This window comes from Flavobacterium kayseriense (assembly GCF_014305095.1).
GTDB classification, from domain to species: Bacteria; Bacteroidota; Bacteroidia; order Flavobacteriales; family Flavobacteriaceae; genus Flavobacterium; species Flavobacterium kayseriense.
The window spans coordinates 115,344-173,014 of sequence record NZ_JACRUI010000003.1; the positions used below are offsets into that span (position 1 = coordinate 115,344).

The following is a 57,671-nucleotide window of genomic DNA, read 5'->3' on the forward strand; positions in this document are numbered from 1 at the left end:
GTTGAAAAATTTGCTCTCTTGCCCAATATATATCTACATCGTCTTTGAAAACAACAGTTACCACAGATAATCCAAAACGAGAAATGCTTCGTAATTCAATTACTTTTGGAATCGTTTTTACAGCTTGTTCGAGTGGATAGGTAATTAATTGTTCTACTTCCTGACTTGCTAAAGTAGGGGCAGTAGTAATTATTTGTACTTGATTATTAGTTACATCTGGCAAGGCATCCAGCGGTAAATTTTTAATAGAATAACTTCCCCAGGCTATAAGCACAAGGGTAAATAAGAGTATAATGAACTTGTTCTTTATACTAAATTGTATGATTTTGTCTAACATTGAAATATTATAATGAATTAGAAATCAGCAAATAGAATATTTGCCATTATTTGTGAAAAGGTCACAATTTTCTAACCCGAAATTACTCGGGCATCATTATGCTATTTGAGGCGGTTGCCAAATACTTCCGAAGAAATTGGAAGCAAAAATAGATTTATAGAATGGCTCTTTGGTTTTTATAACCGCAGAAATTAAAGGAAAATCGAATTTAATTGGAAAATGACTTAATATTTGCACTCCACAACAATTGCAAGCGCAGAAAGGAGAACACAAATCTTTTTCTTTATTGTGGGAATGGTTTTCTTTATAGGAGGAAAGTTCCTTTGATGTATGTACCAAACTATTTACTTCCAAATCAGCACAAGGCAAAAATGAAAGTGCTGTTAGATAAATTGATAGTATGAGGTTCATCCATTTCACTAATACAAAAGTAACAATAAAATTTATATGATTTAGGGATTAATTAATTTTTATTATTATATTTTTATTTTTATTTAATACGAAATATTTATTTAGCTTTGCCTAAAATTTAATTTATGCAAATGAAAACAATACACTTTTTTTTTGGGTTATACCAATACTCTTGATCCTGTTATTCACATCTTGTGATGAAAATTATACTGAAATTCCTGCTGATGATGAAGTTTTAGATGGAACCGTTGAAGGGCTCTCCCATGAAGAGTTAGCACGTTTCTTAAAAGGTGATGCGGCATTCAATGAGGTTTTTACCCGTGAAACAGGACTTGGTCCTACCTTTGTTGCGTCAAGCTGTATCAGTTGTCATGCTGGCGACGGTAAAGGACACCCCTCTACCACACTTACCCGTTTTGGACAAATTGATGAAACAGGAAACTTGTTCCTAAACCAAGGTGGCCCACAATTACAAAATAGATCGCTACCCGGATTTTTACCCGAACAAATCCCATCTGGAGCTACTTTTGCTAAATTTACGCCACCAGCAAATACAGGTTTAGGATTTTTAGAATCTGTTACAGATGCAACTATCCTGGCAATGGCAGATCCTAATGACGTTAATGGCGATGGAATATCGGGTGTTCCAAACTGGATAGACATTCCTGACTTTGTAATCCCAACATCAAATGCTGTTTCTCAAAACGGAAAATATATAGGCCGTTTTGGCAAAAAAGCCGCGGCTTTTGATTTATTGCACCAAACCGTAAATGCTTACAACCAAGACATCGGAATTACCTCTATATTCAATCCTATTGACGTTTATACTAATCTGGAAATTGATCCTGAAATTGCGACAAGTACCGTAAACGACGTTGTTTTTTACTTGCAAACATTAAAAGCACCAATTCAACGCAATCAAGGTGATGCAGTTGTTAAACAAGGAGCAACCATTTTTAACCAAATTAATTGCGCAAGCTGTCATAAATCTGAATTGAAAACAGGTTATTCACCTATTAAGGCCCTTTCAAATAAAACATTCGCTCCTTACACCGATTTGCTATTACACGATATGGGAAGCGGTTTAGACGATGGTTATACTGAAGGAAGCGCAAAAACTTACGAATGGAGAACACCACCACTATGGGGAATAGGGCTTTCTGAAGACGCACAAGGAGGGAACTATTTCTTAATGCACGATGGTAGAGCAAATAGTATTGAAAGTGCCATTTTAATGCATGGTGGCGAAGCAAACAACAGTAAAACAGGCTATCAAAATCTTTCACAATCAGACAGAGAGGCATTACTAAAATTTATAAAATCATTGTAATTATGAACAGAAAAGATTTTTTAAAAACATGTGGTTTTGGTTGTTTAGCAGGAATTTCAACTCTTACTTTATTACAAAGCTGCAGCACATCTAAAATTTTGGAAAAAGAGATAAAAGGTTCAGATATTCTAGTTCCATTGACTGATTTTGAAATCAAAAATAAGGGAATCATAGAATATAAAAAATACGTAATCATACAAAACGAAAAACTGACCCATCCTATTTGTGTTTATCGTTTTGACGCGAATAATTATAGCGCACTATTTATGCAATGCACTCATCAAGGAGCAGAACTGCAGGTTTTTGGAGATAAATTACAATGTCCGGCACATGGAAGTGAATTTAGCAACAAAGGAAGTTTAGAAAACGGCCCGGCTGATAGAAATTTACGAAATTTTCCGATCATAATAGATAACGGCACCCTTAAAATATCATTAAAATGAGACTAAAACTCCTATGCATAACATTTTTATTTTCTATAAATTTCTATTCACAAATCGACCCTGTTTTACTAAAAAGGACGTCTAAAGACAGTACAAAACAAGCTTTAAATATGGATGCTGTTTATAATCGTCCTTTTTTAAATATTGGAAAAACACCCATAGCCGTTGGAGGTTATCTGGAAGCTAATTGGCAACGCCTTTCCACCGATGGCGTTTCCGAAGGACATCAATTTCAAGCCAGACGATTAACCATTTTTATGTCATCGGCAATCAGCAAACGTGTGAAATTTTTAAGCGAGATCGAATTTGAAGAAGGTGGAAAGGAAATCGCTATAGAATTCGCCTCTGTGGATGTTGAATTTAATCCCTTGGTTAATTTTAGAGGAGGAATAATCATGAATCCTATTGGGGCTTTCAATCAGAATCATGATGGTCCAAAATGGGAATTTACCGACAGACCCATTTCAGCAACACAAATGTTACCGAGTACTTTTAGTAATGCTGGGGCTGGGCTTTTTGGAAAAAAATACTCGAAGAATTGGATGATTGGCTATGAAGCTTATTTCTCAGGAAGTTTTGATAACTCGATAATTGAAAACACAGAGAACAAAACTTTTCTGCCAGCTGCCAAAAACAATCCAGAACGTTTTGAAGAAATAAATAGTGGTACACCGTTATTTACTGGTAAAATTGCTATTCGAAACAGTAAAATTGGGGAGTTAGGACTATCCTATATGGGAGGGGTCTTCAATAAGTATCAAGATGATGGGGTAATAATAGACGAAAAAAGACGTGTTGATGTTTTTGCAATAGACTTTAACACTACTTTGCCAAAAGTAAAAACATTTATAACAGGTGAATGGGCATGGATTAAAGTAGATGTTCCGAAAACATACGGACAGCAATTTGGAAACAAACAGTTTGGTGGCTTTATGGATGTAGTTCAACCAATTCTTAAAAAAAACATTTTAGGATGGGAAAACGCGGTATTAAACATCGCTTGTCGAGTAGAATATGTAGACTGGAACGTAGGGACTTTTAAAGAGACCGGTGGAAATATTGGAGAAGATATTTGGAGCATCATGCCTGCGTTAAGTTTCCGTCCTACCTCACAGACTGTTTTTAGACTAAATTATCGCTTTCAGAAACAAACCGATATTTTAGGAAACCCTCCTGCAACTACTGCTGGGTTTAACATTGGGATTTCGACTTATTTTTAAAATATCATAAAAAAAAACGCTCCAAATATGAAATACCCCTCAAAAGTTAGACACTATTTGGGGGGTATTTTTATGAGAATCATACTAAATATTTGTTACTTCAGACAAAATTGGCTTATTTGTCTGAAATAACAATCAAAAAAATCCATCTACACAAAAATCGAAAGGTGTTGAAACAAATGGGATATAGCTTTGGCTAAGAAATTTCTCTTTTTAAAACTACCTCTAGTTCCGTTCAACACAGATTTCATTGTTCTTGTCCGCTCGTAACGATAGCTGTTATCGGTAGGACTAATTAACAACAACCAGAACCAGCTTGAATTGGGGGACATTTCACAGTTCCGTAACTGCAATACACGCAACAATCTCCTTCGAGTGGACGCAATCTTGTTTTACAATTTTCACATTCAAAAAAAAATTCACAAGCATTTGTAGGCATCATTTCTGTTTTTTTATGACCACAATTTGGGCATGTAATAGTTGATTCTAATTCTACTTTTTTTCCTTCATATATTGCACATGCCTTACAATTTCCATGCAGTTTGTTGCGATAATAATTTACAGCAGTTGCTATAAAAAACCCAAACATTCCTGCGTAAATCAAGTAAGTTGAGTTTTGAAGTTTACTGAAAAGATAAGCATAAAATATTATTACACCACTCGGAATTGCTATCATTAAAGGATAAAGGCAAAGATGCTTTCGATAAGAAATATAAAGCCCTCCAATCGAAATTAAAACCATTGCTTGAAAAACCCACAATGTCCAACCACCAAATAATTCAAAATTACCCAAGCCTAAAGCTGATGCTCCAAAAGCAAAAAGAGGAAAACAACAAGGTGATAAAAAAGCAGTTATAATAATGCCGCTTAATCCGAGTTTGTCGATATTATTTTTTATTTTCATTAGTTGTTTTTTAGTATTATTTTGGGCGATATTTATAGTTTTATTTTAATTCCTGCATTTACTACAAATCCATCTAGAGGAGCATAGATATCTTTAAATACTGGGTCTGTAATTGGACCACTGTAGATACTTCCAAATTTCGTTTGTCTGGTATCTGTAAAATTCTCAAAGTTCGCATAGATAGAAAAGTTTTCCCATAATTTCTCAATCATAAAACCGAAAATCCAGTAATCTCTTCCCGTAGAACCATCATTTAATTTTTGCGGGCTATAATAATACGCCTCCAAACCTGCTTTCCATTTATCTTCCACTTCATACATCAAAACATTATTAAGTCTATGTTTTGCTGTTAAAGGATTTTGAGATTTTATACCATTATTGTCTATTGAAGCATCTGTGTAGGTATAACCCAGAAATAGTTTGAAATCTTTATATCCTAATTTGATATTTGTTTCAGTTCCTTTGGTGTCTAAATAGCCATCAACATTTACAAACTGATAGATTTCATTTGGCACAGGAGTTAGAATTAGAGGGTTATTTACATTTGTATAAAAGAATAACTGGTTAAAAGAAAGTAATATCTCTTCGGAAATATTTGTTTTGTAATTAACGTCAAAATTAACACCATAACTTTTTTCAAGAGTATTAAAATCACTATTGATGGGAAGAACATTTCGGTATTGTATACGCTCACTTTCCTCCGTAAAGATGGTTGGTGTTTTATAACCTAATCCTCCACCAAGTCTTGACGTAAGTTTATTACTGATTTTAAATAATGCTGAAATTCTTGGCAAAAGCGAAAATCCATAATCAATAAAATAATCGCCTCGTAAACCAGTTTCAATATCAAGCCATTCTTTGGCTTTTACAGTATTTTGAACAAAAGCTCCGTACGTTATCTGACTGTAATTTCTTAAAGGAAAAGATGTTATTTCCTTTTCAGAAAAATTATCTGTATATAAATTAGCTCCTGTAACCCACTCAGATACATTGCCATTATAAGAATATGTAATTTCAGAAAAGGTACTGTTTTGCAAACCATCGAAGGTGTAATCAGGGATGTTTATTGCACGACTAAAATTATTAAAGCTATTACGTACCGTCAATAATTCTTTTTCATTAAACTTATGTGTAATTACAAATTGAGTACTTAATCTTCTGGTTTTGTTCTTTTCAAAATAACTATCAGGATGACCGCTTTCATCATTTATATAATCGATATCGCCTCCAATACGGTCTTCAAAAACAGCATTTACACCAAAATCAAGTTTTGTGTTTTCATTAAAATAAACAAATATTTTTGGATTAAAATTAAAACGCTCAAACTTTGGAATAGCCGTTAGGCCAATGTCCGCAGGGTCATAAGGTGCATTTCTATCATGCGATGCAAAAACGGTCAATCCTATTTTATTAAATCGCTGGGAATAAAAACCATTAATGTCCAACCCAAGTGCCGACGTACCGTTAAGTAAAAAACGCAATTCTCTTTCTTTTGTAGGTGTTTTTGATATAAGATTTACCAAACCTGCGATTGCTCCACCACCATATAGAGTAGAAGCAGAACCTTTAATTATCTCAACCTGTTTCAAATCTAACGGTGGGGTTTGTAATAAACCCAATCCACTTGAAGCGCCAGAATAAACAGGAAAACCGTCTTTTAATATTTGAGTATACCTTCCGTCTAGTCCTTGGATTCTAATCGATGAATTTCCTGAAGTTGCAGAGGTTTGCTGTGTTTGTATACCTGTACTTTCATTAAGCATCATTCGTATATCTCCAGGTTTCATATTGGCTTTTTCTTCCAATTCTTCTCCAGCAATGAATTCCACTCTGGTAGGAATGTTACTAATAGTTCGCGTGCCTCTGGTTGAAGTCACTATAATCTCATCCATCTCTTCCGCTTCGCTTTCTAATGATATTTCAAGAAGTTCGCCTATAAACGGCATTTGAAATGATTGTGTGTGCTCCTTATAACCATCAATGAAAAATGATATGGTATGTGCTCCATCAGGAACGTTTTCAAAAGTAATAAACCCATTAGGATCGGATACAGATACTAGATTCAAAACTTCAATTTTGGCAGTTACACCTGCAATCGGTTCATTGGTTTCAGAATCTTTAACAACGGTTTTAAATTTATTCTGCCCTTGTGCAGTGCCAATAGTCGCTATTGCCACAATCAATAAAAAATATTTAAACATTTATAATTTCTTAATATTAATATATAAAATAATGTTGCATCGATTTTAGCATCAAGCAACTTAAAACAAGTAATATATTAAGAAATTTTAGGAGGTTGCCAGATTTTGCAGATGTAGGAAGAATTAACAAACTTATCGTATGATATTATCGCGATGGCGATATCTGAATTAAAATCAGGTTTTTGAACAAAGTAAAAAGTACTGCAATTTATTGTAAATCCAACACAAGTCCCACATGTGTAAAATGGAGAACACTTTCCGTTACAATCATTACCGCATTCATGAGAATCATTCTCACAGCTTTTCTCCATACTACATTCTGAATGTTTAGCGTATGCAGAGCATGGTACTGCTGAAAGAAACAGCACAATAAACGATAGTATTGTCACCCATATTTTCACTTTGCTAATTTAGAGATAATATTACTATTAATGAAATATACAAAACCACTTCTACTATTTTTTACGGTTTTCCTCATTAAAAAATAAGAATTTGAAAGATGCTTAGGCATCTTTCAAATTCTTATTTTTTGTTTACTCATCAACTCGGTATTTTTTAATATCAAATTCAAAATCAAACAATTCTTTAGGATGAACTTGTAAAGCTCTAGCAAACTTCATTAAAGTTTTTAGCGTTAAATTTCGTTTACCACTTTCATACTTACTTACCTCTGCAGAATCAATACCAGTCAAAAATTCAATGTCCTGTTGAGTTTGGTTATTCTTTAATCTTATTTCAGAAATTCTTCTTCCTATATATTTTTGTAAATCTGCATTAAATTCCATTTTAATATGTTTTCAAGCAATTTCCATTTTATTAATAAAAATATTGTTGGGATATATGCCAGTATTTAAAAAATATTTCTATATTTGTTTCCTATTCAGAAATGAATTGTATTTTTGCGATCCTTCAAATAAAATATTGAAGCATTCGCTTAGAATCTAGCTCTTGAAAACTGGTAATTTTTGCAACTAGATGATAAGTAAGATGCTCACGTCCCATGGCGTGGGCTCACTTATTGTTGCACGGTATACCAGTACCTCAAGGGCAGTAAGCTGAGTTCCATGCCATTTTTTATGCGCAAAAGTTACTCCCTTTTATTCTTAGCAAATCTTCTTTTTTACAGTATCGTAAATCAATCAATTAATTGAATTAGTTAGTTTGGAAACGCACTGCCTGCGTTGGGCTGCAACTGGCAACGGCAGTGTACTTTCCTAAAAAAACAACTTAAATTCAAACGCCTTTGCACCCAAAAAAGAGTGTTCTCAAGGTTTGTGGTAACAGTAATAGCGCAAATCGAAATAATAAATTGAAAAACAGGAAACAAACAACAAAAACATGAAATACTATAAAACTATAAAAGTTACTTTAATTCTAGCTTTAATTACACTGATAATTTGTTGGCTTTATGGTTCCAATGCTTTTATATAAACAGCAATAACTAAGAAAAATAACTATTTATTTTCACATCACACGGCTTGCTTAGATGTGACAACACCTAATAAAATACAGATAACGCCTATGACTTAATAAAAAATAAAATCTATGCCTTAGCGCTTTCGAGGCTAATCACAAAAAAAAGGCCCTCTAACTCTTCTTGGCGGACGAATAGAGGACCAAAGCAAACTAAACCGAAGTCTAACTAAACCAATTCAAAAGTATGAAAAAAAAATCATTTTTGAAGTTTTGGACAACAACACAACTGTCCAAACTGTACTGCATCCTTTTCCTGTGCTTCATAACAGGATTAAATGCGCAAACACGATCTATCAAAGGTAAAATTACCGATGATACCAGCACAGTTCCTGGGGTAACCATAAAGGTTAATAATAAGCCAACAACAGCATTTTCTGATGAAAACGGCAATTACACTATACTAGCAGCGGCGAATGATGTTTTGGTTTTTTCCTATCTAGGCTATAAAACGATTCAAATTGTAGTTGCAAATCAAGTAACTATCAATGTAAAATTGACTGAAGATGCAACGACTTTAAAAGAAATCGTAATAAATGCCGGATATTATTCTATTAAAGAAAAAGAGCAAACCGGTAGCATTGCAAGAATGACTGCAAAAGATATCGACAAGCAACCTGTCACAAATGTATTAGCCGCAATGCAAGGAAGAATGGCAGGTGTCAATATCATTCAAGATGGGGGAACTCCTGGTGGTGGTTTCCAAATTAAAATTAGAGGTCGCAACAGCATTCGTCTTGATGGGAATGAACCATTATACATTATTGATGGAGTTCCCTATTCAAACGAGTCCATAGGTAGCACAAACACTTCAACAGCATTACCAAGCCAAGCCAGCCCGCTCAACAGTATTAACCCCAATGACATTGAAAGCATCGAAGTATTAAAAGATGCCGATGCGACTGCAATTTACGGCTCAAGGGGAGCAAATGGTGTGGTCTTAATTACTAGAAAAAAAGGAAAATCAGGTAAAACAAACATTTCAGTAACGGCCTCAACAGCCGTTGGTACAGCGACAAAATTTGTAGATCTTATGAATACGGAGGAATATTTATCGATGCGTAAACAAGCATTTATCAATGATGGAATTCCAATCTCGGATACTGATTATGATGTAAATGGGGCTTGGGATCAAACCCGATATACTAATTGGCAAAAGGAATTATTAGGCGGTTCAGCAACAATTAATGATTTGAGAACTAGTATCTCTGGTGGCAGTGAAACAACACAATTCTTGATTAGTGGGAACTACAGAACCGAGGGAACAGTCCTTCCGGGAGATTTCAGGTATATTAAAGGCGGTATTCTTAGCTCAATAAACCACACTTCTTTAGATAAGAAATTCAAAATCTCTTTTTCGGGAAATTACACGGCGCAAGATAATCTACAAGCAGCGACAGATTTGACATTAACAGCGCGTTATTTGGCACCAAACGCTCCCGCACTCTACGATTCAAATGGAAATCTGAATTGGGAAAATGATACCTTCGAAAATCCTTTGGCACCTCTAAATAGCACCTACCGTGCGAACACCAATGACTTGGTGGCCAACAGTGTGTTGTCATATGAACTAATTCCAGGTTTAGAAATAAAATCAAACTTTGGTTTTACCGATTTAAAAACCAAAGAAGTCAGAACGATACCATCCACGATTTACAATCCCGTTTACGAAGTTGGGAGTGACAATTCCTTACTATACTTAAACCATACCAGCAGACAATCATGGATTATTGAGCCACAAATAAGAGGTTTCAAAACTTTTGGAAACCACAAATTTGATGTACTACTGGGGATGACAAGCCAGCAACAACGCACAGAACGCCTATTCCAATCGGGTATTGGTTTTGCAAACAACAATCTGATTAATAACTTAGCATCTGCAATTACAAAAAACACAACCAATAGCGATATCTTTTTATACCGTTATCAAGCTTTTTTTGGTCGCGTTAATTACAGTTACAACGAAAAATACTTTTTAAACTTTACAGGTCGTCGAGATGGCTCTAGCCGATTTGGACCAGGCAAACAATATGCTAATTTTGGTGCTATTGGTGCTGCATGGATTTTTAGCAAAGAAAAATTCAATCCAGAAAATAGTAAAATGAGTTTTGGAAAACTCCGTTTTAGTTATGGAACTACGGGCAATGATCAAATTGGAGATTATCAATTTTATGATACCTACGGTACAACTGGTGCTAATTATCAGGGCATAATTGGGTTACAACCTACACGACTTTATAATGCCGATTTTGGATGGGAAACCAATCGTAAACTAGAATTAGCTTTAGAAACTGGTTTTTTTAAAGACCGAATTTTTAGTACGCTAGCGTTGTATAAGAATCGTTCGTCCGATCAATTGGTGGGTATTCCTATGCCAGCTACAACAGGTTTCTTGTCATTGAATGCGAATCTTGATGCTACCGTTGAAAATTCAGGTTTTGAATTTTCCGTACGAACCCTAAATATTGATTCAAACTCTTTTAAATGGTCAACAAACTTCAATGTGGCCGTTGCAAAAAATAAACTACTTTCTTTTCCGAATCTTTCAGGTTCCACTTTTGCAAATCGGTATGTGATTGGACAATCCATTGATATTGTAAAATTATACCAAAGCAAAGGTGTTAATCCACAAACAGGATTATACGATTTTGTAGATTTAAATGGGGATGGAAGCATAACAGCAGGCGACAAGCAAATTAGCAAGGACTTATCTCCTAAATATTTTGGAGGCATCCAAAACCAATTGGACTATAAAAATTGGCAATTGGATTTTTTATTTCAGTTCGTAAAAAGAGACAATTACGATTACATTTCAAATGTTCCGGGAGGTGGTCAAGTAAACCAAAGCAACACTAGTGGTGATGCTTGGCAGCAAATTGGGGATCAAAGCAGTTCGCAACTGCACACTACGGGACTAAATGGTGCTGCGGTAAGCGCTTATTATAGATACATAGAAAGCGATGCTGTAATTACAGACGGCTCTTTTATCAGACTAAAAAACATATCACTTTCCTATGATATTCCGTTACAAGCGACCACTAATGTAAAATGTAAACTTTTTATTCAATGTCAAAACCTACTCACATTTACATCTTACAAAGCAGGTGATCCCGAGTTTAAGTTCTCAGGATTCCTCCCTCCGCTAAAAGTGATCAGTGGTGGAATGACATTAAACTTTTAATCCTCAAAAAAATAGTAATATGAAAAATTTACAATTTATAATGGTACTAACAAAGCCATTTCAGGTGTATCGCATTCTTTTGGTTTTGGCACTGATACTGTCTTCAAGTTCCTGTAGTGATTTTGTGGAGGTTCCATTGCCTAATTCTCAGCTTACAGGAACTACAGTGTTTGAAAGTGAATTGACAGCAAATGCAGCAATGGCACAAATCTATGCACAACTTCGTGACGGCGGCATCCTATCTGGGTTACCTACTGGTGCATCTGTCAGAATGGGATTGTACGCTGATGAATTACAAGATTATACGAACTCTACAATTGCCCTACCTATTTACAACAATGCGCTTACGGCTGACAATGCTACTGTGGCGTCACTTTGGACTTCAAGCTATAGTCAAATATATAACGCAAATTCAGTTATTCAAGGTGTTGAAAATTCGACTGGGTTGCCTATTGTAGTTAAAAACAGAGTGTCGGGTGAAGCACTATTTGTTCGTGCTCTAGTGCATTTTTATCTGTTACAAATTTATGGTAGCATCCCATATATAACAGGAACTAATTATGAAATTAATAGAAAAGTTACGCGCAGTTCTGCGGATCAAGTATATGCAGCAATCGCGAAGGATTTAGAAAGCGCCAGTTCAAGATTGCCTGAAAATTATAGTTCTTCGGATCGTGCAAAACCCAATAAAATGGTGGCCAAAGCCATGCTGGCCAGAGTATATTTATACATGAATAAAAATACAGAAGCAGCAAATGAAGCAACTACTGTTATCAATAGTCCGCTTTATGCTTGGGAAACGGATTTAAACAAGATTTTTCTAAGAAATAGTAAAACTACTATTTGGCAATTAGCATCAGCAACTGCGGTACGAAACAGTAATGAAGGTACAACTTTTATTTTCGTATCAGGACCGCCACCAGTTTGTGCGCTTCGTACCGATTTTATGAATGCATTTGAAACAGGCGACCAACGCAAAGTGAATTGGACAAAGTCAGTTACCACCGGACTAAATACATGGAATCATCCCAATAAATACAAACTGCGCACCGCAACTACAAGTTCGCAGGAATATTCTATTGTGTTGCGCTTAGCAGAACAATATTTGATTAGAGCCGAGGCAAGAGCAAAACTAGGCGATTTAACAGGCGCAAAAGAGGATTTAAATAAGATAAGAACGACCGCTGGTTTACCAATAATTACCTCAACTATTGCAACTGAAATTTTATCTGAAATTCAAAAACAACGAAGATTTGAATTTTTTACGGAACACGGCCATCGCTTTTTTGATTTAAAGCGCACTGGATCAGTCGATGAAGTACTATCTGTTTCAAAACCAGGCTGGAACAGTTCCGATATTTTGTGGCCTATCCCTGAGCTAGAATTGAATGCAAATCCAAATTTACAACCACAAAACACAGGTTATTAAAGTTATGAAACTATTTAAAAAAAATAGTACTACCGCTTTCAGTTATTCTTGTAAAAAAACAATTCTATCATTTTGCATAGTAATATCCTGCTCTATTTACGGGCAGGATCATTCCAAAAAGAATATTGCTGAAGTAGAGTATGAAAGGTGGGGCAAATTAGAAAACAGAGCTATTTCCCAAAAGGGAAACTGGATATCATTTGATATGCAGTACAGCAATGGTTCAGATACACTCTTCGTAAAACATACGCAGAAAAATATTGGATTTAGCTTTCCACTAGGAACACAGGGCAAATTTGGCGGTGAAATTGCATTTGGTGCCTTTCAAGGAGATAAAGTAATAGTAACCAACTTAGAAAGTAGTGAAAGTTATGTTATAGCGAATAGTGCTGCTTTTGAATTTGCAAATAGTGGGAAAATTATTGTGAGCTATTCCAATGATGGGCAATTAATCATGAGAACAATAAAAAACAAAGAAATCATCCGTGTTCCAAATGTAACGGAATACCAATTGGATCAGCCTAACAATATCCTGTTTTATCACACTAGCCATGAAGGGAAAAGTAATTTCGGAACAATAAATCTTAGGACAAACCAAAAAACAGAATATCACACAACGCAAAACAAATTATCTGGTCTGATATTAGCAGAATATGGAAAAGGTGTTTTTTGGCTCGAAGAGGGCATTAACGGGAAATACACAAAACTGAACTTCTACAAAACCCAAGATAACAGTATTCAAACCTTTGAACCAAAATCATTCTTAAATTTTCCAGAAAAGCATGAAATTGTTGCCAAAAAATCTTTCAAAATTTCAAGTGATGGTAAAAGAGTATTTTTTGGAATCGCGAAACTCAAAGAAGAGGCAACACCAAAAAAAGAAGATGTCGAGGTTTGGGATACAGAAGATTTATGGATTTATCCAAAAGCAAGTAGGGAAAATCTTGAGGGATACTCCACTTTATCGGTTTGGTTTATTGAAGAAAAGCGCTGGAATGCGATTACAAGTAAAGAACTCCCTTTTGTACAGGTTAACGGCAGTAAATCAGTTGCATTACTTTACAATCCCACTGCATATGCACCTCATTTTAAACGCTATGGTGAGGTTGACTATTTCTTGTACAATCTGGCTGATGGTACCAAAAAGCTATTTTTAGAAAAGCAACCTGGTGAAAATTACTTATTGTCTTTTTCTCCAAATGGAGCGTACATATGCTATTTTAAAGATAAAAATTGGTGGCTGTACAATATAAAAACACAATCTACAGTGTCAATTATGCCACCTAAAGGTTCCGAATGGGTTTCAAATGATTTAAAGTATATAACAAGACCACATGTTTTTGGAATGAAAGGATGGAGTGATGATGGAGAATACCTTTTGGTACAAGATGAGTTTGATATTTTTAAATTTAATATCAAAGCAAATAAACTAAAACGCATTACAAACGGACGAGAAAGCGGTACTTACTTCACTGTAGATGGTTCGAACATCAAGCAAGTAGGAAATGATAATTACAACGGTTGGGCTCTTACTGAAATTAATTCAGATAATGATTTAATCGTTTCATCAAGAAATGCAACCACCAAAGCACAACAATTCAAATTAGTTTCGACATCCAATATTTTAATTCCAGTAGCAAATAATGATACAAAATCAGATGAATTGCGTAGAGCCAATAATGAAGTCTATGTCTATCGAGAACAATCACACAATCAGTCTCCAAGAATTGTATCTTTTAAAAATGGTGTAAATAAAGTTCTGTTTGAAAGCAATAGCCATGATAAAAATTTCAATCAAGGAAAGGTAGAACTAATTTCATTTTCGAATTCAAAAGGAGACAAACTGCAAGGATTATTATATTATCCGGTAAATTATGAAGTAGGCAAAAAATATCCGATGATAATCAATGTTTACTCGCAAATCACTAACTCATTGCACGAATATTGCATTCCGACTTTATACAACGATACCGGTTTTAATGTGAAACATTTTGTGCAACAGAATTATTTTGTACTAATGCCTGATGTGAAATATTATGAAGGAGAAACCGGAAATAGTGCACTGGATTGTGTTGTTGCTGCAAACAATGCAGTTGTAAAAACAGGAATGATTGACTCAAAACATATTGGCTTAATAGGGCATTCTTTCGGAGGTTATGAAACAAATTACATCATTACAAAATCGAATATTTTTGCAGCAGCAGTATCGGGTGCAGCAATTTCAGACATGGTAAGTTGGTATTTTAGTAACTCAAAAAGTCTCAATATTCCAGAATTATGGAGAAGTGAATCGCAACAATGGAGAATAGGAAAATCTATTTATGAAGACAAAGAATTGTACCTAAAAAATTCACCAATACTTTATGCAGATAATGTTACTACACCATTACTGTCTTGGGTGGGTAAAATGGAGACTAATTTACCCTACGAACAGAGTTTACTTTTTTATAATGCATTGAGGAGAGCCAAGAAAAAGAATGTATTATTAGTATACCCAAAAGACCAGCATGTAATTGTAATCAAGGAGAATAAAATGGACCTTACAAAACGAATTACCGATTGGTTTGACCAATATTTAAAGGAATAAAAAAATAAGTGCAGTTTGAATAAACTGCACTTATTCGTTAATCTACGGATTAACAGTTCTAAAAAGCGGCGTAGCACAGTTCGTTTCACTATCTTTATCGTATACTTGTGAAGAACCACTCATACAAAAAGCATTTCCAGTAACATCGCAATCTACGTTTACCAGTTTACAACTGGAAGGGAGTGGTGAATGGATATAACCATTAATAATTGCAGTAGCCGTTTGGCTTTCTGTAGCCGTACTAGTGGTTACAGCAGCAGCACTAGCCAATGAGAATGCTACCATTGGAAGCACCATCAATTTTAAAAAATCTGTTTTCATAATAAAAAAATTAATAATTATTATTTCGATCTACTCTTTTCTACAGGTTTTCGATCTTACCCCTGATACTGGCCAGTATATCTTTAATTTTATTTTTTTAGTTGCGTTAAAATTGGGGCTCCAAAAGTATATTTTACAATTTGATGTCCTACTATTGCATACAAGGCCTTTTCAGTTATCAATAAATCACTCATTTTCATTTTATTTTCGTGGTAGATGTAGAAACTGAATAGATAGATTTTTTTCGTAATATCATAAACATCAATTATAGAAGCATAGTTCCAATTTTTTTTACTTTCATAACGACCACGAAGCCCTGATTGATTAAACAAAAGTTCATTAAAGGCAGCACTTCTTAAATTAACAGTATAAGGCGGAGCTGCAAGTTTACTATCCCCTGATTTTTTGACTCTGACTACTTTTAATTTAGCTCTGGTAGTGGTATCTATAGTCGTAACGTGATGGACAAGTTGCAAAGCTGTATCGGCTACAATAAATTGATTCCGATAGAAATACGTATAAACGATTTTCTTTAAACCCTCACTGTAAGTCAGGGTTCCGTCCGTGTCAAAAATACCGTCTATTTGTTTTTGTAATAAGTGCTTTTGCTTTCTAATTTTTAAAGAATCATCTAAAGCTATTGTACCCAATATATTTTCGTAAGTACCTAATTGTTGCCCTCTAAATACACAAAGAGTAGAATCAATTGGCTGTAATGTAGTAAAGTAAGGTTTTTTGGTAACCCAAATGGTAGCTTTCCAATCAGAAACTAAACCCCGATAAATGATAGGAATAGAACCATCATAAAGAAAAAAATGAGCACCCAAAATTTTTGTTTTAACGGCTCTAAAAGGTAAAGTATCCGGAGTAAGTTGAATAGAATATTGTTTTTTATGTTGCAATGTGCTGTCAAACTCAATGATAGTTAAAGGAGAAATGGTATTTCCTAAATAGATATTTCCTTTAGAGTGGCCGGCAAAGTAAAATCCATAATTATTTAAGTTTTTTGTTAAAGTCCTTGATGCAACGTTAGGAGTAAATCGACGAATAAATGGATTTTGCTTCTTCATAGTATCCTCTGATGATAGAAATAAAAAAACAACGAAAAGCACACTTGATACTACTATTAATAACAGTGAGATAATCCCTTTTTTATCATATTGATGAAGCAACAGACTACAACTACCTATGAAAATGAAAAAAAGGTTGAAAATCAAGTGTTCATTCCATCCTAACTTTTCTAAAATTCCACCACAAGAGCATGGAATAAACGAACTAAAATTCAAAATCAAAATAATATATGTAGTAAAAACAGTCATTAAGCCCACTGATAAATAAAGGGCCTTTATTCGACTTACTCGCAGAGATAAAGCAACTACTAGTCCCAATTCCGCAAAAATTACAAGAAACGAGATAGAAGCAGCATAAGCACTTAAAAGTGGAGACTGGCCTAATTGTGTTTGAAAGTTTTCAAAATCAATTAGTTTACTGATTGCAGCATACGTAAACAAAATGATATACAGGAAGCAGACCATCTCTAAAAATACATTTTGTAATTTAATATTCAGTTTCATAGTACTTTTTATTTAAAGCAAAATTCTGAATTATAAAATGACTATAGTTGTCTTTTTGGGAGTAAGAGATGACTAAAACGGATAACTTTAATCCTCAACTGACGAAATAAAACCAACTTCATTTCGCTTTAATTCGTTGGGAGAAAAACCAAATTGTTTTTTAAATGATTTTGAAAAATTTGGATAATTATTAAAACCATTCATGACAGAAATATTTTTTAACGGTATTCCAGCATGTTCAATCATAAAGAAAGCTCTTTTGAGACGCTCTTGATTATAAAACTGATAAATACTAGTCTTAAAAAAATGGCGAAAACCATCTTTTAATTTATGTTCATTAGTACCAAATTTAGAAGAAAGCACCTTTAAGGAGGGAAGGGGTTCTTCAAGGTGTGCTAAAATATAATCATAAAGTTTTTGAATCAATAACGCATCTGCCTTTCGAGTTTTATTATGTTTCTCGTTTTCATTCCCATACAGTAAAGGACTATAAGTATCTTGACGTGCAGGAGTAACCAGATTTATTATAATTTCCGAACCATTAACCAACCTTACAATGTTACTGGCAACCGAAATAGGTAAATGTTCTTTAGGTGTAAAATCTAATGTAATAGTTGTAGGCAAAGTACTATTTGCATCAACTACTTCTTGAAGTTGTTCAAAAGAAGCTGTAGTAATAATGTCCGCCAAAGATAGGTTGATCAACTCAGATTCGGAATGACCCAAAAAGGAAGTAACTTCAGGAGTAAAGCTCTTGATAAAAAAAGACGAATCTAAAACAAATGTGCTTAGAGCTGTAACTTGAAGGGTCTTATGTGTATTAATGTAACCAATTTGAAAAACCGACTCCTGCATTTCTTCCGCTACCATATTAATTAAAACAACTAGCGTTTCCAATTGTTCATCATTTGAACTTAAAGGAATGCGCGTGTTGAAATTGCCACGTGCCATCTCAAATAACATTTGATGAATTGTAACAATACGCTCTTCGTTGTATGTTTTATTCATAAGATTCAACTTTTAATTTTTTATCTTATAGTAAACGCTAAACAAACCCTTTTAGATAAATTAAAGCGTCATCTTCTTTCGTGAAAATTTGAGTAGGTACAGAGGGCTTACTAATCTCTACATAAAAAGTACTAATAATCAAGGAAAGTTTTTCATTTACAATAAGTGCTACTGCTTGCGTCAAAATAGAGCCCGACTGTGCTAAATGATCTCTTCCAGCTTTCTCAGTAGCAACAACACCCCTAATATCACATAAAATAGGATAAGTACATTCGTTTTGAAAATGAATTCTATCGGTTACAACGCACTGGGCTACCCTTAAATCAATAGTAGTATTAGGCTTGTATTCAAAAAAGAGAATGCCCCCAGAGATCCAAAACCTGGCAAAATCATTCTCATAAAAATCATGTGCTGCAATCATGTTTTACGAATTTAATTTTTCTAATTTAACAAAAATATAAACATCTATTAATAAGACACTTGCCAATTTGGGATTATTTGTTGCAATTTGGAAGTTTTAGTTGTCAATTCGGGACTTTGACTTGTTATATCGGGAGTATTGAGGTATTGGATGAAATAACTTTCAATTTTTATGATGAATTTTAGATATCTAAATTTTTAAAACAACTTAAACAATTTAAAAATGGCAAAAATTAAGCACAATAATTTCATAGACACAGTTGATGAGGTTTTATCAGGAGCAAAAAAAGAAGGATTACTACATCTATATGCAGAAGACAAAAAATTGACAGGTAGGACAATCCAAGTTAAGGGAAAGGAAATGTTTCATTTTGGTACAACAGGTTACTTGGGACTCGAACAAGACATTCGGTTGAAAGAGGCTGCAATAGCAGCCATAAACAATTATGGTACACAATTCCCACTTTCAAAGTCATATATTTCGCATCCGCTTTACAGTGAACTAGAGCAAAAAATTGAATTAATGTATGGTATACCACCCATTATAACAAAGAACAGTACATTAGGACATTTAGCTGTTATCCCGACATTGATAAGAGATGAAGATGCCGTAATAATGGATCATCAAGTACATTGGAGTGTACAAAATGCGTGTCAGCTTTTAAAGCTACGGGGAATTCCAGTGGAGATGATCAGACATAGTAATTTGGAAATGTTAGAAGATAAAATCAAACAATTAACTACCAAATGCAATAAAATCTGGTATATGGCTGATGGTGTATATTCCATGTTTGGTGATTATGCACCTATCCCAGAATTATTGGCTTTGACTCAAAAATATTCTCAGCTTAATCTCTATTTTGACGATGTTCATGGTATGAGTTGGCGAGGTAAAAATGGAACTGGTTTTATTTTTGATATGATAGAAGAACTTCCAGAAAATTGTATTGTGGTGAGTACATTAAGCAAAACCTTTGGAGCCAGTGGTGCGACGGTATTTTGCAGGAATCAGAAACTAAGAGATAAAATCAAAAATTTCGGCGGTCCATTAACTTTTTCCGCTCAGTTAGAACCTGCATCTGTAGCAGCAGCAATCGCTTCGGCAGACATTCATTTATCTCCTGAAATAGAATTGAAACAAAAAGTGCTAGCGGATAAAATCGATTATTTTAACCAGTTATTATCAAACGGAAACCTCCCCATAATTTCAAAAAATGATTCGCCAGTGTTCTTTTTGGGTATGGGTACGCCTGCAACAGCTTATAAGTTTGTGCATCGCCTATTTGAAGAAGGATTTTTTCTGAACTTGGGAATTTATCCAGCAGTTCCAATAAAGAATACAGGAATCAGAATAACATTATCGAGCCACAATAAGCTAGAAGATATTACAGCCTTAGCTGATGCAATGGAATACCATTTTCCCAAAGCTTTGGAAGAAACAAATAGTAGTGAAATCAAAATCAGACGGGCTTTTGGAATGGACAATAAAAAAGCAGAAAATATTTCACAATCAAAAGAGCAGGAGCTTTTTATCGAAGAAAAAAATACCATTCAAGATATTGAAAAATCAGCATGGAATCAATACATGGGAAAACAAAATATTTTCGATTGGGATGGAATTGTTTATTTAGAAAAAACATTTAGTCAGCATCCAGACCCGACTAACCAATGGGATTTTTACTATTATATCATTAAAGACAACAAAGGTATCATAGTATTAATGACCTTTGTTACCTACGGTCTTTGGAAAGACGACATGCTGGCTACTGAGTCGGTTTCTATCCATTTGGAAGAAATAAGAAAGACTAATCCTTTATACCTCACCTCAAGAGTATTGGGTATGGGCTCTCTATTTACCGAAGGAGAACACTGCTTTATCAATCAGGAACATCCTTTGGCAGAAAAAGCATTGAAACTATTATTGGATAAGCTAGAAGAAAAATTCAATGACTTAAATGCAGACATGTTAGTTTTAAGAGATTTCGAAAAAGACAACAGCTACAACAAAATAATAGTAGATCAAGGTTATTTCAAAATAGACATGCCGGAATCCTGTGTAATTGAAAATCAAGTTTGGCATTCACACGAAGAGTTTACAAAAACATTATCGTTGCGTTCCCGTAAACATTTCAATAAAGAGATAGAACCTTATGAGAAGTACTATGATGTTGTAATAAAAGATAAATTGAGCAAATCAGAAATAGGAAGAGCATATCAACTCTACAACAATGTAAAAGACAATAATTACGCTATCAATACATTCCGATACACCCAAGAAATTTTCGAAAACATGAATGAAAGTCCCAACTGGGAATTTATAGTATTAGCCCTGAAAGTAGAGCCTGAAAATCCATTTGTAGGAGTTATGTTTTGCTACAAAAATGACAATCATACCTATGTACCGGAATTAATAGGTATGGATTATAAATGGGCGAAAGAATACCAACTGTACAGGCAATTGTTATTTCAAACCATAAAAAGAGCTAATGAGTTGCAACTTCAAAAGATAGATTTTGGAGTGTCAGCCTCATTTGAAAAAAGAAAATTAGGAGCTAGGATAATTCCAAAAGTAGCCTATGTTCAGGCAAGAGACAATTACGCAATGGAACTTATGAATACTTTGCAAAATGATTACAAATCAATTGCAAAATGACGAAAGATATTGACAACTAATATTTAAAAAGATGTTTGAAAAAGCGATTGAATCATTTAATGCTGTCTGCAATGAAATTTTAGAGGCAAACGATACAATGCAAAATAAGGCTTGCAATGGAATTGTATTGTGTAATAAAACATTAACGAACTTAAAAGAGATAGTTGATAAAAATGATTTCAACACCGTTCCGGAGGAGATCGATTTTTTCAAAAATATCAAACCCGTTCCTATGAGTTTATTGATCTATTTTACAGAAGTGCGTTCCTGCGAGCTAAGAATGCCAAAAGCGGGAAACACTTATAAAGTCGAATTCCTCCAAAAAGAATTGCGGAAAATTAATAAGTTCTTTTACAGAAATGCCGATTTTGTGCATTATATGGAACAAGGATACAGTTATCTGGATCATCAATTCTTTACTCGAAACCATCGCGATAATTTTCCCTTTACACCTATGACTGATTATTACCAATTTCCGGAATTTTCAACATCGCAAGACATGCTCTGGGCAAAAGTAAAGGCGATGTATCGATTTATTCATTACATCCGACAAGCACTAAAAAGACTAAAAGTGGATGATTCTGATATTTTTGAAGAAAAAAAGCATAAAGTATTGGTATGGACAGGGCCAAAAACAGCTTTGACAGAATTAATCTACGCCTTGTTTTCTAATGGAACAATCAATCATGGTGCGGCAGATATTAATACGATAACGACATCCTTTGAAGATTTTTTCAACATCAAACTAGATAACATCTATAAAACCTATACTGAAATTAAAGCACGTAAAAGCAGTAAGACAAAATTTCTGGAGGAATTAACGCTAAACCTACAGCAAAAAATGTACAGAGAAGACCAAGAATAAAGCCTTAACCACTATGCCCACAAGCAGTAAATCCTGATTTAAAAGGATATACTGCTTTTTTTTATGCCAGAATCAATCAAAGAACAATACCAGAAAAATTAAGGTTTTTATTTTTTTCGTACTACGAAAGCCATGGGGATAAAATCCAATAAAAGCTGCTGAATTTTATAAAAACATACTAAACAGTACTAATCTAAAACAGAAATCATGGTTGCACTCATTTTTTATGACAAGATCACTCAAATAATTGGAGCCTAAAAAGAGAATATTTTAAATCGAATAAGAAATCATCATTTTATGGAGAATTATTTTCCAGTAAAACCAAGGCTTTAAGAATTTTAAATGTTAAAGTTTTTCAGTACTACGAAAGCCATTGGGATAAAATCTAACAAAAGCAACTGAATTTTGTAAAAGCATTTTAAACAGTACCTCTATCTGGAAGAATTGCTACATACTGCGTATTGAACCTAAATTTTTGATTATGAATATCGACAGAATAGAATTTATGGCTTGGATGGAGCGAATAATGGAGCGATTTGACATCCTTATGGAATTGGCAAGTGGGACTAAAAATCAACATGCGATTATTGATGGAGAAGAGCTGTTGGACAATCAGGATATTTTACAAATACTGAAGATAAGCCCACGATCCTTGCAGCGTTACCGCTCTTCCGGTAAGTTACCCTATTATACTATTAGTGGAAAAATTTATTATAAGCTCTCAGATGTGCACCAGTTCATCAGAGAAAGCTTTACCGCTCCCATGTCCAAAGTAAAAGTCAACGGCTGACAAATGATGTCAATTAAAGCCAATCAAAGAGAAACAGTGGCAGCTTCTTTACTTTCAATATTGAAATAGAAAATATTCAGATTATGAGCAAACAAACGTTAGATATACATGAGTCTCCTGAACAATTATCAGAGATATTATTGTTACTGGACAAAGAGAAAAATAAAATTCAGGCTGTAAAGGGCATTGATAATAATGGCAAACTCGAAACCGTAGATACTAATAAAAAAAATCAGAATCAGTTTATGCGTGTGGATAAGCAGGGTGATTTCTTTTCCAATTTCTTTTCCAACTTCGTCAGCCAGTTAAAGAACCCAACTAATTTTTCCTTTTTCAAAGTTCCTGAACCTGTCGCTATTGATATGACAAATGAAATGCAAAAACAGATGGATAGACCAACTCCCGAAGGGGAACAGCTGATGAAGCAGCACGAAGTGAAAGCAGAACCCGATAAAAGCAATAATAAACAAGAAAATAAAAATAGTATGACAACAACACAGACAACATCAGAAACAAGCGAATACCGCTACAAACCAGAACAGATCGATTGGCAAACAATGAACAATCTTGGGCTGAACAAAGAAAAACTTGAAAAGATGAACCTCCTTGACCCATTATTGAGAGGGTTTAAAACAAATGAGCTTGTGCCTGTAAGCCTTAATCTAGGCACTGCCGTTACCCGAATGGATGCAAGGCTGTCTCTGCAACAAAATGATGAAGGAGTGGTTGTGGTTGCCATTCACGGTATCCGTAAAGAACCTATCCTGAATTTTGCTTTTTTCGGTCATGAGTTCTCTAAAGAAGATAAAGAAAATCTACTTAAAACAGGCAATATGGGGCGTGTGGTCAATCTGACCAATCCTAAAACGAATGAGACCATACCCTCTATTGTCAGCGTGGATAGGCTGACTAATGAGCTTGTTGCTCTGCGAACAGACAAAATCAAAATCCCTGATGAGATCAAAGGCGTGAAACTTGATGATGTACAAAAGCAAACCTTAATGGAGGGTAAGCCGCTTCATATAGAGGGTATGACTTCCAAAAAAGGGACTTCGTTTGATGCAGAAGTACAATTCAATGCCGACAAACGTTTTGTAGAGTTCTTGTTTGACAGAAATAATACCAATAAGCAATTGCAAAACAATGAGCAAAGCCAGTCGAAGGAAACTCCGAAAACTTTTAGAGGAAAAGAACTGGATAATGAGCAATATCAAAAGTTCAAAGACGGTCAGACTGTCTATGTGAGTGGATTGGTGGATAAGAAAGGTAAAGAATACAAAGGTTACATCACTTTCAACAAAGAGACAAACAAAACAGATTTTTCTTTTCAAAACCCGAACAAAATCAAAGAAGAGGCAAAACCTACTGAAGCTCATAAAACACAAACGGCAGTCAATTCTGAAGGCAAAACCAATGATGCTACCAAGAATATCAAAGAGCCTTTAAAATCAGGACAAAAAAGTCCCGATAGCAAGGAACAGATGGAGGAACAGGAAGCAGACAAAGCGCCGGCCAAATCTAAAGGACGTAAAATGTAATGTGTCATGAAATGCCTTTTGCATTCCATGTGACAAATAAAAAACTGTAAAAATAAACACATGAAAGTAGTGATTGCAGAAAAACCAAGCGTAGCCCGTGAAATAGCAGCCCTGTTAGGAGCCACCGAAAAGAAAGATGGCTACCTACTGGGCAACGGCTATTATGTTACGTGGGCTTTTGGACATTTGGTAGGATTGGGTATGCCGGAAGATTACGGCATTTCCGGGTTTCAGAAATCGTCCCTGCCGATACTTCCCGATCCTTTTTTATTGACCGTCCGAAAAGTCAAAAAAGAGAAAATCTATACAGCAGATGCAGGAGCGTTAAAGCAGTTAAATGTAATTGAACATCTCATTGATCGTAGTGAAAAGATAATTGTCGCAACCGATGCCGGGCGTGAGGGTGAACTGATATTCCGCTATATCTATGAATACCTCAAAAGCAACAAACCCTTTGATCGTCTTTGGATTAATTCGCTGACCGAAAAGGCAATCAGGCAGGGTTTAGACAACTTAAAACCTGGTAGCGATTTTGACGGATTATATCAGGCAGCGCAGGGCAGGAGCCGAGCTGATTGGCTTTTGGGCATCAACGCTTCTCAGGCATTAAGTATTGCTGTAGGAAATGGTATCTATTCACTTGGTAGAGTGCAGACACCTACACTTGCTTTAATATGCAGACGTTATCTGGAAAATAGAAATTTTTCGGTGCAGCAATACTGGCAAATACAGGTGTCCCATACAAAAGAGTTCATAGATTTTAAAAGCCTTTCCAAAAACAAATGGCAAGATAAAAAGCTTGTGGAAAATATATTAAAGTCCATCGAAAGAAATGGCAATACAGTTACGGTTACCACTGTAGAAACCAAAAGCGTGACGGAACAACCGCCTTTGCTGTTTGATCTGACTGGCTTGCAAAAAGAAGCCAATAAAAAGTTGAATCTGACGGCTGAAGAAACCTTGAACATTGCCCAAAGCCTGTATGAAAAGAAATTTATTACTTACCCACGTACTGGGAGTAAATATATTCCTGAAGATATGTGGGCAGAGATTCCAAATCTGATAAGGGCTTTACAGGATATGGGAGCCTTCAAGCAAGCAGTAACCAAAGTGAAATGGGGGCATTTCAATAAACGTATCGTAAATGACCTTCGTGTTACCGATCATCATGGTCTGCTGATTACGGACAAAATCCCATCAGCATTACAGGCCAAGGAAAATGCTGTTTACAATATGATTGCCTTTCGACTACTGGAAGCAATTTCACAAGCCTGTACAAAAGAGATAACCGATATTACTTTACAGGCGCTGCATTATGATTTTGCCTTAAGAGGCTGCAAGATATTGGAACCAGGTTGGCGTTCCATCAAAGGCAGTTTTTCCGATAATGATACTGGACCTGTGCAGGAATTACCCGAACTGAAAAAAGGTGATGAACTCAAAATCAAAGATGCTTCGGTTTTGGAAAAAAAAACCAGACCACCTGTGCTTTATACTGAGGCCGGACTTTTATCAGCTATGGAAACGGCAGGAAAGGAGATTGAAAATGAAGAGGGACGCAAAGCAATGCAAAACGTAGGTATTGGTACACCAGCCACAAGAGCCTCCATTATTGAAACCCTGTTTAGCCGTAACTATATCCAAAGGGGAAATAAATCCCTGTTACCTACCGATAAAGGATTGCAAGTCTATGAACTGGTCAAAGACAAGAAAATTGCCGATGTAGCAATGACCGCAGAGTGGGAGCTAGCTTTGCAGAAAATTGAAAACAACGAAAGTAATGCGGAAGTTTTTCAAAAAGAAATGGAAATCTATGCCACGTCTATTACCAATGAATTGCTGCAAACGGCTATTGTACAAGAAAACCTACCTAGCCTTGTTTGTCCTAAATGCAAAAAGCAGCAACTGATTATTAGAGATAAAATTGTTAAATGTTCTGATGAGGTCTGCAACTGGGTACAGTTCCGAAATGTATGTGGTGTGCATTTAAGCATAACTGATATAGAAAGTCTTGTCAATACTGGCAAAACTTCTCTTATAAGAGGAATGAAAAGTAAAGCTGGAAAGAAATTCGAGGCCTATATTGTATTGAATGAGAAAGGGGAAAGCTCCTTTGAATTTGAAAAATCTAATTTATCAGGTAGAAACTAAAGTCTTTAATCAGGCTGTAAAGCGGAATATAGACCGCTTTCCTGAAAACTTCCGTTTCCAGTTGACCCAAGATGAATTTGATACTATAAACTTGAGGTCACAATTTGTGAACTCAAGTTTGAATTATGCGGGAAGGCGTTATCTGCTTTATGCTTTTACCGAGCAAGGTATCGCTATGCTCTTATCTGTGCTCCGCAGCTATACTGCCGTAAAAGGATGACCACGACCGTTTTCTCATAATTGATAATACCGAACTCTATCATATTGGAGTATCATTGAAAGATCTGGGTAAAAAATGGTTTGCCTTTTCACGAATGGATATTGAGATTGGCAGAATGCTTCAAATTTTATCCGTTTAGCAAAATTATAAACAAAATATAGTATGGAAACACATCAAAAAGACCTGTCTTATTTCAGGTTACGACTACAAGAATTATTGACTACAAGCTTTCCCGAAAAAACGTATGATGTTAAATTTATTGACCAGCGTTCAAGTTGGGCTTCCAATGCTTATGAAGGAGCATTTCGGGCAGGAAACCCCGTCAGTCAATGCGATCATATTGCTGACTATGTTTTATTTGAAGGATTGTACTTCTCCAGATTTGATACCGTTTTTCAGGTGGTTTGCAATGAGTTTGATACTACAATGGCAGACGAAGAACTACGACCGTTTGCCTTCAAGATGTTGCCTGTTTGCGACCCTGTTTTTACAAACTACAAATTGGAGGATGACTTTGCCTATTCTTCGGAGTTTGAACTGCTCTATACCGAACTGACTGGAACTATAGCCATTTGGATAGAAGAAAATGGGCTTCAGTAAACGTCAACATCTCCAAAGGAATATTGATGCCTTACGAATTGCTTTTGAACTGGAAAGGGAGAAACGGAAAGCCACGATAGGAGAAAGACTGCTAATGATGCAATACAGCGGATTTGGCGGTCTTAAATTCGTGTTGAACCCTGCCCAAAACCCGATAGACATTAACCATTGGAAGAAGACTGAACACGAACTCTTTCCACTTACACAAGAACTCCATCAACTTCTAAAAGAAAATGCAACTGACGAGAAGCAATACCAAAGGTATGTGGAGAGTATGCGGAGTTCTGTACTGACTGCATTTTATACTCCGCCTTTGGTTATTGATGCTATTTCTGCTCCCTTAAAAGAAAACGGTATAAACATCCGAAAATTTCTAGAACCTTCTGCCGGTATCGGCTCTTTTATAAAATCTTTTGCCGATAGAGACTCTCCTCAGGTTACCGCTTATGAAAAGGATCTGCTTACAGGAAAAATTTTAAAGCAGCTCTATCCCGACAGTTCTGTCCGAATAAACGGTTTTGAAGAAATACCAGAAAGAGAACAAAATAGCTATGATGTGGTTGCTAGTAATATCCCTTTCGGTGATACTTCCGTTTTTGATCTTTCCTATTCCAGAAACAGGGACACAGCAAAAGTGCAAGCAGCCCGCAGCATACACAATTACTTTTTCCTGAAAGGAACTGATATGCTCCGTGAGGGTGGCATATTGGCTTTTATTACTTCACAGGGGGTATTGAACAGTGCTAAGAACGAGACCATACGCAGGGCATTGATGAAGGATAATAATCTGGTTTCAGCAGTCCGATTGCCAAATAACCTATTTACAGACTATGCCGGTACGGAAGTCGGTAGCGACTTGATTATACTGCAAAAAAACACCGTTAAGCAAAGCCTCACAGAAGTGGAAGAACTTTTCTGTCAGAGCCAAATAACGGAATACAATACACCAAGCAATGCCTTGTTTCAGGATAACGGAAGGATTATACATACTACACGTGTTTTAGATACCGATCCTTACGGGCAACCTGCATTTATCTATACGCACAGGGATGGTGTGGAAGGAATTGCCAAAGACCTGAAGCAAATGCTATCAGAAGATTTTGGGGAGCATCTGGATATTGGCTTGTATAAAGGCGAACGAAACGATGTGCCTGTCATAGAAATTCCTATAATACCAACGGTTACACCTCCCGCTGCTCAATCTGTAACCATTACACAGGAAACACAGACTTTATCTGCTTCAACAACAAATAAGGACATTGTAAAAGAGGAAAGGCAACTAAGCATTTTTGATCTCTTTGAAAATTCAGAAGAACTGGCGGCTGTTGCCACTCCTGTTAAAGCAGTCGCAACAACAAAACAACCAGCCAAAAGAAAAAGAACCGTGAACGGGTATCAGAGAAACCTGTTCAGCGGTTTGATGCAGCAACCTCCTGTTTCTATTTCTCCTGTAAATAACAATACCCCAAATGAAAGGAATACGCAGGAAGTTATCGGCGATTTGTTTTCAGGACTGAACGGAAATGGTCTGATCGAAAAGATTACCGCAGGCAACACTATTCCCGAACCTGCAATTTATACCAAAGAAATACAATCTTTTCATCGTAACGATTGCCTTGCAGTACATAACGGCTGGGTCGGCTATCTTAAAGATTTTGATAACGATAAACAGGAGGTAATGTTTCATCCTTTGCAATTATCGTCCTTGCAGAAAGCAAGAGCTGAAGCCTATATTTATGTACGGGATAGCTATCTAGATTTATATCAGAAGGAAGCCGAACTGCAAATCGAACATAAAGAAGAGAGAGAAACATTTAATAAGGCTTACGATGCCTTTGTAAAAAGGTACGGCAACCTAAACAGTGCTGATAATATCAAGCTTATCAAAACAGACAGTTCAGGTAAGGAAATTCCTTATCTGGAACGTGTGGTGGGCGGTGTGGTACACAAAGCGGATATCTTCCACCGTCCTGTAAGCTTCTCCATTACCACATTGGCTACCGATAATCCCGATGAGGCGTTGGCCGCATCGCTGAACAAATACGGCAAGGTTGATTTGGGGTATATGTCCAAAATCAGCGGTATGTCATCCGACAATTTGAAAGAGGCATTACACGGACGTATTTTTTACAATCCTATGGAAAAGGAATATGAAATAGCTGAAAGATGGATTGCAGGCAATGTGGTGGAGAAAGCCACAGCTGTAAAAACATATCTCGAAAACAATCCCTATGATAGGCAGGGCAAACAAAGCCTTACCTCTTTAGAAGAAGCTCGTCCAAGACGAATTGAATTTGAAGAGCTGGATTTCAATCTTGGTGAACGCTGGATACCGACAGGGATCTATGCTCGCTTCGCTTCTCATCTTTTCGACACAGAGGTGCGCATTCAATATTCTGAGACTTCTGATGACTTTTCTATAAAATGCGACCAGAAAAATGTACATATATGGGATAAATATGCCGTCAAGTCAGAAAGTCGAACATTTGACGGGATTGCTCTGCTGAAAAATGCATTAGTTAACACCACTCCTGATATTACCAAAAAGGTCATGATTGATGATAAGGAGATCAAGGTACGGGATATGGAAGCCATACAGATGGCGAATACCAAGATTGATGAAATACGTACAGCATTTACCGAATGGCTTCACGCCCAAAACGATGAGTTCAAAAAAAGACTAACCAACCAATATAACGATACCTTTAACTGTTTTGTACGACCGCAGTACGACGGAAGTCATCAGGAATTTCCCGGACTGGAAAGAAAACGTTTAGGTATTAACGATTTGTATTCGAGCCAAAAGGACACAGTATGGATGATCAAACTGAACAACGGTGCGATTTGCGATCACGAAGTTGGAGCAGGAAAGACATTGGTGATGTGTACCGCAGCACAAGAGATGAAACGCTTGGGAATGGTACACAAACCTATGATAATAGGATTGAAAGCCAATGTTCATGAGATTGCAGAAACGTACCGTGAAGCCTACCCACACACTAAAATTATGTATCCTGGTAAAGAAGATTTTACCCCACAGAAAAGGCAACGGATTTTCGGAGATATTAAAAACAACGATTGGGACTGCGTGATATTGACGCATGATCAGTTTGGCATGATACCTCAGTCGCCAGAAATGCAAAAGGAAATCCTGCAAGTCGAACTCAACAGCGTGGAAGATAATCTTGCCACCTTAGAAGCACAGGGCAAGGAGATTTCAAGGGGAATGCTCAAAGGTGTAATCATCAGGAAACAGAATCTTGAAGTTAGGCTGAAAACATTGGAATACGACATCGAAAACAGAAAAGATGATGTAGTGGACTTTAAGATGATGGGCATCGACCATTTATTTGTTGATGAAAGCCACCAGTTCAAAAACCTAATGTTCAATACCCGCCATGACCGGGTTGCGGGTTTGGGTAATATGATGGGAAGCCAAAAAGCCATGAACCTGCTTTTTGCCATCCGAACCATTCAGGATCTCATAAAAGGCGATATGGGTGCTACCTTTCTTTCGGGAACAACCATTAGCAACTCCTTAACCGAGTTATACTTGTTGTTTAAATATCTCCGTCCAAGAGCATTGGAAAAACAAGGTATTAACTGCTTTGATGCGTGGGCGGCTATCTATGCAAGAAAGACGATTGATTATGAGTTTTCGGTAGCGAATAATATAGTGTCAAAAGAACGCTTCCGTTACTTTATCAAAGTGCCGGAACTGGCACAGTTTTATTCGGAAATCACAGATTACAGAACCGCTAAGGATATTGGTATAGATCGTCCGGAAAAGAACGAGGTGCTTTATAATATACCACCTACGCCTGATCAGGAAGTATTCATCCAGAAATTGATGGAGTTTGCAAAATCAGGTAATGCTATCTTATTAGGGAGACCTCCGCTGACAGATCGCGAAGAAAAAGCAAAGATGTTGATTGCTACAGATTATGCCCGTAAGATGTCGCTCGATATGCGGATGGTAAGTGGAAAATACGATGACCATCCCGATAGCAAAGCTTCCCATTGTGCTGCCAATATAGCTAAATACTATCAAAAATTCCATGCACAGAAAGGAACGCAGTTTATTTTTTCAGACTTAGGTACTTACAAACCTGGAGAATGGAACGTCTATGGAGAAATAAAACGTAAACTTGTAGAAAATCACGGCATACCGCCACATGAAGTCCGTTTTATACAGGAAGCTAAAAATGATAAGCAACGTAAAGAGCTTATCAGCGGAATGAATGATGGAAAAATCCGTGTTCTGTTTGGTTCTACAGGTATGTTGGGAACTGGTGTAAATGCGCAGAAAAGAGCAGTTGCTGTCCATCATTTAGATACGCCGTGGAGACCAAGCGATCTTGCCCAACGTGACGGAAGGGCCGTCCGCAAAGGCAATGAAATTGCCAAATTCTTTGCCAATAACAAGGTAGATGTAATTATCTATGCAGTCGAAAAATCGCTGGATGGCTACAAGTTTAATCTGCTGTACAATAAACAGCTTTTTATTGACCAGCTTAAAGCCAACAATCTCGGAAAGCGAACCATTGATGAAGGCAGTATGGATGAAAAATCGGGAATGAATTTCTCGGAATACGTAGCTATCCTTTCGGGGAATACCGACCTTTTGGAAAAAGCAAAACTGGAGAAACAGGTTGCTGGATTGGAAAGTGAGAAGCAGGCATTCAACCGTTCCAAATTCAGTTCCAAATACAAGCTGGAAGACAGTATCACTACACTGGAGTCTGCTAGGTCACGATTGGAAAGAATGAGCCTCGATTGGGAAAACCTGCAACAGCGTATACAAAAACGACAGGACGGTACGATACTGAATCTTGTCCAACTTGATGGATTATCGCCTAATGTTGATGTAAAACAGATTGGAGCCAAACTTAACCAAATTGCAGATAAAGCCCGTACTGGTGGTCAATATGAAGAAATAGGCAGCCTATATGGGTTTGCATTGTTGGTTAAAACGGAAATTTCCGAAAAAGAGGGTGTTGACATTAGGGTCAATCGGTTTTTGGTACAGGGCGAGGGTAATATAAAATACACCTACAATAATGGATTAGTTGCTAATGATGAAAAGCTTGCATCAATGAATTTCCTTAGTGCTTTGGAAAAAATACCCAGCTATATCGACCAGGAACAAAAGAAAATCGCTGAACTGCAAAAAGACCTGCCTGTACTTCAGGAAGTGGTCAATGGTACATGGACAAAGGAAAGCAGGCTGAGCGAACTAAAAACTGAACTGGCGGCCATCGATAGGAAGATACAATTGTCAATTGCTCCAGAACCGAAAGATGAGATGACTGAAGGGCAAAAAAGTACAATTAAAATAGATGATGTTCAGGGAAAATCTTCTGTGCGTTTAAAAACAATGTAAATCTGGAACAAAACAAGAAGCTACATTTATTGGCTGATTCTTTTTGTACTATCCTTTTGCACCAAATGCTGTAAATCAGGGTCATTTTTAATACGCTCCAATTCAGTTTCAATTACCTGAATAATATCCAATTTTATCTGTCTGTAATTAGCTTCGATTTCCTGCTTCATCATATCTTCTCTTGCCTCGTTTACGAAAGATAGTATTTCCGGTATTTTTTGATAGTTTTTGGTTTCAGCAGCTACTTTATCATTGTCTACAACAATTTCAGCATGGAAGATTTTCTGTTCGATACGTTCATCAAAATTGTCTGATACAGCCCCTACAAAAACACCTTGGGTCAATGTAGAAATTTTAGATGCAGGAATGAGGCTGTCCAATTGTGTGGAAATGGATGTCGACGTATCATTACGGTTGATTGACAAACTCTGCCTTTTCTGCAACACCTTACCAAAACGTTCCGAAAGGTTTTTGGCAGTTTCTCCTACCACCTGACCACTGAATATATTGCCCACGGTATTTTGTATAACCTTACTTTCTTTGTCTCCATAATCACGGGTTAATTGTGAATAATCCTGAAAGCCCAAACAAACGGCCACCTTATTACTTCTAGCAGTGGCTATAAGATTGTCTAATCCACGAAAGTAGATGGTAGGCAATTCATCAATGATGACTGAACTTTTAAGCTGTCCCTTTTTATTAATAAGTTTCACAATTCTTGAATTGTATAAACCCAACGCTGCGGAATAGATATTTTGACGGTCAGGATTATTACCTACACATAGTATCTTCGGCTCTTTAGGGTTGTTGATGTCCAGTGAAAAATCATCTCCTGTCATAACCCAATACAATTGCGGTGAGATCATTCTTGACAAAGGAATTTTCGCAGATGCTATTTGTCCCTGCAACTGGTCTTGCGCGCCACCTTGCCAGGCATCCATAAAGGGTGATAGATAATTTTCCAATTCCGAATAGGTGGTTAGGATTGTAAAGACGTCAGCGTATTTTTTGTTGAGCAGTTCAATGGCGTGTGGAAATGTGCAGTATTTGCCGTTTTCATAGATTTTAAGAAACCATATAATAGCCGCTAAAAGAATAATCGGGCTTTCTACAAAGAAATCCCCTTGCTTTTGTATCCAACTCCTGTTAAGATTTAGCATGATGGTGTAGGCCGATTCGTAAGCATCGGATATATCGGTCATAAAATCTGGATTTATGGGATTGCAACGATGGCTTTTTCTAGGGTCATCAAAATTAATGACGTAGAATTTCGGTTTTACCTTGTACTTATCAGTGTGTTTTAGTAAATGATTATAGGCAATTGTAGATAGGTCGTCAAACTTAAAATCATAGATATACATTGAAAAACCTTTTTCAATATGCTGCTTGATATAGTTGTTTACTACAGCATACGATTTACCCGAACCGGGTGTACCCAATACAATGGTCGCTCTAAAAGGGTTTACAATATTGATCCAACCATTGTGCTGTTTTTTGTTGTACCAGAATTTGGTGGGTAAGTTCACGGAATATTCGTTTTGCATTAGCTTAGTTTCCTGCTGAAAACTTTCGTTCTCATTATTGAAAACATCATCCATCAAATTGGTACGGAGCAGACGGCTTATCCAAATTCCTGCTACCATAAGGGAGATATAGCCCAAACCTGTGGTAAGGATATAGAGAAATGTAGCGATGTTTAATGATAGTTTTAACAATGATGTGTTAAGAAAGAATAGTACAAAACCAATTCCCAAAACCACATAAATTTTTGTCCAAGTTATCTTTTCATTCTTTACGCCTTTTGTTCCCAAACAGCTTAATGCTAATAATATCAAAACAAAGACTTTGGTATATAAGATGTGTGAAAACAAGCCCGACGTTCTGTCGAAATTACCTAAGATTTTGTTGATGATTTCTAATGTCCAGCCACGTTCCATAAAGAAACCGTAACAGAACCAATAAAGGTGCATTAGTACTAAAAGGATACTCACTGCCCGAATAAAAGCCATTATCTTGGCTAATCCTCTTAAATCGTCTTCTCCCTGCATTTTATAATTATTAAATGTTCGGTTGTTAATTTAAAGGCAGTGCAGCATGGTTACAAAAAAGTGGCAGACATTAGCGATGCATGACAGTGTTTGGCGTTAAGGAGCTCCAACTAGGTTCGGATTTTATTATGATTTTTTAGTAAATTTATACTCTTGAAAAATTTTTAGGTTACATCATCAATTTGATAATCAATATTAAAGAAGAAAAATATGAATTGGAATAATCCTGATGCTGATCCAGGAGAAAGTGAAGATGAATATATAGCTAAGAAAAGAGAAGAAAGTGATTCTGCTACTGGACTAATGTTTGTAATCGTTGGGGGTTTTATTCTAGCCTTAAAAATAGCTGCTATTTTCGGTATGTTTTTTTATGCAGGATTTTTACTGTCTCAAAAGTTCTGGGGAGAAGAAACCGACAAATTTAAAATTTGGGGTCTCTCTCTATTATTTACCTACTTTATTTTCTGCATTATTTATTTTTTTAAAGGAACTATCATTGGCTTGCAAGCAAAGAACAGGAAGTTATGGATATTACCTTGGGTAACATGTGTGTTAATATGCTGTATTATTCCAGCACTCATAATAAAATCATTCGTTGCAGGTATGTTCAATCTGACAGAACGACAAAGTATATTGTGTATTGGGTTGAGTTGGGGAGCATTTATACTTTTTTCATTATATGTCTATGGTATTTATCAGTTCAAGACACCAACTGCTCCGAAGATTTTGTACTGGAGCTATGCATTGGGATTGAAAGTGTTTTTATAATAAGGAATTCATAATAAACGTAAAACCTACTTACCTCTCTTACGTCTTCTTTTCTTCTTCATTTTATTGGTAAAGTCCTGTTCTTCGTAATCTTCTCCTTGTGCCTCAGGCAACAGTCCTCCAAAACTTTCCATCATACTAGTTTCATTTGTGCTGGAAGCGGTGATTTCTTTGTTTAGGAAATCGAATAATTCATGGGGCTTTTCGGCTGGTGGATCTTTCATTGCGTTGTGCTGAGATATTTTTGGATGAGGTTCGTTAAGCCTTTTTATTTCCGGTTTGATATTATGGTTCCAATAATCATTAAAGGTATTGGCAGAAAATTCCTTTCCCAATCGGGATCCGTTCCAAATTGCTTTAGAATTATGGTCTATAAAAGTTATTCCGTAAATACGCCCTTTGTCATTTCTCCGTACCACTACGTTAATGCCCTGTTCGCCTAATCGCTTTTTAAAAGCCTGCTCATCACTTGTTGATTGCAGGGCAATGGTAACAGTAGCTTTAATGGTTGGCTTTGTCGGGTGGTCTTTCAAAGCCTCTTTGCTTTTTGCAAAATGTAATTCCAAAGCCGAAAGCCCAGCATTTTTACCGAATAGGGAAGCCTTGAGTGGATGCCCAGCTTTTTCTCCTTTTTCATTTAAAGGAAAGTATAATAAGCCTTGCTTGATTTTTCCTTGCAGTTCGCCTTCTATTTTTTCAGTGGTAATATTGAACAGGGAAAGCAAAGCATTATATTCCCCCAACGTCTGGAATTTATAATACTTAGGCAGATACCGGACAACCGAAGCAATCTGGCTTTTTATATCTCCTGTTTGGTAATTAACAGGACGAAAAATCTTGTCATTCTGCCGATGTCCTTTCTCCGTAGCCGATAGTAATCCATATTTGTTTTCGAGTTCACGGCATACCTTCATAGACCTTCTTTTTTCAAACTTATCCGAAATCTTTTTGCCTTCTTCATCCACACAAACCGATACAATATGAATATGGGTACGGTCAATATCCGTGTGCTTGAATACTACAAAAGGCTGCTCCCCATAACCCAGCTCCTGCATATAATCCTGAGCCATCAGTTTGAACTTTTTATCACTTACATTATCCTTCGGGTCAGGATTGAGTGAAATATGTAAAATTGGTTTTTCAGTATTGCGGTTGGCTATCAGATAAGGTTCGAAAGATTGGGTCAATTGAGCAATGGAATACTGCGCATTAGGTGTTTCAATTATTCTATTGGCAAACAGAATTTGCCCGTTTTCTTTCTCCACTTTGAGCTGATTGTATGCCAAAGCTCCGTATAAATTGCTCCCTCTTCCGATTTTTGCTATCATTTCAACACTATTTTTTCAAATGATTTGCTTCAAACTCTTCTGTGAGCTGAATAATTTTTTGACATAATACTGCCATTTCAGCCGTTTGTTTTTCTAATTTGTAGAGATAAGCTGCTGCTTTTTTCTCCGAAAAATTGCGGTACAACAGCTTTACGACCTGATTATAATTAACGCCAATGGAACGGAACTGACTGTGAAAAGAGGTTAACCTCATATAAAAATCTAACACAGCTTTGTCTATTTTGACCGTTTTAATCTCTCTTCCAAACAATACGGAAATGATAAATTTTGCTTTATTGACCATTCCCGATGCTTCAAAAAGCGATAATAATTTCGCATTTTCTTCGTCCGTAAGGCGAAAAACGTGGCGGTGAATACTCGGATTGCTCTTGGGCGTCCGTCCGCCTTTATTCTGTTTTCTGTTACTGTTTTCGTTCATCATTAATCCATTTTTAACTTTAGTAAAAAGCCTGACTTCGGAAGGCTTTTCAGCCCCCAGCAGGGCAAGTTGTTTTGAGGCACGAACTCAGTTTCGAGTGCCTCAAAACACAACTTGCCGTGTTCTGGTGAACACAAAAATCCGCCCTTCGGGACGGATTAAATAAAGCAGGGATAAACGGCTTCGGGCCGTTCACTTTCTTACTTGATATTTCATAATATTTTTGCATAAGTCCGTTAATAAAAATCACTTTACAAAGTAAACTCCTCTTCAGTAGAGCATTGAGCTGTGTTGCAGTGCCAAACAGTGCCAATGAACGCCAATTCGTTCCACCTTAGAATAAGGACGTATATATCTGCATTTCTTTGTACCTGCAAGCGGATGTAAACAGATAACTATGTTGGTATGTAGTTCCTTAATTATGTATGTAGTCACTTGTGTATGTACAAGCGTACGGATGTGGATAGATGCAGTTGAGGATATGAAATCATATAGTTGTATATGTGCATATTTACAGACTTGGGTTTGCATATAACTTGGTCTGATGATACAAACCTATATGTATAGCTGCCTAAAAATAGAGGTACATATGTTAGTATTTAAGCAGAGCAATACCTGTTTAAATGACCACATAGCTTTCTACAAAACTGCATACGTATAGGCAATAGCAGATAAGTATCTACCAACGCAACGATATAAGTAAATAATTAAATACAGTTAAAAATGAAAACAGAACACAAAACAGTATTCATTGCTTTTTCTTCCCAAAAGGGAGGTGTAGGCAAAACCACCTTTACGGCACTTGTGGCCAGTACGCTACATTATCGCTTGGGCTACAATGTAGCCGTATTCGATGCCGATTTTCCACAACATAGTTTAATGAAAATGAAGACCCGTGATTTGGCTATGGTGATGGAAAATGAATTTTTAAAAAGGGTGGCATTCAAACAATTTACAACCATTAACAAAAAAGCTTATCCAATCATTCAACATAAAGCTGAAGGTGTACTGGAAGCTGCGCATGATTTTTTAGAATCCATTTCTTTTCCGGTTGATTTTATCTTTTTTGATCTTCCGGGTACAGTAAACACTCCCGGTATTTTGAAAGCTCTGGCGGGGATGCACCATATTTTCACACCTATCATAGCAGATCGTGTAGTTATGGAAAGTACGCTCATTTTTACCCAGCTGATGAAGGATGTTATTATGAAAAAAGGAGAAACCTCCATTGTAACCATTAACCTGTTTTGGAATCAGGTAGATGGTCGTGAACGCTCGCCCTTGTATGATGTTTATAATAAATTGATTGATGAGTTGGGATTAAGTCTGATGCAATGCCTTATCATGAACAGCACACGTTTCCGCAAGGAGAGCGAAGCCGGTGCCAAGACCGTTTTTCGTTCAACTTTAATGCCTCCCGATGAACGTTTGATGAAAGCTTGCCGCTTAGACCAGTTTATGACGGAATTTTTAAGAATCGTTCAATTATAATAGTATGGAAAAAGACAATAAGAAAAAAGCTATTCCTGAAATCAACGAAGAGCTAATGATGAATTTAATGGTAGATGGAGTAAAAAAGGAAGGGTTGCAACTTCCGCCGGAAGAACCCGAAGCTCCTATGAAACCGTTACAGGAAAAACCTTTACTGAAGGAACGTAATAGAACCAAAAAAGTAAATGAACAGGATTACGAAAGTATATTTTTCAAAAGACCTGGTACCAATGCCCGTGATGGCAAAACGGTATATATTCGACCGGATTTCCATGAGAAACTGTCTCGGATCGTACAGGTAATAGGCGAAGATAAGATAACCATTTACGCCTACTTAGACAATCTTCTCGAATATCATTTTCAGGAGTTCGGCGAGCAGATTACCACAAGTTTCAATGATAAATACAAACCTATTTTATAATTATGGAAACAGTAATCGTTATATGCCTACTGATTGTTATTGGGCTGTTGTTGGAGGATAAGATTGTCATCAGGAAAGGGGAGGAGCAAAAACCAATACAGGAAAAAACTAATCCGAACCTGCCCGATATCATGGGGCAGCCCAAACCGATGAGAAGTCTTTCAGTGCCAATAAGTGCCACTGAAAGACAAAATAAAAACCAGGAGCAAGAAACGGATAATTTTGATATTGAAATCGACGAGGAAGATGTCGATATACAAATTCCACAGGAAGAACTGGACAAAGTTTTTGGAAATATAGCTGATTTGGAGGAAGAGGAAGAAGAATGGAACAGGTATGGAATATCTAGTGGGGATAACGGTTTTGCCCAAGGGGTTACCTTTGAAGAACTAAGCTCCGTGGGGATGCTGCTGCAAAAAGAAAAATTGGAGCCATCTCAAAAGGAAACAGCAGTTGCTATAGTTCAGAAAATACAAGGAACCGAATTATTCACCTTACTGGAGAATTCTATGGAAAGTGCTTCCCGTAAAATAGCTGAGCTATTAGACGGGAGCCTTTTTTCTGAAACAGATGCCGGTTCTTTCTTTTTGCGGAAAAATGATTTTGAGGATTTTGATATTGGGGAGTTTGTGTAGGCTACCTAAATATTTGTTAAGAAAGTTAATTACTTTAATAATTTGCTATAGCTCTTATTTTAGTTTCATCTTTTGAGTAAATACCAAAATCTTTTATTAATCCTTTTGATTTTAATTTAGTTAACAATTCTCTATTGAAAATATTATCAATAAAAACTGGTTTATGCTGTTTTAAAAATAATTCACTATGATAATGTCCAATACCTTTTACCAAAGAAATAATGTTTTCATTACTAAATTCAGCAAAATACATATTAATTAACCGAGTTTTATTTTCAGTAGAATCTAAACTTTGTACGATGTTTTCAATTGTATTGAAATCAAATTCAATTTTTACAGATTTACTAATGATAATTTCTCCAACTTTCTTTGCAATATTTTTATGCTCAAAAATTGTTTGTTCATCTAATTTAGAGATAAACTTAAATCTATTTTCAATTGTAATTTTATCAGATTTAAGTAGCATTACAATATCATCTTTATCAATTTCAAAATCTTCAAATTTTTCATAGAATTTGTTGAAATTTTTTTCAATTAATGTTATGTGATGATTTGGAAAATGTTCCCTTAATAAATCGTAATTTGCTTTAGTTGTAGTAAGAATCATATTAGTTAAAACAACTATCTTGTCTTCATTCAAATTTTCAAATCCTAATTTATTATATCTAAAATAAATACTTTTTAATATTTTTCGATAAGTGTCATCAGTAATGTCATTACGCAATAAAAGACTTCCTTCGAATTTTTCATTCTCTTTTAATAACTTAACTTTTGATAATTCTGTATTAACATTTTCAAACTCTAAAAACTGAATTAGATTTTCGTTTATTGTGTCTTCAGATGAAGTGTAATAATCTAATAAGTTATACCATTTTGGAATTACTTTGTTATTTAATAATAGTTGTGATTTGATTTCTATATCGCTGATTTTCTTTAAATCAGAAATTTTAGTTTCAGTTTTTTTTATTATTTTGATTTTTAAATTTTTACTTAATTCTATGCTATGATTTAAGAGTTTAATTAAATTCTCCTCTTCTTCAATTTTATTTTCTTCTATCTTCAAATATACATTTTCAATATAAATAGCAATATTTAAACCAACGTATGAAATTAATGGTTCACAGTCTGATTTTAGTATTGTAGAATAATTAGAACGAATGAAATCTTCTTTTTTACTTTCCTTTCCAAATAATAAGAACATTTGTAAAAGATTATCTTTGTTTATTGAGTAAAGGTTATTCTTATACACATACTCAAACAATTCTTCTGTTACTTCACTTGGATTATCTAATTTTTCAAATTCAACATCTAGTTCCTTTAGGAGTTGGGTTATTTTATCATAATAATCGGTTTCACTTGAATTTTTAATTAATGAAAGAAAGTTTGATCTTTCTCCAATTTCAGTTCTTAATGAGTCTTTGTTTTGACTTTTCAAAATTGTTTCATTTTTTGAAAACCTAATGATAAGATCTAGGTATTTAGTTACCCTATCCTCACTATACTTACTTTGCGAATAAATAAAGTCCCAAAAATCTGTCCAATTCTCTACCAATTTTTCAATGAAAATTTCAATTGGTCTATCTTCATTTTTAATGTATTCATCTACAAACTGTATTGACTTTTCTTTTTCGTTACTTAACAATCGAATTATTGAATCATATTTGTTGGAATATGTATTGTAGTTGTTTCCTAAATAATCTAATAAATCAAAGTTTAATATTGTTTCTCTGTCAAAATACTTCCCATCGATTTTCTCAACTAAATTTTCAATTTTATATAATTTAAAACTGAATTCTGTAGAGTTTCCACTCATAACATTTCTTCTGAAATACAAATCATCTTTTGTTATTGATACTTCGTGAAATAAAGAGATATAGTCGTTGTAGTTTTCATTGATATAACCATTCAAAATAAAATTCCTCAATAAACCATTATTCGAAAAACCGTTTAGGTATTCGTTAATATCAACTTCATGGAATATTTTTTTTAAATCCCAATTTTCGATTTCTGATTTCTTTGTTTTCAATTTATCAATTTCCCTCTTCAACAAATCAACTCTATTGTTGTGCTTTGATTCGATTAGTTTAACTCTTTGCTGATAAGTGTAATTTGGATTGACATTTTTTTCAATTTCTGAAAAAATATATTTTAATTTTGTATTACCTGATTCTGAATATAAAGTTCCATTATAATGATTGTAATTAGTATAAAAGATATTTTCAGTTAATAGGTTTTCAAAACCATTATCTTCTAATAATTCATCAATTTTAATATTATATAATGCAGTTCTTGCAGGAAGTTTTGATAAAACTTCATTTATATATACTGCCCTTAATTCCGTAATATCTCTTGGTGAGTGATTTTCAATATCTTCTATTTGAGATTTCTTAAGTTCAATTTCAGCATCTATTTTATTGATGAATTTCTTTATGTAACTTCTCTTATTTTTGATTAACTCATATAACTTCCCTTCTTTTTTGTTGAGCATCGTAAAGTCTTTGGGGTCAATATTTTTATAAGTTATCATCGCAAATAACTCATCATTTTTCGTAATGAATTCAGGCTTTAACGTTTTTCTATAGATTACAAATTCGTGGAATATATTTGTAAGTAAACGCATGTCAATATCATCAATAAAAGTAGTTACATCGGATATAAATTCTTTGGTAAATATACTTTCCTCTAATCCAGATTCCTTAATTAATGTTCTTAACTGTTCATCAGCGTTTGATGAATTAATAAAAGGAATAACAGGAATTATGTATTCAAAGAATTTTACTCTTTCCTTTTTATCATCAAATAAATCATCCCCAACGGCATAAACAAAATTGATTTCTCTTTCTATGAGTTTTGAATTATTCAATAGTATATTAATTTCTCTAAGTTTTGTAAATATATCAGTACTATCAAATCTATCTAAATCTTCAATCAAAACTACATTATACCCAGTTACTTCAAAAAAATATAAAATTTCCTCTAAATGTTCATTAAAAACTGATTTATTTACATTATCCCCTAATTCTAATTCTCCTTTTATGTTTACTTTATTGATTTTGGAGTTACTGAATAATTTTATAATTAATTTTGATAATAAACCTAAACCTATAAATGCTATTACAAATACGAATAGAGCAAACCAGTCAAAACTATCTTTAGTACTCCAATTTTCTGGACTAATTTTATCTAAATAATCGTACTTTAATAGTAAAACAGAACTTGAAATCCACAAAATAAAACCGATTGATATACTCCAAATTTTCCAATCAGGAATATTAATAATTCTTTTAAAACGAGATTCAGGAATTTCTTCTGGTTTAACGTGATAGAATATTTGTTGTAAAATACTAACTTCTAATAACCTTTCTAATTCTTCTTTATGTTCTTTTTTCTCAGCTACTGTTAACGTATCATCACTCTTTTTTTTATTAAAAGAAGCTAATGAAATATTTAAGAATTTGTATTTAGGATTTAGCTCTTTAAATGTTCCAATTATTGTACTCTTTCCCGAGCCGTATCCACCAGTGAGTGCAATATTATTAATACCCTTTGTATCTATTGTTTCATTTAGTTTATCTAAATAAGGCTGAATCTTTTCGATATCTAAGACATTTGTTAAAACCTTTGGAGCAAGCGAACTAGTTAAAGTATTCGGCTTCTTAACTTCTTCCTTTTTAGATGCAAATAGATTATGTAGATAATTTTTCATAGAGCGAAATTTATGTTGCCTAAGCAAATATAACATCTTATTGTTATAAATAAATAAACTTCAGTTAATGAGAAAAAAAAGACAAATTAAAGTATCATTTTGTGCATTGATTTTATTAGTGTCTTTACTGAGAATAAGTGGTGTAACCGAATATGGGATAAGAATAGTACAAATTACTATGTAGTTGGGCTCTTTTTTTAACATTAAAAAAATGGAAATTTTACAGGGATAAGTATTGGCAGTTAAAAATTTTTGAGTTGTAAAAATATGTCTTCCCCTCCTTTAATTTTGTATTTGGCTTTAATCCGCTAGATAAATCAATCTTAAAAATGGAAATGAATGCTAATGTATTTTCTAAGAGAGTAAATAGATTAAAAATTTACTCTCGTTTTATTTTTGAGAGTAAAATTTGTCCTTGTTCATTTCTACGGTTATACTATCGTTGAATTCAGTCGTAATATAAGTTGAATAATTTTCAATGTTTAAATTCGATTAGTCTAAAATGTTTCGGATTTTCTCAACTTCTATAGTAAGTACTGCAACACATTTATTATCACTGCTACCTAAGGTCAAACAATTCCCTTAACTGCCACTTTGTAATAATCTTACCGATTGCAAAAGATATTTGTCCATAAATCCTGCAAAGCGTAGGAATACAGAATAATAAAATATTCAAATCATGGGAAATCAAGTTAAAAAAGTAGTGTTGGTATTGGCTGTACTATCAACAATTAGTGCGATGGCACAGGGAGACGGTTCAGCTGGTATCACTGAAGCCACTCAAATGGTTACGTCCTATTTCGATCCTGCCACACAACTCATCTATGCTATTGGAGCCGTGGTAGGTCTCATTGGAGGGGTTAAAGTGTACGGCAAGTTCAGTAGCGGAGACCCCGATACAAGCAAGACTGCAGCAAGCTGGTTCGGTGCCTGTATCTTCTTGATTGTTGCGGCTACTATTTTGCGTTCATTCTTTCTTTAATCCCTTGCCTTATGAATTACAATATCAACAAAGGCATCGGAAGAACGGTAGAGTTTAAAGGGTTGAAAGCACAATACCTGTTCATATTCGCAGGCGGACTGCTAGGAACGCTTATTCTGGTCATGATACTTTACATGGCCGGGGTCAATTCCTACATCTGCCTGTTTCTTGGAACTGGTGGTGCTTCGCTGATAGTATGGCAGACCTTTTCACTGAACAAAAAGTATGGAGAACATGGTCTGATGAAAATCGGTGCAAGAAAAAGGCATCCTCGTTACATCATCTGTCGCAAGCCTGTACATCGCTATTTAAAGTTCACCCCTAAATCGAATGCCGTATGAGGAATGTAGCCAAGACCACAACGTTGGAAAATAAGTTTCCATTACTAGCGGTAGAAAACAACTGTATCCTGTCAAAGGATGCAGACATTACGGCCTGTTTTGAAGTGCGTTTGCCGGAACTGTTTACGGTAGCTTCTGCGGAATACGAAGCCATTCATTCTGCTTGGCACAAAGCCATCAAGACGTTGCCCGACTATACCGTTATCCATAAACAGGACTGGTATATTAAGGAAAATTATGCACCCGATATTGCTGATGACGGTTTGAGCTTTTTGGGCAAATCCTACCAACAGCATTTTAACGAACGTCCTTTTCTTAACCATTATTGCTACCTGTTCCTGACTAAAACCACTAAGGAAAGAATGCGTACGCAGAGTAATTTTTCATCACTTTGTAAAGGTGCTCTCATACCAAAAGAAATCAGGGATAAGGAAGCGATTCATCGTTTTATGGAAGCGGTTGCACAGTTTGAGCGTATTGCAAATGACAGCGGATTTATCGGGTTACGACGCCTAACGGAAGAAGATATCATCGGTACGGATGAAAAACAAGGATTATTGGAACAGTATTTAACGCTGTCAAGGAAAGCCGTAACACCAATGCAGGATATAGCAATCGGAGCTGAAGAAGTGCGCGTTGGTAACAAAAGATTGTGCCTGCACACTTTATCCGATACGGACGATCTGCCTTCAACTGTATCAGCAGATACCCGTTATGAAAAACTATCTACCGACCGGAGTGACTGTCGTTTGTCGTTTGCTGCTCCCGTGGGATTGCTCTTAAACTGCAATCATATCTACAACCAATATCTGTTTTTGGATAACAGCGAAGACAACCTGCAAAAGTTTGAGAAGTCCGCAAGGAATATGCACTCACTGGCTCGATACAGTCGTGCCAACCAGATCAATAAAGAATGGATAGAGCGGTACCTGAACGAAGCACACAGTTTTGGACTGTCGTCCATCAGAGCACACTTTAACGTTATGGCTTGGTCGGATGACCCTAGCGAATTCAAACAGCTAAAGAATGATAGCGGTAGTGCTTTGGCACTGATGGAATGCAAACCCCGCCATAATACCACCGATGTGGCTACGCTCTACTGGGCAGGAATGCCTGGAAATGCCGGAGATTTTCCAAGTGAAGAAAGCTTTTACACGTTCATTGAACCCGCATTGTGCTTCTTTACTGAAGAAACCAATTATCATAATTCGCCATCACCATTTGGTATCAAGATGGCAGACCGTCTGACTGGAAAACCTATCCATCTTGACATTTCCGACCTGCCGATGAAGCGAGGTATTATCACGAACCGAAACAAGTTTATATTGGGTCCTTCGGGAAGCGGTAAATCTTTCTTTACCAACCACATGGTTAGGCAATACTACGAGCAAGGCGCACACGTTCTGCTGGTAGATACGGGTAACTCGTATCAGGGATTATGTGAACTTATCAAAGGAAAAACCAAAGGCGAAGACGGGGTTTACTTCACTTATACAGAAGACAATCCTATTGCCTTCAATCCATTCTATACCGATGATGGAGTGTTTGACATAGAGAAAAGAGAAAGTGTCAAAACCCTGATACTTACACTTTGGAAACGTGATGATGAACCACCAACCCGTTCCGAAGAAGTGGCATTATCCAATGCGGTAAGTGGTTATATAGAGCGTATCAAACAGAATGATGCATATCCTTCATTCAATGGTTTCTATGAGTATGTGCAGGGCGATTATCGTAAAGTACTACAAGAAAAAAAGGTCAGGGAAAAAGACTTTGACATCGCTAATTTTTTGAACGTACTGGAACCTTACTACAAAGGAGGTGAATACGATTACCTGCTCAATTCCGATAAGCAGCTAGACCTGCTTTCCAAACGCTTCATTGTGTTTGAAATTGATGCGATCAAAGACCATAAAATTCTCTTTCCAATTGTGACTATCATCATCATGGAGGTGTTCATTAACAAGATGAGACGATTGAAAGGTATCCGCAAACTCATTCTGATTGAAGAGGCTTGGAAAGCGATTGCTAAAGAGGGAATGGCAGAATATATAAAGTACCTCTTTAAAACGGTCAGGAAGTTTTTCGGAGAAGCCATAGTAGTAACGCAAGAGGTAGATGACATCATCCAATCACCCATCGTCAAGGAAAGTATCATCAACAATTCCGATTGTAAAATCCTGCTCGACCAGCGCAAGTACATGAACAAGTTTGATGACATACAGGCAATGCTTGGCTTGTCTGATAAAGAAAAGGCACAGGTACTTTCCATCAATATGAATAATGACCCATCACGGCTCTACAAGGAAGTTTGGATTGGTTTGGGTGGAACCCATTCTGCAGTTTATGCCACAGAAGTGTCCGTTGAAGAATATCTCGCATATACCACCGAGGAAACGGAGAAAATGGAGGTGATGAAGCTTGCCGGTGAACTAGATGGAAATGTAGAGCACGCTATCAAACGGATAGCCCTACAAAGAAGAGAAAAGTAAATACAATTATTAATCATTTAAAAATCGAAGAACAATGAAAAAAATACTATTCATGGTGTTGACAGCACTAATATTGGCTGTAGTACCGTCCGCAAAAGCCCAATGGGTGGTTACAGACCCCACAAATCTGGCTCAGGGAATTGTTAACAGTGCCAATGAAATGGTACAGACTTCATCCACGGTATCCAATGTTATTAAAAATTTCAAGGAAGTGGAAAAGGTATATAAACAGGGCAAAGAATACTATGATAAGTTGCAAGCTGTCAACAATTTGGTGAAAGATGCCCGTAAGGTGCAGCAGACAGTACTGCTGGTTGGCGATGTTTCCGAAATGTATGTTCAGAATTTTGGCAAAATGATGAACGATCCCAATTTTTCTCCTCAGGAATTGATGGCTATCGCCAATGGTTATGCAGCACTGCTCAACGAAAGTACAGCACTGCTGAAAGAGCTCAAACAGATCGTAAGCTCTTCCAGTTTGTCATTGAATGACAAAGAACGTATGGATATTATTGACCGTGTGTACAAAGAAGTGAAGGAATACCACAGCCTTGTACGCTATTACACGAACAAAAATATCTCAGTAAGTTTTCTAAGGGCAAAAAAGCAGAACAATACTAAAAGAGTATTCGAACTCTACGGAACAGCTAACCAAAAATACTGGTAAGTTATGGAATTTAATAATCTTCACGAGGTTCTGCGCTCCTTGTACGATGAGATGATGCCACTGTCCGCAGATATGGCGGCAGTGGCTAAAGGAGTGGCTGGTCTGGGAGCTTTGTTCTATGTAGCTATTAAAGTATGGCAGGCACTAAGCCGTGCAGAGCCTATTGATATGTACCCTCTGCTCCGTCCTTTTGCATTGGGTCTTTGTATTATGTTTTTCCCGACCATGGTACTTGGAACCATCAATGCAGTGCTAAGCCCAGTGGTGCAGGGGACACATGCCATTCTCGAAAATCAGGTTCTTGACCTGAACGATTTGCAGGAAAAAAAAGATCTGCTGGAGCGTGAGGCAATGCTCCGCAACCCTGAAACCGCGTATCTGGCATCGAACGAAGAGTTCGATAAAAAACTGGAAGAACTGGGTTGGTCGCCATCTGATTTGGTCACGATGTCGGGCATGTATATGGAAAGAGGGATGCACAGCATTGAGCAGTCCGTAAAAAACTGGTTCAGGGAATTGCTGGAAATTCTATTTCAGGCAGCTGCTCTAGTAATTGACACCATACGTACTTTCTTTTTAATTGTGTTGTCCATTTTGGGTCCGATAGCTTTTGCTATATCGGTTTGGGATGGTTTTCAATCCACACTTTCGCAATGGCTTACTCGATACGTTAGTGTATATCTATGGCTACCCGTTGCCGACCTGTTCAGCTGCATGCTTGCCAAGATACAATCCCTGATTATAGAAAGGGATATCGAAATGCTTGCTGACCCGACTTTCATTCCCGATACGTCAAATACCGTGTATGTGATTTTTATGATCATTGGCATTGTGGGATATTTTACTATCCCAACCGTGACAGGCTGGATTATTCAGGCTGGTGGGGCAGGGAATTTTACTCGTAATGTAAACCAAACCGCAATGAAAGCCGGAAATATTGCTGGAGCCGGAGCTGGCTCGGCAGCAGGAAATATTGGCGGGCAATTACTCAAATAATGTAGAACGATTAATCAGTAAAAAATGGAATTTAAAACGCTAAGAAATATCGAAAACAGTTTTCGCCAAATCAGGTTGTACGCTCTTGTATTTGCCGTTCTCTGCATCAGTGTTGCAGGATATGCAGTATGGCAATCTTACCGCTTTGCAGAAGAACAGCGCCAGAAGATCTATGTACTGGACAATGGCAAATCACTAATGCTGGCACTTGCACAGGATGCGTCCATCAACCGACCGGTCGAAGCAAGGGAACATGTAAGACGTTTTCACGAACTGTTCTTTACGCTGGCTCCCGATAAAAATGCTATCGAAAGTAATATGAGCCGGGCGTTTAACCTTGCCGATAAAAGTGCTTTTGATTATTACAAAGACCTTTCGGAAAAGGGATATTACAACCGTATTATATCGGGCAACGTACAGCAACGTATCGAAGTAGATAGTGTGGTCTGCAATTTCGACACCTATCCCTATGCGGCACGTACCTATGCCAGACAGTTCATCATCCGTTCCAGTAATGTGACCAAACGTAATCTGGTTACTTCCTGTTTTCTTGTGAACTCTGTCCGTTCGGACAATAACCCGCAGGGCTTCAATATCGAAAAGTTTACTGTTGTGGAAAACAAAGATATAGAGGTCATTGAACGCTAAAAACGTAGGATATGAAAAAATTACGAACTGATATGGACAATTGGTTTGAGAAACTGGATGAACGTTGGCGAACACTGCCTTTAAGAAAACAGCACAAGTACACGCTTTACTTTTTTGCGGGGTATCTGTTGCTTAGCGCAGGGGTTATTTTCAAAGTATGGTATGATACCAGCAAGTCCAATAACGATATGGTCATTGAGCATATCGAAAATCCTGTTTTCAAAAAGAAATGAAGTCCTGCACTCTTGCAGGATACAGTATCAACAATTTTAAAAAATGACATTCATGAAAGAAAATGAGAATAAAAAAACGGTTGTTCGGGTAACGGAAGGTAACCCAGCAGCAACCGAAGATGTTTTGCAAGAAAGTACACAGAACAAAGCCCAAAAGCTTAAAAAACCACTTATATTCGGTTTGATGGGTGTTGTGTTCATCGGCTGTATGTACTTGATATTTAAACCGTCTTCCGAGAAAAAGGAAATCGATAAAATCGGACTGAACGAGGTTGTACCTCAGGCTACTGGCGCAGGAATGCCTGCCGATAAGGGTAAGGCATACGAGGAGGAAATGCTAGAACGTAAGAATCAGGAAAAGAGGAACGCTCTCACATCTCTTTCTGATTACTGGAATACCGACGAAAATGTAGAAGCGGAGGAGGAGCTACCTAAAGAAGAAGAAAGCTACAGCAGTGCCAACGGATCTGGAAAACAAAGTAATCCCGCTTTAAACAGTTACCGCAACGTGCAAAGCACATTAGGCTCTTTCTATAAGGACGATAATTCTGAGACGCAGGAACTCCGCAAGCAATTGGAAGAATTAAAGGAAAAACTGGCTGAGAAAGACGTTCCAGCCAAAGTAACGGTTGATGATCAATTAGCATTGATGGAGAAATCCTATCAGATGGCTGCAAAATATCTTCCTTCAGGTACAAATATGGGGGAAGTTGTACCTGCCAATGATGCTGTTTCTAAGTCGTCTTCATCTACACAAAAAGAGCAGTTCGTGGCATTCACTTCTGCAAGAAAGAACACCGTATCTGCCTTGTACCGTGAGCCTAACGATAGTGCCTTTTTAGCAGATTGGAGTCAAAACAAGAACAGCGGTTTTTATACTGCCAGTGCTTTAGAACAAGTGGTACAACCCAAAAACAGTATTAAAGCCTGTGTACAGGAAACGCAGACCATTATTGGTGAAACTGGAGTACGATTACGGTTACTGGAACCCGCCCAAACGCCTAATCGTAGCATTCCCAAAGGAACAATTTTAACGGCTAATGCCAAACTTGAGGGAGGACGTTTACAGCTCAAAGTTACTTCCATAGAACTGGACGGAAATATCCTCCCGGTTGATATTACGGTTTATGATCTGGACGGTCAGCAGGGTTTGTATGTGCCGTATTCGCCCGAAATGAATGCCCTTGGCGAAATGGCTGGCAATATGAGCCAGCAATCCGGGACGAGCCTGATGCTTACCCAATCGGCAGGACAACAGGTTGCCGCTGATTTGAGCCGTGGTGTAGTACAGGGCATTTCGGGCTATTTCTCCAAAAAAGTGAAGACACCGAAAGTTACCTTAAAGGCAGGGCATCAACTGTTCCTTGTTTCCAAAAAATAATGTTAAACATAAATAGAATTAAACAATGAAAAATTACTTAAAAACCTTTTGGGCATTTGCCATGATTATTGGCTTTGCAGTATCCTCTTTTGCACAGGACAGCGCAATAACTCCTCTTGCTTTGGGTAAGATAGAACCGTACCTTATGGAAGTTACTTATGACAAGACTTCGCATCTGATTTTCCCGACCGCTATCCGCTACGTGGATCTGGGCAGTGAATACTTGATTGCAGGAAAAGCAGAAGATGCCGAAAATGTACTACGTGTAAAAGCATCGGTAAAAGAATTTGAACCGGAAACCAATTTTTCGGTAATTACCAATGACGGCCATTTTTACAGTTTCAATGTGAATTACAGCTCATCCCCGGAGGTGTTGAGTTATGACCTGCTAACAATGCAAAAGACAGAGGACAAGGCTAATGGAAGTGATGTACTTTTTGAAGAGTTGGGTAACAACTCACCATCTCTGGCAGGCTTGTTACTGGAAACAATTTACAAAAACGATAAAAGCATTGTAAAGCATATCGGGGCGAAAAGTTTCGGCATACAGTTTCTCCTGAAAGGAATTTACATCCATAATGGTAAATACTATTTCCATACGGAACTCGCAAACCGTACCAATGTTCCTTTCCAGATTGATTTTATAAATTTCAAAGTGATGGATAAAAAGATTGCCAAGCGAACCGTGGTGCAGGAAAGACCAATGATGCCATTACGCACTTACAAGCCGCTGGACGAGATTGGTGGGAAAATGACCGAACAAAATGTGTTTCTGTTGAATCAGTTTACCATTGCCGATGACAAAGTGTTATTAATTGAGATTTTCGAGAAGAATGGGGGCAGAAATCAAACACTTCAGATAGAAAATTCAGATTTGATCAAGGCTCGCTTGATTAACAATATGCATCTAAAATTTTAGTAATCCATTAAACGTAATAACAGAAAAATGAAAAAGTATATTTATACGATGATGTTTGCCTTTATGGGTATTACTATCGCACAGGCACAACGAATGTTGCCTAAACAGAAAGGATTGGAAGTAAACGCAGGAACTCTATCTAATAATAATCCTAGCAGGAACTACTACTTTAATATAGGTATGACCGTAAACGGTAACAACGGCAATTATAAGCTTTGGGCTTTGGAATATACCCATCAATATTATGGATACAAAGATCTCGGTATACCGAACGAAACCTATACAGCCGAAGGCGGTTACAGTTTCTTCCTGCTGGGTGATACCCGTAAGAACATTACCCTGAATGCAGCAATAACTGGTGTACTGGGTTATGAAAGCATTAACCGTGGCGAAGCTTTGTTGTATGACGGGGCAAAAATACTGACTGAGGACAATTTCATTTACGGGGCAGGCGGACGGCTGTCTTTTGAAACATACTTGTCCGACCGTTTTGTGATGATTCTTCAGGGTCGCACAAAAGTTTTGTGGGGTACGGATCTGGAACAGTTCCGACCTTCAGCCGGTCTGGGATTGAGGATTAACTTTTAACTTTTAAAATATAAAACAATGATAGCATTTTTCAATAAATTCAAAATTGGCTTACTGCCAATGTATGTATTATTGGCAATCCTGATAAATTCTGTTACATCCTGTGGCAAAGACGAATTGGAAATACAAGATGATTTCCCTTTTGAGGTAAAGGTGATGCCAGTACCCAAAGAAATTGCTAATGGCAATTCCGTTGAGATTAGGCTTACGATACAGCCAACCGGTAATTACAGTAACACACAATATTTTATTCGTTACTTCCAATTTGACGGACAAGGAACTTTGCATTATTACGATGAACCTCCGTATCTGCCCAACGATTTGTATCCGTTGCGGGCTAAGCAATTCAGGTTGTATTATACTTCGGGCTCCACCGTCTCCCAATCCTTTGATGTATGGATTTCGGATAATTTCGGGAACGAAAGGCAGTTGAACTTTGAGTTTAACAGTAGCGATTAACTGCCAGGTATTCGTTTACGTTTATATTATAAACATTTGCATTTAATCACAACCCGAAGTTGATCTTCGGGTTGTTTCATTTCCTGTTTTCCAGACGTATCTATAATACAAACATTGGATAACTCCATAAACCTTACTATCTTTAAATAAAATATAGAAAAAAGACTTTACGAAAGAGGATATTATTTCAGTGATAAAGTAATTTAACTGCATTCCTATGAAAGATGTTATAGCACGTACCAATAGATTTTATATCGAAATGTCCCGAAGAGTACTTTCTGAAAAGGAATATGATGTATTGCTGAAGCTCCTGATAGAAAAAATGACACTACAGGAAGTGGCCTCCATTTATGGGGTCACCGGTGAAAGCATCCGCCAAATTTACGAAAGTACATATAAAAAAGTACAGAGCGTAACCCAGTTACTTGCTGAAATTGAATACTATAAGCAAAAATTAGAACAGTTAAAATATGACTTTAAATGCGAGACCAAGCAAATCAAAAAAAGTAAAAATAATACTGAAATTGTCCTGCATATAATGCTTTATGAAAGCCATTTTCCTTTTAGTAAGAGAATGCATAACATGTTCGAGGTTTTGGATATTCAAACCATAGGACAACTAGCCGAAATACCTCTAAAAAGTTTTGGGTGTTTCAGGGGATTTAAAGAACAGTGCAAAAAAGAACTGACCGCATTTATAGAGTTTGAAAACATTGAACATCTTTTTGAGGGTTTTTCTGTGTGGAAAAAACAGCCAATCCAGTAATTTGGAATGACAGAAAATCCAGTTATAGTAAGGCGACGTTCTTTTGCTTCTTTTCTTTGGTGGCTGATGTGGAAAGAAAAGAAGTCGGCTGAAACAACGAAAGGGATAATGAATATCCCTTAGAAATAAGATTCCAACCTGTTTGGTAAAATGCGGAGTGAGGAAGTGCGAAAGGTGCATTTTGGTAAAGTGGTTGCACCGATTTGGCGCAAAAAGACTGTCCCGACCATCAGAAGGGAGTGTCTTTTTGCCGCCCGATTTTGACTATCAGGCGACTTTTATGGGATGGGTGCGAAAGTCCTTTAGATTGTGAAAAAATCCCCTGTACGGTGTCATACCATGCCGAAATAAGTTCCATAAAAGGGAGCATCCCATTTGGGTTAAAGAGGAATTGATAAACAAATCCTGTTTCTCAAGTGCTTCTGCTAAACTGCAGCTTGGCGTGTCATCCTCTTGTTCGGACTGCTTTAATAACTCTCCAAATTCTTCGGTAATCATTGGCAGGCTTGCCACCGTTTCGTATTTCTCCGAATTGGGTTGATGAATGTTTCCTATGGTAGACAGCAACACTTGTCCTGTATGCTGGCTATTGCCAAAATCCAGCCAATATTTCGGTTCGTCCCTGTGGTGTCTGCGGTTGCCTATTTCTTTCAGTATTTCAGCAACGCCAAACCTTGCCTGTACATTATCCACGCAGGTAATGTAAATAGTTGCCTGTGCTTCTTCGGGTATTCTGCCCGAACTGTCCTTTTCAAACTTTGCGGTTTCGGCTTTCCAATTCGTCCCTGAAAAGCGGTTTACACGGTTGATTAGTGCAACGGACTTGTACAAGCCTGTTTCACTCTCTGCAAAACGCTGTCTTCCTAAATTGGCATTGGTTACAGTATCATCATCCCATAGGCGGACACGTAAGCCTGCGTGTCCCAATTCGATTAAGCTGTGGTTCATTTCCATTAAAGCGGTCAGAACCTTTGAGCCTGTCCCACCTGCACCGATTAAGTTTACCGTAATGGGATTGGTAGGGCTTATCAGATAGTTATCGGTAAAATGTACTTTTAGTTTCTCGGTATTCATCACAATAGATTTTTAATGGTTTTGTTGTTCTTTTTCAATACATCATTAGGAAAGGCTTCGCTAGTTTCAATCAATTTTTTCCAAAGGCTTACGCAATTCCCTTTTATGGGACTGTGTTCTCCTAATAGATGGCTGAAATAGCTATTAAAAAAGTAGTCTTCCCAAGCACTTATAAATTCCTCCACGGAAGCGGAATTTTTAATGTCTATACTTACAGTTCCCATACACACTTTACCGTCTTCATAAATGTTGAAGAAAGGAGCAAAATACAATGGTGTATTTTCTGTTGGTCTTCTGTCAGTAGTAATAGCAAATAGTGCTAGGCTGTTTTTACTGGCATACCAAAGCATTGATGGTACATGTGCTTTGCCGTTGGGTATGCCCAAACCCTTCACAAAATAAAATTGCTGTTTCTGTGCTTTGGTGTACCAAAGTACCGTGCCTTTTTCGCTCGGATTGATATGCAATATATTGGTCGGTAAAATTCCTTTTGGCTTTAAAAAGGCTTTGTCCTTTTCTTTGTCGGTGTGTAACGCCTTTGCTAACACTTTAGCTTCATTTACGGTCAATGGATGGGCATTGACAGGATTTCCGTTTTTGTCCATATCAAAATGCTCCACGTACATATTGGTATTCGTTCCTTTGGTTTGATAAAAAACCAATGCGGATTTTGGGTGGTAAAGCGTTCCAAAATTCTCAGTTATGTCATTTATGTTGTTCATTTTCTAGAGGTTTTATAGTCATATAATAGTGTGCATAGTTCATCCAAAAGGGCAAATAAACGGTTCTCAAAATCAAGATTGGTTTGTGTTATGTTGCTTCCGTCAAAGCGTTTGCAAATAGTAGGTTCTTCCATTGCTCCATACTCGTTAAACTCATTGTTAATGCTGTCGGTAAGCCTCTCATACAGCCAACCTGTGGTATCTGCTATAAAGGAGATATACTTTTCCATTCCAACGGTTTCGGAGTCATTCTCATCATTATAGGGGTCTACTTCGGGTCTTGGAGCGTTTCGAAAAATGCTCTCGTGTGGATATTGCGTATAGAGAACAAAGGCATCGCAAGCCACTTTTTGACATTCCAAGTCGAATGTATCACGGCTTTTAAAGTGTCTTAAGCGTTGTTCAAATATCTGTAAATTGATACGGTTGAATAGTTTTTGTTCTATCCGTTCGCCTATCCATTCGGCTTTTACAATCTCTGCAATACAGCTATTTGTTTCTTCGGTATAATCATCCTGTTCAATCCAATCGTTCATCATTTCGTACATCCAATACAGATAGCTGTTTTCCTGTCTGTAATAGGGTATATCGGCAATATGATACAGATAACTGCAAACCGAAACGAGCAATTGAGCCGTCTTTTTACGCTTTGGGTCATTGAGCATTTGAAAGAGTGGAACAATTGGAATATAGTACAGGGTTGTACCTGTGCCGTATCGTTCCTCGCTTGTAAAAAATGTTTTCTTACTATCCTGTACCAAACGTAAATTATCCCAATTGACATTGTTCTTTTTTAACTTGTTTTCCGCATCCCACATAGCCAAAGCTATATTATAGGGATAGCCATAATCTTTCGTTTGTAACGGTTCAATGCCGTAATGTTCTGCAAGTTGGGAAAGGGACTTGTAAAAATCCCTCTCTATTTTTGCTGTTTTCTTACAAGCTTGTACGGATTGAACTGTTTTGAGTTTTGGCAGAAACGCACACTTTAGAAAACCATTGGCAGCATTGCTATCGGTACGGATTTCTGTTTGTCTTTCTGTACTTCGTTTGTGTCTTTGGCTCTCTGCATACATTGTGCGAACTCGCCCAATTGTCGGTGCAGTTGCCGTTGTGTTTTTTGTTCGGGTATGCTGATAGTTCCCGATAGGATATTGCTTTGCATAGTTCATCGTTTTTAATTTTTGGTTTAACCTTTTGTTCCCATTACGCTTTCCAATTTGTATTCTATCCTATCATCACGGATAATAGGGGCAGATACTTTTGCCGTGGTTAGTATGGGATACGTATTGGCGTAAAAATTCAATACCGCTTCCACACTCCAACGTGGTTCGGGGTCGGTCAGTCTGATGTCCTGTCCTTTATCTTTAAGTATAAATACTCTTTCTAACTGTGTTGCTAATAACATAACTCTTGGATTTTGTATTAAACATTAGGTTGCTCTGTCGCAAACAGACCTGTTGAAGAAAATTGGTTTGATAGTTCCGATTTGCGTTTTCGTATCTCGTCCGCTTTTTCGGGGTAGTCG

The 57,671-nt window shown here is 36.6% G+C and carries 48 protein-coding genes and 1 pseudogene (2 of these 49 cut by a window edge); 30 read left to right on the top strand and 19 right to left on the bottom strand.

Annotation, left to right across the window (positions count from 1 at the left end):
- Together H8R22_RS09790 and H8R22_RS15705 are read right to left on the bottom strand one after the other, a co-directional pair.
- Window positions 1-337 carry the 5' end (the start) of a CusA/CzcA family heavy metal efflux RND transporter gene (locus H8R22_RS09790; RefSeq protein ID WP_187010250.1) on the bottom strand. The gene continues 3,983 nt to the left of window position 1, outside the view, so the window shows 337 of its 4,320 coding nt (coding positions 1-337); its start codon is at window positions 335-337; its stop codon lies beyond the left edge, outside the window.
- A gap of 96 nt (window positions 338-433) precedes the next feature.
- A complete protein-coding gene (locus tag H8R22_RS15705; protein ID WP_225872936.1) occupies window positions 434-748 on the bottom strand; it encodes a DUF6660 family protein in 315 nt (104 codons plus the stop codon).
- Between the two features lie 172 nt (window positions 749-920).
- On the opposite strand from H8R22_RS15705, the gene H8R22_RS09795 reads away from it, so the two are divergent.
- The 3 genes from H8R22_RS09795 to H8R22_RS09805 are packed head-to-tail and all read left to right on the top strand — an operon-like array spanning window position 921 to window position 3,741.
- Window positions 921-2,078 (top strand): di-heme oxidoredictase family protein, encoded by a 1,158-nt coding sequence (locus tag H8R22_RS09795; protein WP_222616915.1) that lies wholly within the window; start codon window positions 921-923, stop codon window positions 2,076-2,078.
- A gap of 2 nt (window positions 2,079-2,080) precedes the next feature.
- Window positions 2,081-2,521, top strand: coding sequence for a QcrA and Rieske domain-containing protein (locus H8R22_RS09800; protein WP_086455349.1), 441 nt, complete (start codon window positions 2,081-2,083; stop codon window positions 2,519-2,521).
- A complete protein-coding gene (locus H8R22_RS09805; RefSeq protein ID WP_187010251.1) occupies window positions 2,518-3,741 on the top strand; it encodes a hypothetical protein in 1,224 nt (407 codons plus the stop codon). The genes H8R22_RS09800 and H8R22_RS09805 overlap by 4 nt, the downstream gene beginning before the upstream one ends.
- 295 nt (window positions 3,742-4,036) lie before the next feature.
- On the opposite strand, the gene H8R22_RS15620 is transcribed toward H8R22_RS09805, so the two are convergent.
- The 4 genes and pseudogenes from H8R22_RS15620 to H8R22_RS09820 all read right to left on the bottom strand — a co-directional run bounded on the left by H8R22_RS15620 (window position 4,037) and on the right by H8R22_RS09820 (window position 7,631).
- The gene (locus tag H8R22_RS15620; RefSeq protein ID WP_244199275.1) at window positions 4,037-4,255 is read right to left on the bottom strand and encodes a DpnI domain-containing protein; all 219 of its coding nucleotides are present in this window, start codon (window positions 4,253-4,255) and stop codon (window positions 4,037-4,039) included.
- A 51-nt stretch (window positions 4,256-4,306) separates the two neighbouring features.
- Window positions 4,307-4,645, bottom strand: a pseudogene (locus H8R22_RS15625) (MerC domain-containing protein); the annotation flags it as partial.
- Window positions 4,646-4,677: 32 nt separating this feature from the next.
- A complete protein-coding gene (locus H8R22_RS09815; protein ID WP_113634441.1) occupies window positions 4,678-6,846 on the bottom strand; it encodes a TonB-dependent receptor in 2,169 nt (722 codons plus the stop codon).
- A gap of 533 nt (window positions 6,847-7,379) precedes the next feature.
- Window positions 7,380-7,631, bottom strand: coding sequence for a helix-turn-helix domain-containing protein (locus tag H8R22_RS09820; protein WP_113634439.1), 252 nt, complete (start codon window positions 7,629-7,631; stop codon window positions 7,380-7,382).
- An 875-nt stretch (window positions 7,632-8,506) separates the two neighbouring features.
- On the opposite strand from H8R22_RS09820, the gene H8R22_RS09825 reads away from it, so the two are divergent.
- Genes H8R22_RS09825 through H8R22_RS09835 form a run of 3 tightly spaced genes read left to right on the top strand, consistent with a single transcriptional unit; the run spans window position 8,507 to window position 15,516 of the window.
- Entirely contained in the window at window positions 8,507-11,500 is a 2,994-nt protein-coding gene (locus H8R22_RS09825; protein ID WP_166137775.1) for a SusC/RagA family TonB-linked outer membrane protein, read from the top strand.
- A gap of 19 nt (window positions 11,501-11,519) precedes the next feature.
- Window positions 11,520-12,929 (top strand): RagB/SusD family nutrient uptake outer membrane protein, encoded by a 1,410-nt coding sequence (locus H8R22_RS09830; RefSeq protein WP_225872935.1) that lies wholly within the window; start codon window positions 11,520-11,522, stop codon window positions 12,927-12,929.
- 4 nt (window positions 12,930-12,933) lie between these two features.
- On the top strand, window positions 12,934-15,516 hold the full coding sequence (locus H8R22_RS09835; protein ID WP_166137772.1) for a S9 family peptidase: 2,583 nt from the start codon (window positions 12,934-12,936) through the stop codon (window positions 15,514-15,516).
- Between the two features lie 42 nt (window positions 15,517-15,558).
- Here the strand turns inward: H8R22_RS09835 and H8R22_RS09840 are convergent, their stop codons facing one another.
- From H8R22_RS09840 to H8R22_RS09855, 4 genes are all read right to left on the bottom strand, one after another.
- On the bottom strand, window positions 15,559-15,837 hold the full coding sequence (locus H8R22_RS09840) for a DUF6520 family protein (protein WP_131910607.1): 279 nt from the start codon (window positions 15,835-15,837) through the stop codon (window positions 15,559-15,561).
- A gap of 89 nt (window positions 15,838-15,926) precedes the next feature.
- A complete protein-coding gene (locus H8R22_RS09845) occupies window positions 15,927-17,411 on the bottom strand; it encodes a MauE/DoxX family redox-associated membrane protein (RefSeq protein ID WP_187010252.1) in 1,485 nt (494 codons plus the stop codon).
- 87 nt (window positions 17,412-17,498) lie between these two features.
- Window positions 17,499-18,419, bottom strand: a complete 921-nt coding sequence (locus H8R22_RS09850) for an AraC family transcriptional regulator (protein ID WP_187010253.1) — start codon at window positions 18,417-18,419, stop codon at window positions 17,499-17,501.
- A 37-nt stretch (window positions 18,420-18,456) separates the two neighbouring features.
- The gene (locus tag H8R22_RS09855) at window positions 18,457-18,840 is read right to left on the bottom strand and encodes a DUF7793 family protein (RefSeq protein WP_086452582.1); all 384 of its coding nucleotides are present in this window, start codon (window positions 18,838-18,840) and stop codon (window positions 18,457-18,459) included.
- A gap of 222 nt (window positions 18,841-19,062) precedes the next feature.
- Here H8R22_RS09855 and H8R22_RS09860 point away from each other — a divergent pair, with 222 nt between their 5' ends.
- From H8R22_RS09860 to H8R22_RS09895, 8 genes are all read left to right on the top strand, one after another.
- A complete protein-coding gene (locus H8R22_RS09860) occupies window positions 19,063-21,492 on the top strand; it encodes a bifunctional aminotransferase class I/II-fold pyridoxal phosphate-dependent enzyme/GNAT family N-acetyltransferase (RefSeq protein WP_187010254.1) in 2,430 nt (809 codons plus the stop codon).
- 31 nt (window positions 21,493-21,523) lie between these two features.
- Complete coding sequence (locus tag H8R22_RS09865) at window positions 21,524-22,357, top strand: RteC domain-containing protein (protein WP_166137760.1); 834 nt, start codon at window positions 21,524-21,526, stop codon at window positions 22,355-22,357.
- Between the two features lie 481 nt (window positions 22,358-22,838).
- On the top strand, window positions 22,839-23,147 hold the full coding sequence (locus H8R22_RS09870) for a helix-turn-helix domain-containing protein (protein WP_072944053.1): 309 nt from the start codon (window positions 22,839-22,841) through the stop codon (window positions 23,145-23,147).
- Between the two features lie 83 nt (window positions 23,148-23,230).
- The gene (locus tag H8R22_RS09875) at window positions 23,231-24,685 is read left to right on the top strand and encodes a DUF3945 domain-containing protein (protein WP_166137757.1); all 1,455 of its coding nucleotides are present in this window, start codon (window positions 23,231-23,233) and stop codon (window positions 24,683-24,685) included.
- Window positions 24,686-24,745: 60 nt separating this feature from the next.
- A complete protein-coding gene (locus H8R22_RS09880; protein WP_166137753.1) occupies window positions 24,746-26,836 on the top strand; it encodes a type IA DNA topoisomerase in 2,091 nt (696 codons plus the stop codon).
- On the top strand, window positions 26,805-27,056 hold the full coding sequence (locus H8R22_RS15710; protein WP_317171753.1) for an ORF6N domain-containing protein: 252 nt from the start codon (window positions 26,805-26,807) through the stop codon (window positions 27,054-27,056). Before H8R22_RS09880 ends, H8R22_RS15710 begins: the two co-directional genes overlap by 32 nt.
- A gap of 162 nt (window positions 27,057-27,218) precedes the next feature.
- Window positions 27,219-27,656, top strand: coding sequence for a DUF1896 domain-containing protein (locus H8R22_RS09890; RefSeq protein WP_166137750.1), 438 nt, complete (start codon window positions 27,219-27,221; stop codon window positions 27,654-27,656).
- Window positions 27,643-33,039 (top strand): N-6 DNA methylase, encoded by a 5,397-nt coding sequence (locus H8R22_RS09895; protein ID WP_166137747.1) that lies wholly within the window; start codon window positions 27,643-27,645, stop codon window positions 33,037-33,039. Before H8R22_RS09890 ends, H8R22_RS09895 begins: the two co-directional genes overlap by 14 nt.
- A gap of 26 nt (window positions 33,040-33,065) precedes the next feature.
- On the opposite strand, the gene mobC is transcribed toward H8R22_RS09895, so the two are convergent.
- Complete coding sequence (gene mobC / locus H8R22_RS09900) at window positions 33,066-35,087, bottom strand: conjugal transfer protein MobC (RefSeq protein WP_166137744.1); 2,022 nt, start codon at window positions 35,085-35,087, stop codon at window positions 33,066-33,068.
- A 210-nt stretch (window positions 35,088-35,297) separates the two neighbouring features.
- On the opposite strand from mobC, the gene H8R22_RS09905 reads away from it, so the two are divergent.
- Entirely contained in the window at window positions 35,298-35,855 is a 558-nt protein-coding gene (locus H8R22_RS09905) for a hypothetical protein (protein WP_131910616.1), read from the top strand.
- Window positions 35,856-35,881: 26 nt separating this feature from the next.
- On the opposite strand, the gene mobB is transcribed toward H8R22_RS09905, so the two are convergent.
- Both mobB and mobA read right to left on the bottom strand, forming a co-directional pair.
- Window positions 35,882-37,183: a conjugal transfer protein MobB gene (gene mobB, locus H8R22_RS09910; RefSeq protein WP_131910617.1), complete on the bottom strand. Its 1,302-nt coding sequence runs from the start codon at window positions 37,181-37,183 to the stop codon at window positions 35,882-35,884.
- 7 nt (window positions 37,184-37,190) lie between these two features.
- On the bottom strand, window positions 37,191-37,622 hold the full coding sequence (mobA, locus tag H8R22_RS09915) for a conjugal transfer protein MobA (protein WP_131910623.1): 432 nt from the start codon (window positions 37,620-37,622) through the stop codon (window positions 37,191-37,193).
- Between the two features lie 723 nt (window positions 37,623-38,345).
- Here mobA and H8R22_RS09920 point away from each other — a divergent pair.
- Genes H8R22_RS09920 through H8R22_RS09930 form a run of 3 tightly spaced genes read left to right on the top strand, consistent with a single transcriptional unit; the run spans window position 38,346 to window position 40,169 of the window.
- Window positions 38,346-39,113 (top strand): ParA family protein, encoded by a 768-nt coding sequence (locus H8R22_RS09920; protein ID WP_131910618.1) that lies wholly within the window; start codon window positions 38,346-38,348, stop codon window positions 39,111-39,113.
- A gap of 4 nt (window positions 39,114-39,117) precedes the next feature.
- Window positions 39,118-39,534 carry a DUF3408 domain-containing protein gene (locus H8R22_RS09925; protein ID WP_131910619.1) on the top strand — a complete coding sequence of 139 codons (417 nt, stop codon included), beginning with the start codon at window positions 39,118-39,120 and terminating at the stop codon, window positions 39,532-39,534.
- Between the two features lie 2 nt (window positions 39,535-39,536).
- On the top strand, window positions 39,537-40,169 hold the full coding sequence (locus H8R22_RS09930; protein WP_131910620.1) for a conjugal transfer protein TraD: 633 nt from the start codon (window positions 39,537-39,539) through the stop codon (window positions 40,167-40,169).
- A gap of 34 nt (window positions 40,170-40,203) precedes the next feature.
- On the opposite strand, the gene H8R22_RS09935 is transcribed toward H8R22_RS09930, so the two are convergent.
- Entirely contained in the window at window positions 40,204-43,875 is a 3,672-nt protein-coding gene (locus H8R22_RS09935) for a YobI family P-loop NTPase (RefSeq protein WP_187010255.1), read from the bottom strand.
- Between the two features lie 679 nt (window positions 43,876-44,554).
- Here H8R22_RS09935 and H8R22_RS09940 point away from each other — a divergent pair.
- The 12 genes from H8R22_RS09940 to H8R22_RS09995 all read left to right on the top strand — a co-directional run bounded on the left by H8R22_RS09940 (window position 44,555) and on the right by H8R22_RS09995 (window position 54,347).
- The gene (locus tag H8R22_RS09940; RefSeq protein WP_131910815.1) at window positions 44,555-44,857 is read left to right on the top strand and encodes a DUF4134 domain-containing protein; all 303 of its coding nucleotides are present in this window, start codon (window positions 44,555-44,557) and stop codon (window positions 44,855-44,857) included.
- A gap of 11 nt (window positions 44,858-44,868) precedes the next feature.
- Window positions 44,869-45,198, top strand: coding sequence for a DUF4133 domain-containing protein (locus H8R22_RS09945; RefSeq protein WP_131910816.1), 330 nt, complete (start codon window positions 44,869-44,871; stop codon window positions 45,196-45,198).
- Complete coding sequence (locus H8R22_RS09950) at window positions 45,195-47,690, top strand: TraG family conjugative transposon ATPase (RefSeq protein WP_131910817.1); 2,496 nt, start codon at window positions 45,195-45,197, stop codon at window positions 47,688-47,690. The genes H8R22_RS09945 and H8R22_RS09950 overlap by 4 nt, the downstream gene beginning before the upstream one ends.
- Window positions 47,691-47,724: 34 nt before the next feature.
- A complete protein-coding gene (locus H8R22_RS09955) occupies window positions 47,725-48,357 on the top strand; it encodes a DUF4141 domain-containing protein (RefSeq protein WP_131910818.1) in 633 nt (210 codons plus the stop codon).
- Between the two features lie 3 nt (window positions 48,358-48,360).
- Complete coding sequence (gene traJ / locus H8R22_RS09960; protein ID WP_131910819.1) at window positions 48,361-49,353, top strand: conjugative transposon protein TraJ; 993 nt, start codon at window positions 48,361-48,363, stop codon at window positions 49,351-49,353.
- A gap of 24 nt (window positions 49,354-49,377) precedes the next feature.
- On the top strand, window positions 49,378-50,001 hold the full coding sequence (traK, locus tag H8R22_RS09965) for a conjugative transposon protein TraK (protein ID WP_131910820.1): 624 nt from the start codon (window positions 49,378-49,380) through the stop codon (window positions 49,999-50,001).
- An 11-nt stretch (window positions 50,002-50,012) separates the two neighbouring features.
- Entirely contained in the window at window positions 50,013-50,234 is a 222-nt protein-coding gene (locus tag H8R22_RS09970) for a nitrogen regulatory IIA protein (protein WP_442899841.1), read from the top strand.
- Between the two features lie 52 nt (window positions 50,235-50,286).
- Window positions 50,287-51,615, top strand: a complete 1,329-nt coding sequence (gene traM / locus H8R22_RS09975) for a conjugative transposon protein TraM (RefSeq protein ID WP_131910821.1) — start codon at window positions 50,287-50,289, stop codon at window positions 51,613-51,615.
- Between the two features lie 25 nt (window positions 51,616-51,640).
- Entirely contained in the window at window positions 51,641-52,534 is an 894-nt protein-coding gene (traN, locus tag H8R22_RS09980; protein ID WP_182651729.1) for a conjugative transposon protein TraN, read from the top strand.
- Between the two features lie 27 nt (window positions 52,535-52,561).
- Complete coding sequence (locus H8R22_RS09985; protein WP_182651730.1) at window positions 52,562-53,122, top strand: conjugal transfer protein TraO; 561 nt, start codon at window positions 52,562-52,564, stop codon at window positions 53,120-53,122.
- 18 nt (window positions 53,123-53,140) lie between these two features.
- Window positions 53,141-53,581 (top strand): DUF3872 domain-containing protein, encoded by a 441-nt coding sequence (locus H8R22_RS09990; RefSeq protein WP_131910824.1) that lies wholly within the window; start codon window positions 53,141-53,143, stop codon window positions 53,579-53,581.
- Between the two features lie 217 nt (window positions 53,582-53,798).
- On the top strand, window positions 53,799-54,347 hold the full coding sequence (locus H8R22_RS09995) for a sigma factor-like helix-turn-helix DNA-binding protein (RefSeq protein WP_131910825.1): 549 nt from the start codon (window positions 53,799-53,801) through the stop codon (window positions 54,345-54,347).
- 267 nt (window positions 54,348-54,614) lie between these two features.
- Here the strand turns inward: H8R22_RS09995 and H8R22_RS10000 are convergent, their stop codons facing one another.
- The 5 genes in view from H8R22_RS10000 to H8R22_RS10020 are tightly spaced (at most 17 nt apart) and all read right to left on the bottom strand, a layout consistent with a single transcriptional unit that may run on beyond the window.
- Window positions 54,615-55,421, bottom strand: coding sequence for a PRTRC system ThiF family protein (locus tag H8R22_RS10000; protein WP_131910826.1), 807 nt, complete (start codon window positions 55,419-55,421; stop codon window positions 54,615-54,617).
- Window positions 55,421-56,143 (bottom strand): PRTRC system protein B, encoded by a 723-nt coding sequence (locus tag H8R22_RS10005; RefSeq protein ID WP_182651731.1) that lies wholly within the window; start codon window positions 56,141-56,143, stop codon window positions 55,421-55,423. The genes H8R22_RS10000 and H8R22_RS10005 overlap by 1 nt, the downstream gene beginning before the upstream one ends.
- The gene (locus H8R22_RS10010; RefSeq protein ID WP_099715391.1) at window positions 56,140-57,315 is read right to left on the bottom strand and encodes a hypothetical protein; all 1,176 of its coding nucleotides are present in this window, start codon (window positions 57,313-57,315) and stop codon (window positions 56,140-56,142) included. Before H8R22_RS10010 ends, H8R22_RS10005 begins: the two co-directional genes overlap by 4 nt.
- A 17-nt stretch (window positions 57,316-57,332) precedes the next feature.
- A complete protein-coding gene (locus tag H8R22_RS10015; RefSeq protein ID WP_099715392.1) occupies window positions 57,333-57,551 on the bottom strand; it encodes a PRTRC system protein C in 219 nt (72 codons plus the stop codon).
- Window positions 57,552-57,568: 17 nt separating this feature from the next.
- A protein-coding gene (locus H8R22_RS10020) for a PRTRC system protein E (protein ID WP_099715393.1) crosses the window boundary here: on the bottom strand, window positions 57,569-57,671 show its final stretch. 434 nt of this gene lie beyond the right edge of the window; only the last 103 of its 537 coding nucleotides appear in the window; the start codon falls outside the window, past its right edge — the gene reads right to left on this strand; it ends in the stop codon at window positions 57,569-57,571.

Excerpts from the sequence above, each read along its gene's own strand:
- H8R22_RS15705 (WP_225872936.1), bottom strand. The coding sequence starts at position 748 with ATGAACCTCATACTATCAATTTATCTAACAGCACTTTCATTTTTGCCT.
- H8R22_RS09800 (WP_086455349.1), top strand. The coding sequence starts at position 2,081 with ATGAACAGAAAAGATTTTTTAAAAACATGTGGTTTTGGTTGTTTAGCA.
- H8R22_RS09805 (WP_187010251.1), top strand. The coding sequence starts at position 2,518 with ATGAGACTAAAACTCCTATGCATAACATTTTTATTTTCTATAAATTTC.
- H8R22_RS09815 (WP_113634441.1), bottom strand. The coding sequence starts at position 6,846 with ATGTTTAAATATTTTTTATTGATTGTGGCAATAGCGACTATTGGCACT.
- H8R22_RS09820 (WP_113634439.1), bottom strand. The coding sequence starts at position 7,631 with ATGGAATTTAATGCAGATTTACAAAAATATATAGGAAGAAGAATTTCT.
- H8R22_RS09825 (WP_166137775.1), top strand. The coding sequence starts at position 8,507 with ATGAAAAAAAAATCATTTTTGAAGTTTTGGACAACAACACAACTGTCC.
- H8R22_RS09830 (WP_225872935.1), top strand. The coding sequence starts at position 11,520 with ATGAAAAATTTACAATTTATAATGGTACTAACAAAGCCATTTCAGGTG.
- H8R22_RS09835 (WP_166137772.1), top strand. The coding sequence starts at position 12,934 with ATGAAACTATTTAAAAAAAATAGTACTACCGCTTTCAGTTATTCTTGT.
- H8R22_RS09840 (WP_131910607.1), bottom strand. The coding sequence starts at position 15,837 with ATGAAAACAGATTTTTTAAAATTGATGGTGCTTCCAATGGTAGCATTC.
- H8R22_RS09845 (WP_187010252.1), bottom strand. The coding sequence starts at position 17,411 with ATGAAACTGAATATTAAATTACAAAATGTATTTTTAGAGATGGTCTGC.
- H8R22_RS09850 (WP_187010253.1), bottom strand. The coding sequence starts at position 18,419 with ATGAATAAAACATACAACGAAGAGCGTATTGTTACAATTCATCAAATG.
- H8R22_RS09855 (WP_086452582.1), bottom strand. The coding sequence starts at position 18,840 with ATGATTGCAGCACATGATTTTTATGAGAATGATTTTGCCAGGTTTTGG.
- H8R22_RS09860 (WP_187010254.1), top strand. The coding sequence starts at position 19,063 with ATGGCAAAAATTAAGCACAATAATTTCATAGACACAGTTGATGAGGTT.
- H8R22_RS09865 (WP_166137760.1), top strand. The coding sequence starts at position 21,524 with ATGTTTGAAAAAGCGATTGAATCATTTAATGCTGTCTGCAATGAAATT.
- H8R22_RS09870 (WP_072944053.1), top strand. The coding sequence starts at position 22,839 with ATGAATATCGACAGAATAGAATTTATGGCTTGGATGGAGCGAATAATG.
- H8R22_RS09875 (WP_166137757.1), top strand. The coding sequence starts at position 23,231 with ATGAGCAAACAAACGTTAGATATACATGAGTCTCCTGAACAATTATCA.
- H8R22_RS09880 (WP_166137753.1), top strand. The coding sequence starts at position 24,746 with ATGAAAGTAGTGATTGCAGAAAAACCAAGCGTAGCCCGTGAAATAGCA.
- H8R22_RS09890 (WP_166137750.1), top strand. The coding sequence starts at position 27,219 with ATGGAAACACATCAAAAAGACCTGTCTTATTTCAGGTTACGACTACAA.
- H8R22_RS09895 (WP_166137747.1), top strand. The coding sequence starts at position 27,643 with ATGGGCTTCAGTAAACGTCAACATCTCCAAAGGAATATTGATGCCTTA.
- mobC (WP_166137744.1), bottom strand. The coding sequence starts at position 35,087 with ATGCAGGGAGAAGACGATTTAAGAGGATTAGCCAAGATAATGGCTTTT.
- H8R22_RS09905 (WP_131910616.1), top strand. The coding sequence starts at position 35,298 with ATGAATTGGAATAATCCTGATGCTGATCCAGGAGAAAGTGAAGATGAA.
- mobB (WP_131910617.1), bottom strand. The coding sequence starts at position 37,183 with ATGATAGCAAAAATCGGAAGAGGGAGCAATTTATACGGAGCTTTGGCA.
- mobA (WP_131910623.1), bottom strand. The coding sequence starts at position 37,622 with ATGAACGAAAACAGTAACAGAAAACAGAATAAAGGCGGACGGACGCCC.
- H8R22_RS09920 (WP_131910618.1), top strand. The coding sequence starts at position 38,346 with ATGAAAACAGAACACAAAACAGTATTCATTGCTTTTTCTTCCCAAAAG.
- H8R22_RS09925 (WP_131910619.1), top strand. The coding sequence starts at position 39,118 with ATGGAAAAAGACAATAAGAAAAAAGCTATTCCTGAAATCAACGAAGAG.
- H8R22_RS09930 (WP_131910620.1), top strand. The coding sequence starts at position 39,537 with ATGGAAACAGTAATCGTTATATGCCTACTGATTGTTATTGGGCTGTTG.
- H8R22_RS09935 (WP_187010255.1), bottom strand. The coding sequence starts at position 43,875 with ATGAAAAATTATCTACATAATCTATTTGCATCTAAAAAGGAAGAAGTT.
- H8R22_RS09940 (WP_131910815.1), top strand. The coding sequence starts at position 44,555 with ATGGGAAATCAAGTTAAAAAAGTAGTGTTGGTATTGGCTGTACTATCA.
- H8R22_RS09945 (WP_131910816.1), top strand. The coding sequence starts at position 44,869 with ATGAATTACAATATCAACAAAGGCATCGGAAGAACGGTAGAGTTTAAA.
- H8R22_RS09950 (WP_131910817.1), top strand. The coding sequence starts at position 45,195 with ATGAGGAATGTAGCCAAGACCACAACGTTGGAAAATAAGTTTCCATTA.
- H8R22_RS09955 (WP_131910818.1), top strand. The coding sequence starts at position 47,725 with ATGAAAAAAATACTATTCATGGTGTTGACAGCACTAATATTGGCTGTA.
- traJ (WP_131910819.1), top strand. The coding sequence starts at position 48,361 with ATGGAATTTAATAATCTTCACGAGGTTCTGCGCTCCTTGTACGATGAG.
- traK (WP_131910820.1), top strand. The coding sequence starts at position 49,378 with ATGGAATTTAAAACGCTAAGAAATATCGAAAACAGTTTTCGCCAAATC.
- H8R22_RS09970 (WP_442899841.1), top strand. The coding sequence starts at position 50,013 with ATGAAAAAATTACGAACTGATATGGACAATTGGTTTGAGAAACTGGAT.
- traM (WP_131910821.1), top strand. The coding sequence starts at position 50,287 with ATGAAAGAAAATGAGAATAAAAAAACGGTTGTTCGGGTAACGGAAGGT.
- traN (WP_182651729.1), top strand. The coding sequence starts at position 51,641 with ATGAAAAATTACTTAAAAACCTTTTGGGCATTTGCCATGATTATTGGC.
- H8R22_RS09985 (WP_182651730.1), top strand. The coding sequence starts at position 52,562 with ATGAAAAAGTATATTTATACGATGATGTTTGCCTTTATGGGTATTACT.
- H8R22_RS09990 (WP_131910824.1), top strand. The coding sequence starts at position 53,141 with ATGATAGCATTTTTCAATAAATTCAAAATTGGCTTACTGCCAATGTAT.
- H8R22_RS09995 (WP_131910825.1), top strand. The coding sequence starts at position 53,799 with ATGAAAGATGTTATAGCACGTACCAATAGATTTTATATCGAAATGTCC.
- H8R22_RS10000 (WP_131910826.1), bottom strand. The coding sequence starts at position 55,421 with ATGAATACCGAGAAACTAAAAGTACATTTTACCGATAACTATCTGATA.
- H8R22_RS10005 (WP_182651731.1), bottom strand. The coding sequence starts at position 56,143 with ATGAACAACATAAATGACATAACTGAGAATTTTGGAACGCTTTACCAC.
- H8R22_RS10010 (WP_099715391.1), bottom strand. The coding sequence starts at position 57,315 with ATGAACTATGCAAAGCAATATCCTATCGGGAACTATCAGCATACCCGA.
- H8R22_RS10015 (WP_099715392.1), bottom strand. The coding sequence starts at position 57,551 with ATGTTATTAGCAACACAGTTAGAAAGAGTATTTATACTTAAAGATAAA.